We start from the raw sequence: 54858 nt of genomic DNA, 5'->3' as shown, positions 1-54858 counted from the left end.
GCCATCCCTTTCAAGGTCTGCGTTTAAAAGTCCGTTTAAGGCCATGTTTAAGTACGTTTATCCGACTTGGCCGCCTTAAGCACCCTAGCTGTTGAGACATGCGCCCGTGCTGCCTTACCTTCCAGCCACTCCTTGGGCTTGGCTACTTTGGGGCCACGAGGGCTTTTTGCTACGGACTTAGGTTTGATCATCCTTGCCAGGGCCAGCAATCGCTCTGCCAGCCCTTGCGGAGTCTTTTCAAGAGGGAAATTTTCCGCAGGCAATGCGATCTGCAAGCCTTGATAATCACTGCGAACATGCACCGCCAAATGGAAAATCGAAACCTGCCAACCCTCTGGCTGCGTTTCGCGGTGCGCCTGCTCAACGCTACGCTTGAGAACCGACAAAACGTTGTAAGCCAGGACCGCCGAGGCAAAGCCCAATAGCGCGGCTTTCGGGCTGCCAAGGCCTGTAATTTCACTGTCCAGTACCGACTCAAGGCGCTGAAACATTCCCTCGATACTCCAGCGATGACGGTATAAATCGGCTATCTGCCGGGCACCGATGGTGTCGGGCAAATTGCTCCAGAACCACATCACCAAATCACCTGAGTCATTCGCCGTTTGCAGGCTCAACTCAACACGTCGCCAGCGGCGGCCACCCTTCATTTCGATGATTTGTTCGCGAACGGTTCCGCTATCGACCGTCCCTGAGTCTTGCCACTCACTTTCCTGGACCAGGCGTGGATGCTTGCTGGGTTGGCGAACGATGAACGAAGCCCCCGTATCCTCGCAGGCTTGCAGGATGGGCAGCGTGCAATAGAGCCGGTCAGCCATCCACAACTGGCCCGCGCATGCGCGGGCCAGCAGCGGTAAAACACTGACTCGCTCACTGGCGTAGGCATCTTCCCACGGCTGAAGATCAACGACTAAATCCAGATCCGGATCGTAGGCAACTACTGAAAATCCTGGGCGCGCTGCGCCGCGCTCATTGCGCAGAGCGCCTAGACGTTTTTCAGTGGCCGGCAAGTGGTTGCCATCCACAATACGCAACTGCCAGCCGGGCAGGATCGATGAATGGCCGAGCGTTTCGACGGTTGGTATCAAACGCTCGGCACTGCCCGAAATGAGGGCGCGAAGCAGCTCGGGTTCGGTTCGCTTGATCTTGTCATAGAGTGCCGAAACACTGACCGAAAGGCCCTCCATCTTGCGCGCCGCCGCGTGCAACGACGGCCTCAAGCCCAATGAAACAAGGGACATCAGCTCAACAACGGTTGAAAACAAAAGCTCACGTGAGTACTGCCGTTGGCGGTGATCATCGAACACCTTGTCAACCCAAGCGGCATCTACTGCCTGCTCTAATATCAACTTGGTCATGACGCTGGCCGGAGCCTGTTTTTCAAACCGTTCTAAAACCTTTTCCCACATAGTTTCGCCGTCCTGACTGGATTGGTTAGGGGATTTTAAACCAAGACCTTGAAAGGGATGGCTCTTACAGCGGGTCACTTTTGGCAAACGCCCCAAAAGTAACCAAAAGGTCTTTGCCCCACCACTCGGTGCCTCGCCTAGGCTCGGCATGCCCGCACTCCGGCCCGGTTCCGCGGGCCGCCGCGACGGGCCATCCATGGCCCGGCGCGGCTAAACCGGCGTCCTGCCGGTTTACCCGCTCCACCGTGCCTGCTTGCGGCCATCGTGGTTGACGGGGCCCGCAGATCAAGATCAAAAGCAGATCAAAAGCAAGAGCACAGCGGCCTACCGGCCGGCTTGAGTGTTAAAAGCAAAGGCAAAGACCAAAGCGAAAGCCAAATCTGAAGCTGATGCAGCTCTGCTTTTCTGTGGGAGCTGGCTTGCCTGCGATGCAGACACCTCCGTGCATCAGGTACACCCAGTTGATGCCATCGCAGGCAAGCCAGCTCCCACATTTGAACCGTGCCCGCTTTAGATTTTGATTTGGCTTTTGCTCTTCAACACTCAAGCCGGCCGGGAGGCCGCTGTGCTCTTGCTTTTGATCTTGATCTTAGGCGCCCCGTTAAACCACGCTGGCCGAACGCAGGCTTTGGAGCGTGGGTAACCCGGCAGGACGCCGGGTTAGCCGCGCTGGGCCAAGGATGGCCCATCGTGGCGGCCCACGGTCCAAAGCCGGAGTGAGGGCACACCGAGCCTAAGCGAGGTGCCGAGTGGTGGGGCAAGAGCGTTTTGCTTACTTTTGCGCTCTTCAAAAGTGAGCCGCTGTAAGAGCGGAACCATAAGCGGCCGTTACCTAAACAACGGATATACACACACAACCCAAAAAAAGCCCCCCATTGGCCAAACCAGTCAACCAAGTTGAAAGCTTTGACCATTGCCCACCCACCGCTCTAGAGCGACTATTTCACCGGTCTACGTACCCATCCTGAAAATAAAAAACACACAGGGATTTGAAGCGATGCGTGATTACTCGGCCACCACCACCCAGTTCAACTACCAACACACCGTTGACGCCGCCCTGTCGGGCACTCTGCAGGCCCTCAACGCCTGCGTCGAATGCTGCGACCGCCACGCCTTACCCGGCCGCATCGCGCTGTTCTGGGAGGGCAAGGACGGCCGCAGCGCCACGTCCACCTTCACCCAATTACAAGACCAGGCCGCCCGCTTCGCCAACTTCCTCCTGGCCCAGGGCGTAAAGCGCGGAGACAAGGTAGCAGGCCTCCTGCCACGCACCGCCGAGTTACTGATAGTGGTACTCGCCACCTGGCGCATCGGTGCGGTCTATCAGCCGCTGTTCACCGCCTTCGGCCCCAAGGCCATCGAACACCGCCTGAACAGCTCCGGCGCAGCATTGGTGGTCACTGACGCCGTGAACCGTCCCAAACTCAATGAAGTGGCCGACTGCCCAACCATCGTCACCGTCGCCGGCCCCAACGGCGAAGGTATCGTGCGCGGCGATTTCAGCTTCTGGGCCGAACTGCCCAACTATTCCAACACCTGCGAGCCCGTATTGCTGGGCGCCGACGACCCGTTCCTGCTGATGTTCACCTCCGGCACCACTGGCCCGTCGAAATCCCTGGCAGTACCGCTCAAGGCAATCGTGGCGTTCCAGAGCTACACCCGCGACGCCGTCGACCTGCGCCCCGAAGACGCATTCTGGAACGTCGCCGATCCGGGCTGGGCCTACGGCATCTATTTCGGCGTGACCGGCCCCTTGTCCATGGGCCATCCGATCACCTTCTACGACGGCCCGTTCACCCTCGAAAGCACCTGCCGCGTCATCAACAAATACGGGATCACCAACCTCACCGGTTCCCCCACGGCCTATCGCCTGCTGATTGCCGGCGGCGAGCAGTTCGCCAAGTCGATCAAGGGCAAGCTACGCATTGTCAGCAGCGCCGGCGAGCCCTTGAACCCGGAAGTGATCCGCTGGTTCGCCGACAACCTCGGCGTGACCATCCACGACCATTATGGCCAGACTGAATTGGGCATGGTGCTGTGCAACCACCACGGCCTGGAACATCCGGTGCACGTGGGTTCCGCCGGCTTTGCCTCGCCAGGCCACCGCATCGTGGTACTGGACGACAACCACCAGGAACTGCCCGCCGGCCAGCCGGGCATCCTCGCCATTGACCGCGAACAATCGCCGATGTGCTGGTTCGCCGGCTACGACGGGGTCAAGACCAAAGCCTTCGTCGGCAAGTACTACCTCAGCGGCGATACGGTGGAGCTGAACCCCGACGGCAGCATCAGCTTTGTCGGGCGCAGCGACGATGTGATCACCACCTCCGGCTACCGAGTAGGGCCGTTCGATGTGGAAAGTGCATTGATCGAGCATCCGGCAGTGGTGGAGGCCGCGGTGGTGGGCAAGCCATGCCCGGAACGCACCGAGATCGTCAAAGCCTTTGTGGTGCTCAGCGAGCAATACCGCGCCGAGCCGGCCCTGGCCGAAGAGCTGCGCCAGCACGTGCGCAAGCGCCTGGCGGCGCACTCGTACCCACGGGAAATCGAATTTGTCAGCGAGCTGCCCAAGACCCCGAGCGGCAAGCTGCAACGCTTCATTTTGCGTAATCAGGAAATTGCCAAGGCCCAGGCGGCCACGGCGTGACCCATTCTTCAAGGAAACAGTGATGCAGATTGAGAACAAGGTTTTTCTGGTCAGCGGCGGCGCTTCAGGCCTCGGCGCGGCGACGGCCGAGATGCTCGTAGCGGCCGGTGCCAAGGTGATGCTGGTGGATTTGAACGCTGACGCAGTGGCGGCCCAGGCGCAAAAGCTCGGCGAGCAGGCCCGCAGCATAGTCGCGGATATCAGTCAGGAAGCCGCTGCTGAAGCTGCGGTGCAGGCCACGGTGGCAGCCTTCGGTGGTCTGCACGGGTTGGTCAACTGCGCCGGTGTGGTTCGCGGCGAGAAGATCCTTGGCAAAAATGGCCCTCACGTTCTGGCCAACTTTGCCCAAGTGATCAACGTCAACCTGATCGGCAGTTTTAACCTGTTGCGCCTGGCTGCGGCGGCTATCGCCGAAACCGAAGCGAATGCCGATGGCGAGCGCGGTGTGATTATCAACACGGCGTCGGTGGCGGCGTTTGACGGCCAGATCGGCCAGGCGGCCTATGCCGCCTCCAAGGGTGCGATCGCCAGCCTGACCCTGCCTGCCGCCCGTGAGCTGGCGCGCTACGGGATTCGGGTGATGACCATCGCCCCCGGCATTTTCGAAACCCCGATGATGGCTGGCATGACCCCGGAAGTGCGTGAGTCCCTCGCCGCCGGTGTGCCATTCCCGCCGCGCTTGGGCAAGCCAGGCGAGTACGCCGCACTGGTGCGGCATATCATTGAAAACAGCATGCTCAACGGCGAGGTGATCCGTCTCGACGGTGCCTTGCGCATGGCGGCCAAATAAGGAGATTTTCATGACTGATCCCATCGTTATTGTCAGCGCAGTACGCACCCCAATGGGCGGGTTCCAGGGCGACCTCAAGGGCCTGACCGCCCCGCAACTGGGGGCTGCGGCGATTCGTGCAGCGGTCGAGCGTGCCGGTATTGCCACCGATGCCGTGGATGAAGTGCTGTTCGGTTGCGTGCTGCCCGCCGGCCTCGGCCAGGCACCTGCACGTCAGGCTGCTCTAGGCGCAGGCCTGGATAAATCGACCCGCTGCACTACCCTCAACAAGATGTGTGGTTCGGGCATGGAAGCCACGATCCTGGCCCATGACTCGTTACTGGCGGGCAGCGTGGAAGTGGTCATCGCCGGTGGCATGGAGAGCATGTCCAACGCGCCGTACCTGCTGGACCGCGCCCGCAGCGGCTACCGCATGGGCCACGGCCGGGTGCTCGACCATATGTTCCTCGACGGGCTTGAAGACGCCTACGACAAGGGCCGCCTGATGGGCACCTTTGCCGAGGACTGCGCCGAGCACAACGGCTTTTCCCGTGAAGCCCAGGACGCGTTTGCCATTGCTTCCCTGACCCGTGCGCAACAGGCGATCACCGATGGCAACTTCATCGCCGAAATCGTCCCGGTGCAGGTCACCGTGGGCAAGGAGCAGAAAACCATCACCCACGACGAACAGCCGCCAAAAGCCAAGCTGGACAAGATCGCCACCTTGAAGCCGGCCTTCCGCGAAGGCGGCACGGTGACGGCGGCCAACTCCAGTTCGATTTCCGATGGCGCGGCGGCATTGCTGCTGATGCGCGAGTCTGAAGCGCAGAAGCGCGGGCTCAAGCCGCTGGCGGTGATCCATGGCCACGCGGCGTTTGCCGATGAGCCTGGCCTGTTCCCGGTCGCGCCGGTGGGGGCGATCCGTAAGCTGATGAGCAAGACTGGCTGGAACCTCGACGAAGTCGACCTGTTTGAAATCAACGAAGCCTTTGCCGTGGTCAGCCTGGTGACCATGAGCAAGCTGGAGATTCCCCACAGCAAGGTCAATATCCACGGCGGCGCCTGTGCCCTGGGCCATCCGATTGGCGCGTCCGGCGCGCGGATCCTGGTGACCCTGCTCTCGGCCCTGCGCCAGAAAGGCCTCAAGCGCGGTGTTGCGGCGATCTGCATCGGCGGCGGTGAGGCCACAGCCATGGCTGTTGAATGCCTGTACTAAGGAATTTCTATGCTCCCGAATGACGAACAACTGCAAATCAGCGAAGCCGCCCGGCAGTTCGCCCAGGAGCGGCTTAAACCGTTCGCCGCCGAATGGGACCGCGAGCATCGCTTCCCCAAGGAAGCCATCGGTGAAATGGCCGAGTTGGGTTTCTTCGGGATGCTGGTCCCGGAGCAATGGGGTGGTTGCGACACCGGCTACCTGGCCTACGCCATGGCCCTGGAAGAGATCGCCGCCGGTGACGGCGCCTGCTCCACCATCATGAGCGTGCACAACTCGGTGGGCTGTGTGCCGATCCTCAAGTTCGGCAACGACCCACAGCGAGAACAGTTCCTCAAGCCCCTGGCCAGCGGCGCGATGCTCGGCGCTTTTGCCTTGACCGAGCCCCAGGCGGGTTCCGACGCCAGCGGCCTGAAAACCCGCGCCCGGCTGGAGGGCGATCACTACGTGCTCAATGGCTGCAAGCAGTTCATCACCTCTGGGCAAAACGCCGGGATCGTGATTGTGTTTGCGGTCACTGATCCGGCTGCCGGCAAGCGCGGTATCAGCGCCTTTATCGTGCCTACCGACTCGCCGGGCTACAGCGTGGCGCGGGTCGAGGACAAACTCGGCCAGCATGCCTCCGACACCTGCCAGATCTTGTTTGAGGACTTGAAAGTGCCGGTGGCCAACCGTTTGGGCGAGGAGGGTGAAGGCTATCGGATCGCCCTGGCCAACCTCGAAGGCGGGCGCGTCGGCATTGCGTCGCAAGCAGTGGGCATGGCCCGGGCGGCGTTTGAGGCGGCCCGGGACTACGCCCGCGAGCGGGAAAGCTTTGGCAAGCCGATCATCGAGCACCAGGCCGTGGCCTTCCGCCTGGCGGACATGGCGACGCAAATCGCCGTGGCGCGGCAGATGGTGCATTACGCCGCCGCCCTGCGTGACAGCGGCAATCCGGCGCTGGTGGAGGCGTCCATGGCCAAGTTGTTTGCTTCGGAAATGGCCGAAAAGGTCTGTTCGGCAGCCTTGCAAACCCTCGGCGGTTACGGTTACCTGAGCGACTTTCCCCTGGAGCGGATCTACCGCGATGTGCGGGTCTGCCAGATTTACGAAGGCACCAGCGATATTCAACGCATGGTCATTTCACGCAATCTCTGAGGAGTATCTATGAGTTACGAAACCATTTTGCTGGACGTCCAGGGCCGTGTCGGGCTGATCACTCTCAATCGCCCGCAAGCGCTGAACGCTTTGAACGCACAACTGGTCAGTGAGCTGAACCAAGCGTTGGACAGCCTGGAGGCCAATCCGGAAATCGGCTGTATCGTGCTCACCGGCTCGAAAAAAGCCTTTGCCGCCGGCGCCGACATCAAGGAAATGGCCGAGCTGACCTACCCGCAGATCTACCTCGACGACCTGTTCAGCGACAGCGACCGCGTGGCCAACCGCCGCAAGCCGATCATCGCCGCAGTCAACGGTTTCGCCCTGGGCGGCGGTTGTGAACTGGCCTTGATGTGCGACTTCATCCTGGCCGGTGACAACGCCAAGTTTGGCCAGCCGGAAATCAACCTCGGCGTACTGCCGGGCATGGGTGGCACCCAGCGCCTGACCCGCGCCGTAGGCAAGGCCAAGGCCATGGAAATGTGCCTGACCGGGCGCTTTATCGATGCGGTGGAAGCGGAGCGCTGCGGGATTGTCGCGCGGATCGTGCCGGCGGATGAGCTGTTGGACGAAGCATTGAAAGTCGCGACCCTGATTGCCAGCAAATCGGTGCCCATCAGCATGATGGTCAAGGAAAGCGTCAACCGCGCGTTTGAAGTGAGCCTGTCCGAGGGCGTGCGCTTTGAGCGTCGGGTGTTCCATGCGGCGTTTGCCACACTGGATCAGAAGGAAGGCATGGCGGCGTTTGTGGCCAAGCGTGCGCCGGAGTTCAAGGACAAATAAACACCGTCCTGAAACGCTGAAGATCAAAAATGTGGGAGCGGGCTTGCTCGCGAAGGCGGTATTGCAGTCACCCGATGTATCGACTGATCCACCGCCTTCGCGAGCAAGCCCGCTCCCACATTGGTTCTGGGAATACCTGTTACAGCTGGTAGTTTTTCAACTCTCTGGCAATCACCATTCGCTGAATCTCGCTGGTGCCCTCGTAAATCTGGGTAATCCGCGCATCCCGGTAGTAACGCTCCACCGGGTAATCCTCCAGATACCCATAACCCCCATGGATCTGCATCGCCGACGAGCAGACCTTCTCGGCCATTTCCGATGCGAACAGTTTGGCCTGGGACGCTTCCGACAGGCACGGCTTGCCCGCACTGCGCAATCGGGCCGCGTGCAGGATCAGCAAGCGCGCCGCATTCAGGCGGGTTTGCATGTCGGCCAGCATATTCGCCACGCTCTGGTGTTCAATGATTGCTTTGTCGAACTGCACCCGGTCACGGGCGTAGGCCAGCGCTGCTTCAAAGGCGGCGCGGGCGATGCCCAGCGCCTGGGCGGCAATCCCGATGCGCCCACCTTCGAGGTTGGACAGGGCGATAGCCAGGCCTTTGCCGCGTTCGCCCAGCAGGTTGGCTTCCGGCACCGTGCATTGGTTGAGGGTGACGGCACAGGTGTCCGAGGCACGGATGCCCATTTTGTGTTCGGTACGGTCCACTACGAAGCCTGGGGTGCTGGTCGGTACGAGGAATGCCGATATGCCTTTCTTGCCCAGGTCGGGGTCGGTCACCGCAAACACAATCGCCAGTTTGGCGCGCTTGCCGTTGCTGACAAACTGCTTGGCGCCGTTGATCACCCACTGGCCTTCCCGCAGTTCGGCGCGGGTACGCAGGTTGTGAGCTTCGGAACCGGCCTGGGGTTCGGTCAGGCAGAAGCACCCGATGGCCTGGCCGCTGGCCAGTTCCGCCAGCCAGGTTTCCTTTTGTTCCTGTGAGCCGTAGTTGAGGATTGGCCCGCAACCGACTGAATTATGGATACTCATCAGCGCGCCGGTGGCGCCGTCGCCGGCTGAAATCTCTTCCACCGCCAGGGCATAGGCCACGTAATCGACGTAGGTGCCGCCCCATTCTTCGGGCACGACCATGCCCAGCAAGCCCAACTCGCCCATCTTGGCGACGAGGGCGTCGTCGATCCAGCCGGCCTTTTCCCAGGCTTGGGCGTGGGGCGCGATTTCGCCACGGGCAAAGTCCCTGGCCATGTCGCGGATCATTACCTGTTCTTCGGTAAATTCAATATCTTGCATGGCTTAGTTCCCGTTCTTGTCGAAGTCGCGGAAGAAGCTCTCGACATGATCAGCCTCCAACGCCTGGAGGGTGGGAGGGTTCCAGCGAGGGGTTTTGTCCTTGTCGATCAACAGCGCGCGCACGCCTTCGATCAAGTCGCCACGGGCGAACCATTGGCGATCCAGGTGCAACTCCAGGGCAAAGCACTGCTCCAGGGGCAGGTGGCGTCCGCGGCGCAGCATCTGCAGGGTCACAGCCATGGCCAGGGGCGAGCGGGTTTGCATCAGGCTGGCGGTGGTCAGAGCCCAGTCATGGCTGTCGGCGACGGTGACTTGCTGCAATTGCTCGACGATGCTCGGCACATCCGGCAAGGCAAAGAAGTGGTCGATGGCCGGGCGCAGCGCCGCCAGTGGCGCGTCGGGCAATTGTTGCACCGCCAGGCCGGCCAGCAGGCCTTGCAGGTCCTTGAGCGGTGAGTCGTGCCATTTCAGGCGGTCCAGGCGCTGGTCGAGGTCGGCAAGCCTGGCGCTGTCGAGGTACCAGTCTGCCAGCCCGCAATACAGGGCATCGGCGGCGCGAATCTGCACGCCGGTCACCCCGAGGTAGACCCCCAGTTCCCCGGGAATACGCGGCAGGAAATAGCTGCCGCCCACATCCGGGAAATAACCGATGGCGACTTCAGGCATTGCCAGGCGGCTGCGTTCGGTGACCACCCGCAGGTCGGCGCCTTGTACCAGGCCCATACCGCCGCCGAGGACGAAGCCGTCCATCAGCGCCAGGACCGGCTTGCGGTAGCGGTGAATAGCGAGGTCGAGGGCGTATTCCTCGACGAAGAAGTCTTGGTGGAGGGTGTCGCCGTTCTTGAAGCTGTCGTACAGCGAGCGAATGTCGCCCCCGGCGCAGAAGGCTTTTTCACCGGCACCGCGCAACACCACGGCGTACACCTCGGGGTCGTTGGCCCAGGCCTGCAGATGCCGGCTGAGGCTGCGGACCATGTCCAGGGTAATGGCGTTAAGGCCGGCGGGGCGATTGAGGGTCAGGTGGCCTATGTGGTTGCGTACGTGCGCCAGGACCTCGTCGTGCACGAGCCCGGCGCTGCTTGCTTCGGATGAAACCTGAGCAGTCATCTCTAACTCCCTGCTTTTATTGTTCTTTATCAAGATGTTCGTAGGCGAACCATCTCGCGATCGTACCAGTGCAAATTTGCCCAGTACAAGTCGGAATCATGCAGGTCGTTTTTGCATTTTTGCCCTAGGGAGGATGCCGGCCCTAGCGTTGGAAAACCGCGCCGATCGTCCGTCGCCGGGCATAGCGTTCGCTGGCCTGGATCAGTTCTTCCAGTTCCTGCGGTGTCACGTCCAGGAACTGCTCGCGCTCGGCCAGGGCCTGCTTGAGGTCTTCGGCGCTGATGCCTGGGTTTTCGATGGCCGTTGGCATGAAGTTCGGCGCAGCGGGCTCGCTGGCTCCCTTGGGATAACGCGTGCGGGTTGCGTTGTTATAGGCCAGTGCACAGGCCAGCAAGGCAGCGGCGCCCAGCATCACTGCGCCCAGTTCGTGCCAGCCGATGGCAATGGACGCGGGATCAGCCAGCACCAGGCTCATCGCCAGCCCGCCCGCCGGTGGGTGCAGGCAGCGCAGCCAGCAGATCAGGATTACGGTCATCCCGGCGGCCAGGCATGCGCTGCCCAATGTGCGTCCCAACACCCGCGCCACCAGCAGTGCAACGACCCCGGCACACAGGTAGCTGCCAATGATCGACCAGGGCTGGGCCAACGCGCCGGAAGACACGGCAAACAGCAGCACCGCCGAGGCCCCCAGCGGACCTATAAGGTGCAAGGCGACCTCCATACCAAACACCTGGGCGCACACCCAGACACTGAACAGGGTGCCTAACGTCATGCCGATGGCGGCACGACTCCATTCGGCGGGGCGGGTATTGATGGCAGCGGGTAACCAGCGAGCGAGCATTGACGGGCGATCCATAAAAAACGGGCAAAAAAAAGGCTTGTCTGGTTTCCCGGAAAAGCCTTTCAAAACAGTTCCTGCATTTGGGGGAGGAACCTGCGCAGTGTGCCAATCGGACAAGGTTGCCGCCAATGCATATTAATGCAGGTCAAGTGCAGTATTTTTGCAGTAAAGCGTCTCAGCCAGCCGGTATCAGGCGGATTGGGGGCGGCAGGGGGCTGCCGATCTTGCCCAGTACCCGATCATTGGTTTCCTCATTGATCAGCAGGTTCTGTACGTTTTCCCGCAGTGAGGGATCGTTGGCCAGAGGCCCCTTGAGTACTACCAGTGCATCGCGCAGTTCCATGAGCCTATCCAGTTTTGGTTGGAGGATGTAACTCACATTTACCGTGTCGCGAGATAACGGCATAGCAGTGTCAGAGAGGGAGGGGGCGGGCAATCGATGGTCGGACACAGAACATTCCTCTAAATGAAATAAACGGCAGCGCTAAGTGCTGTTTAAAACGTATTTATTGTTATCGCGGCTGTTTCTTTAATCGGGTACTTCACGATAGATGGCTTGCTATTACGGTCGCCGAATTTCGTACGACAGTAACAGGGCGGCCCTGCACCGCACCTTTGGCACTTCTGAGAATAGTTAGAAGGTATTAAATAAATAACTCACTTTGCAGGCGAGTCTACAGTTGGTGACTTGGAGCGGGAAGGGGGCGTGCATCGGCGCATGCGGATAGATGCGTAGGATTTTTCCCGATAGTTACAAACCGAAAAGTTTCGAAGTTTTATGGGTAAAGAAGTTTCTTACATGCACTTGGACTTATAACTACGGATTGTACTGGCACGGGATAAGCAGCCTGTGCCGCTTATCCCGTTAGCAAGTATCAAGGTTGCGCGGGTTTGGTCAAATGCAGCAGCACATAGGGGTTCTTGTCGAACTGGCCGGTCAGCACCGGTTCCAGTGAGCGGATACGCGGATCGCTCAAGGCCTCGTAGTCCGCCTGGCTCATGATCAGCCAGGCAGGCGCCTGGATTGGCGCCAGTTCGGCGGGCAACTGGGTAAACAACGGCACCTGGTCGCAATCGAGGTTGACCATGAACTTGATGGCTTTCGCGTCCTTGCCCAGTGCGTGCAGCACCAGCGGTGCTCGTTCTTGCTGGATGAGCGTGTGGGCCTGGAGGGTAAAGGTGCGCGTGTCATACAGACGACGCTCCAGGGGTTCGACCATCACGATATAGGCGAGCCATACCGCGAGTACGGCAGAGAAAGCCGGCCCCAGGTAGCGAAGGCGTCGGTTGAACAGCAGTCCCAGCGCCAGAGTCTGGAGCGCGATCAGCAGCCCGAACACCGGATTGAGACTACCCATCTGCTCAGGGAAGCGATGACGCGCCACGAACAACCCTGCGATCAGCAGACCCGGAATGACCGTCCACAGCGCCAGCATCAGCCAGCGCAACCCGGCGAACAGTTTTCCGCGGGATACCTGGAATGGATACGCGGCAATGATCGCCGCCATGGGCAGCATCGGCAGTACATAGCGGGCCTTTTTCGCCTGGGGCACCGAAAGGCCGATCATCACGATCAAGCCGGCGGCCAGGCAATACAGCACCAGTTTCAGTGCCGGACCCTTGTCGTCGCGACCGCCGGCAACAATCGCAATCAGCGCCAGTATGGCCAATGGATAGGCAGGCGCGTAATTGCCCATTGAGCTGGCGAAGTAATACAGCTTGCTGCTGGAGCCTTCGGTACCGTCCATGCGGCCGAGGAACTGCATGCGGATCACGTCCTGCATGAATGCCTCACCGCCACTGAGCTTGGCCAGCAGCAACAACAGGCCGACACACGCCGCCAGCAACGCCAGCGCCAACAGGCCAAAACTGAACAACTGCCGCCATTGACGATTGATCAGGTAATAGCTGCACAGCATGCCGGTGGGAATCACCAGGCCGATCGGCCCACGGATCGCGAACCCCAGGATCAGCAGCAGGAACAGCCAGTGCAGGCGTTTGCCGGCGCCGAAGTGGTCATGGGCATAACCCAGGTAAAACACCGCCAGGGCCACGGCGGCCAGCATCTGGTCGAGGGACACCGCGCGGGTTTCGCTGATGAAGGTACTGCTGAGCAGCAGCACCGCAATGCTCAGCAACGCCCAGCGCCGGGAGTAGGGCGCGGTCAGCCGGTAGATCAGCACCACGATCAGCGCCGAAGCAATGGCCGTTGGCAGCCAGGCCGTCAGGCTGGTGACCTGCCCAAGGGGCAGGGACAGCAGCCAGGTCATCAGCGTCGAGGTGGCCAGGTAATCGGCATAAGGTTGCCCGTACGTTGTCGGGAAGAACCCCGGCCCATGGCGCAGCATCTCCTGGGCGAACAGCACGAAGCGCGAATCAAAACCGATGATGGCCTGGTTCCAGTTGCCTGCGATAAACAGGACCAGTGCCAGGAGCCCCAGCACCCAAGAGTGTCGGCGGATCGTCGGGCTGAGCAGGGGCGGATGGGCTTTGTCCACGTCTTAGGCTTCCTCGGCCTGAGGCACCCAGTTTTGCTGGGGGATAGGCAAGTTGCAGGAGTCGCCGCGGCCCATCGGGAAGTACTGGATGCCTTTACGCGCCAGGCGTTCACCGTCGTACAGGTTGCGACCGTCGAAGATCACCGGGGTTTTCAGGCGCTGCTGGATCAAGTCGAAGTCCGGTGCCTTGAACTGCTGCCATTCGGTGCAAATGATCAGGGCGTCGGAGCCGCTCAAGGTGGATTCCGGGGTGCCCATCAGCATCAGGCGCGGGTCATCGCCGTAGATGCGTTGGGTTTCCTGCATGGCTTCCGGGTCAAACGCGCGCACATTGGCGCCGGCGGCCCACAAGGCTTCCATCAGTACCCGGCTGGGGGCATCGCGCATGTCGTCGGTGTTGGGCTTGAACGCCAGGCCCCACAAGGCGAACGTTTTGCCCCGCAGGTCGCCCTTGAAGAACGCGTTGGCACGCTCGAACAGCTTGCTCTTCTGGCGCTGGTTGATGGCTTCCACGGCTTCCAGCAGGTCGCTGGAGCAGTTGGCAGCCTTGGCGCTGTGGATCAGGGCGCGCATGTCCTTGGGGAAGCACGAGCCGCCATAACCGCAGCCCGGGTAGATAAAGTGGTAGCCGATCCGCGAGTCGGCACCAATGCCCAGACGCACAGCTTCGATGTCGGCGCCCAAGTGTTCGGCCAGTTCGGCGATCTGGTTGATAAAGCTGATCTTGGTGGCCAGCATGCAGTTGGCGGCGTACTTGGTCAGTTCGGCGCTGCGCAGGTCCATGAAGATGATGCGGTCGTGGTTGCGGTTGAACGGTGCATACAGTTCGCGCATCACGTCGCGCACTTCTTCACGCTCGCAGCCGATGACGATGCGGTCCGGACGGCGGCAGTCGGCAACGGCCGAGCCTTCCTTGAGGAATTCCGGGTTGGAGACGATATCGAATTCCAGATGACGGCCGGCAAGGTGCAGGGCTTTTTCCATGTGCGCGCGCAAGGTGTCGCCGGTGCCGACGGGCACGGTGGATTTTTCCACCAGGATCACCGGGTCGATGCGGTGGCGCGCCACGGCATCGCCTACGGACAGCACGTATTTCAAGTCGGCCGAGCCGTCTTCGTCCGAAGGGGTGCCCACGGCGATAAACAGCACTTCACCGTGTTCAACGGCGAGTTTTTCGTCATAGGTAAACGTCAGGCGACCGCCTTCGAGGTTTTCCTTGACCATGGCCGCCAGGCCCGGCTCGAAGATGCTTACGTGGCCTTGTTGCAGCAACTTGACCTTTTTCTCGTCAACGTCCATGCAGATGACATCGTGGCCGACTTCGGCCAACACGGTGGCCTGTACCAGACCGACGTAACCGCTACCAAATACACTGATTTTCATGGGGCATTCCTGGGACTTGTGGTGCTAGCACGACGAGAGTTGATAGTCAGAACTCCGAGAATGACCAAGGCCACACCCGCAGTTTTTGAAACGGAAAAATGTTCGTTGAAGACCGGCAGGCTGGCAGCCAGCAGGTACACCAGCGCGTAGCTGATGCTGAGCAGCGAGTAGGCCCGCCCCAGCGGCAAATCTTTCAGTGCGCCGAGCCAGCAGAGCATCGACAGGGCATAGGCGATGATCGCCAGGATCACCACGCCCAGTGCGCCGAGGTCGATGGCGCCGGTGTTGAGTGCTGTCAGCCATTCAGTGGGCAGCGGCAGGCGCGTCATGCTCCAGCGCATGCCCAACTGGGCACCGCTGACCAGTGCAACGCTGCCCAGGGCCAGGGCAAAACCGCGAGCGCGACTCATACCTGGCGTCCCAGCAGCACTACACCGGCAATCACCAGCAGCACACCGAACCAGTGGCGGCCATCGATGTGTTCGTGGAACACAAAGCGCGCTACCAGGGTGACCAATACAAAGTTGAGGCTGAGCATCGGGTAGGCGATGCCGACTTCCAGGCGTTGCAGCACCAGCAGCCACACCAGCAAACCCAAACCCAGGCACACCAGCGCCGACCACAGCCACGGCGAACGCAGCTTCAAGGCCCAGCCATCCGGCTGGTCACGCCAGCCTTCAACTGCAAACTTCTGGGACACTTGGCCCATGCAGGTCAACAGGCAAGCGCCCAACAACAGCAGCAACGTGGTCATGGCGTACTCTGCGGGAAGATCAGGATCACGATATTGCCCTGCTCGTAGCGCTTGCCGTCTTTGGGCAGCAGGTCCACTTCCTGACGCTCGTCGTCACCCTTGACCCGCATCACCACGCCCACCGAACCTTGTTTGCGCGCATCGATCATCCATTGCTGGACGCTGGCGGCATCGATCTTGCGGTAAGCGGTGTCCGGGAAGGCAATGCCGTATTTCACTTCGCCAACGGTGTTGTAAAGCATCACTTCAGGCCGCTGCAGACGCCACGACAAGGCCGATGCGGCACCGAGGTCGTTGCTCAGCAGTGCGGTGGTCGGCTGCAACTCCTGGAGGTGATCAATGATGAACTGGTCCGGGGTCTTGTTATAAACCACCGAGTGCGGCAACGCGGCCGGCACCAGCGCCACCAGCAACCAACTGCCAATCACCGGTGCGGCCCACATCTGCAATGGGCGGGCGGCCTGCAGCAGGTTGGCGATGATCCAGCCGAACAGGAAGACGAACACCAGCACCAGGCTTAAGGTTTCCTGGCCGTGCTCATACACCGGCTTCTTCAATTGGAACCAGGTCAGGGCCAGCAGCCCCAGCACGCCAATGACCAGGTTCAGCCAGCCATTGATGCGCAGTACGCGGCCACGGGCCTGGGCCAGTTTGTCGGCCAGGGTGTGCCCCATCAGCAAAGCGAGAGGCAGCAGGCACGGCATGATGTAGGACGGCAGCTTGCCCTTGGCCAGGCTGAAGAACGCCAAAGGCATCAGCAACCACAGCAGCAGGAAGGCGATTTTGCCGCTGCGCTTTTCCAGCCAGGCCTGTTTGGCGGTGGAGGGCAGTAACGCCATCCATGGCAGGCTGAACGCCACCATCAGCGGCAGGTAGTACCAGAAGGGCTCGGAGTGCTGGGCGTCTTCGCCGGCAAAGCGCTGGATGTGCTCGTGCCAGAAGAAGAAGTTCCAGTAGTCCGGCTCCTGGGCATGCACCATCAGCGCCCAAGGCAGGCTTACGACGATCGCCACTGCCACGGCCACCAGGCCATAGGTGAGCAGTTCACGAAAGCATTTTTGCCAGATCACGTAGGGCAGGGCGATCAGTACTGGCAGCAGCCAGGCGAGGAAGCCCTTGGTCATGAAGCCCATGCCGCAGGCGAACCCGAGCAGGGCCCACGACCCCAAGCGGCCACGGGGGGTGCTGCTGTCGAAGCAGAACCACAGGGCAGCGCCGGTCAGGTTGACCCAGAAGGTGAACTGCGGGTCGAGGTTGGCGTAGCCCGCCAGGAAGGCGACGCTGACAAAACTCATGTACAGCACGGCGCTGACCAGGCTCTTGCGCGGGTCGTTCCACAACCGCCGGGCCACGCCGTACACCAGCAGGATGCTCAAGCCGGTGCTCAAGGCCGAGGCGAAACGCACGCCGAACAGGTTCTGGCCGAAAATCGCCTGGCCCAGCGCGATCATCCAGTAGCCGGCCGCCGGTTTTTCGAAATAGCGAATCCCCATGAAGTGCGGCGAGGCCCATTTGCCGGTCAGCAGCATTTCCTGGCTGATCTGCGCGTAACGGGTTTCGTCGGGGATCCACAGTCCATGGGTGGTCAACGGGATCAGGTAGAACACCCCGAAAGCCAGCAGGAGCAGGGGCAGGGCCCAGCGCCGGATCATGCCTTTTGCACTCCGAGCCAGCCTTCACGGCCGCTCAGCACGCCGCGCACCAGCTGTTGCCGGGGCAGGGTGGTCAGGTCGGCGGGCAACAGGTCGCCCAACGGTTTGAACTCGATGCCGCGCTGCCCTGCCTGGGCGAGCAACTGGCGAAAATCATTGGCCATCAGAATCCCTTCTACTTCTGCGTGGATCGTATAGACGTTGAGCTTCGACGGCTTGAAGCGGTCGAGGATGTAACTATTGAAATCCTTGGCGGCCACCACCGGGCCCACGACTTCGTCGAAGGTCGGCATGTCCACCGGAATTTGGGGCGTGCCGGCACTGCCATCCGCCAAAGTTGGCCGGAACAGGCTGGTACCACGGCAATCGCTGTTGTAGCGGAAGTTGAACTGTTGCTTGGCTTGCACCACGCGCTCATCGGCACGCCAACCGGCGGCGGCTGAACAGTCGATGGGCTCACCGAGGATATCGTTCAAGGTGTCGACGCCACGGCGAATCTGCTCGATCAGCTGTGCATCGCTCCAGCGCCCGGTGTTGGCTTGCCAGCCATGGTGGTCCCAGGCGTGCAGCCCGACTTCATGCCCGGCAGCCTTGGCCAGGCGCATCAAGTGCCCCAGGTCGCGACCGATGGGTTTGCCCGGCCAGGCGGTGCCGGCCAGCAAAATGTCCCAGCCGTACAAGCCGGCAGCGTTGGAGCGCAGCATCTTCCACAGGAATTGCGGGCGGATCAGGCGCCACAAGTGGCGCCCCATGTTGTCCGGCCCGACGCTGAAGAAAAAGGTCGCCTTGACCCCGGCTTCATCCAGCGACTCCAATAACCGTGGCACCCCTTCACGGGTGCCTCGGTAGGTGTCGACGTCGATGCGTAGACCTGCCTGCATCAGCGCTTGTCCGCGATTTCGAGCATGGCTTCACGCAGGAAGAAATCCAGAGTGTTGCCGATGGTTTCGCTCATCTCGACGGTAGGCTCCCAGTTCAGCAGGCGCTTGGCGTTTTCGATGCTTGGCTTGCGGTGAGCCACGTCCTGGTAACCGGTGCCGTAGAACGCCTTGCTCTCTACGTCGCGGAAACCGGCAAACGGAGGGAAGTTGCTGCGCAGCGGGTGAGCTTCGAACTGACGCAGCAGTTCTTCGCCCAACTGACGGATGCTGGCTTCGTTTTCCGGGTTGCCGATGTTGATGATCTGACCGTTGCAGTTATCGTTGTCGTTATCGATGATGCGGGCCAGGGCTTCGATACCGTCAGCGATGTCAGTGAAGCAACGCTTCTGCTCGCCACCGTCGAACAGACGGATCGGCGTGCCTTCCACCAGGTTCAGGATCAGCTGGGTGATGGCGCGGGAGCTGCCGATACGGGCCGAGTCCAGGCGGTCGAGGCGCGGGCCCATCCAGTTGAATGGACGGAACAGGGTGAACTTCAGGCCTTTGTCGCCGTAGGCCCAGATCACGCGGTCCAGCAGTTGCTTGGAGACCGAGTAAATCCAGCGTTGCTTGTTGACCGGGCCCACCACCAGGTTGGAGGTGTCTTCGTCGAAGTACTGGTCCTGGCACATGCCATACACTTCGGACGTCGACGGGAAGATCACGCGCTTGTTGTACTTCACGCAGTAGCGAACCAGTTTCAGGTTCTCTTCGAAGTCCAGTTCAAAGACGCGCAGCGGGTTGCGGGTGTATTCGATCGGAGTGGCAATGGCCACCAGCGGCAGGACCACGTCGCACTTCTTGATGTGGTACTCGATCCACTCGGAGTGAATGCTGATGTCGCCTTCCACGTAGTGGAAGTTCGGGTGGCTGCGCAGGCGCTCGATGGCGTCGGAGCCGATGTCCAGGCCGTAGATTTCGTAGCGGTCGTCACGCAGCAGGCGCTCGGACAGGTGGTTACCGATGAAACCGTTCACACCCAGGATCAGCACGCGGGTACGGCGTGGCTTGCGGCCGGACTCGGCGCCGCGCAGGACGGAACCGTCCACCAGGCCCAGTTCATCAGCCAGGGACGGGCCGGCCAGGTACAGGCCGTTTTCGTTGCGCTGGCCGAACTTGACCACCAGGGAGTCTTCACCGCAGGCGATGCGCAGCGGGTTGACGCTGATCACGCGGCCTGGTGCCAGGCCTTCGTTGCCTTTGACGACTTCAGCACTCCAGACGATCAGCTTGTGCTCGCCCACGGCGCAGAAGGCGCCCGGGTACGGTTGGGTAACGGCGCGAACCAGGTTGAACAGCTCTTCAGCCGGTTTTTTCCAGTCCAGCTTGCCGTCAGCTGCGGTGCGACGACCGAAGTAGGTGGCTTTGCTTTCGTCTTGGGCGGTTTCGGTCAGCTTGCCTTGAGCCAGCTGCGGCAGGGCGTCACGCAGCAGGCTGGTGGCCGCGTCACGCAGTTTGGCGTGCAGGGTCAGGCCGGTGTCGGTGCGGTCGATCACGACTTTCTGCTGGGCCAGGATCGCGCCGGCATCGGCACGCTTGACCATGCGGTGCAGGGTCACGCCGGTTTCGGTTTCGCCGTTGACCAGTACCCAGTTGGCCGGTGCGCGGCCACGGTATTGTGGCAGCAGGGAGCCGTGCAGGTTGAACGCGCCTTTCTTGGCGGTGGCCAGCAGGGCTTCGCTCAGCAGGTTGCGGTAGTAGAACGAGAAGATGTAGTCCGGGTTCAGCTTGGCGATGCGCTCGATCCACAGCGGGTGGTTGGCGTCCTCCGGGGCGTGCACCGGGATACCGTTGCGGGCGCACAGTTGGGCGACGGAACCGTAGAAATTGTTTTCCTTGGGATCATCGGCATGGGTGAACACGGCAGCAATTTCGTAACCCGCATTGAGCAGGGCTTCGATACCAGCACAGCCAATATCGTGGTAAGCGAAGACAACAGCTTTTGAATTCATGACGAAACCTGATCGGAAGGAGAAGTAGAAGTGTGGGAGGAGGTCAGGCCATCGACCGTAAAGGTCTCGGCCGGTGCTGCCGGTTGGTTGCGCAGCACTTTTTCAATAAAGAACCGTGGGCGGGCCCGGACGTCACTGTACATGCGGCCCAGGTATTCACCCAATAGGCCCATGCCGATGAACTGGCCGCCGGTAAATACAAACAGTACGGCGAACAGGACGAAGGTACCGTCGCCGGCCCAGCCTGCGCCAAAGGCCAGGCGCAGAATGATCAGCGCAAAGGCGAAGAGCATGCCCAGCGCCGCCATGCTGAAGCCGACGATGCTCAACAGGCGCAATGGCGTGGTGGTCATGCAGGTCAGCAGGTCGAACATCAGGCTGATCAGGCGCATCGGGCTGTATTTGGATTCGCCATGTTCACGCTCGGCGTGATGCACCAGGATTTCCGTGGTGTGCCGCGCGAAGCTGTTGGCCAGGATCGGGATAAAGGTGCTGCGTTCGCGGCAGGCCAGCATCGCGTCGACGATGGTGCGACGGTAAGCGCGCAGCATGCAGCCGTAGTCGCTCATGGCCACGCCGGTGGAGCGCTGCACGGCGAGGTTGATCAGGCGCGACGGCCAGCGGCGGAAAGCCGAGTCCTGGCGATTGTTGCGCACGGTGGCAACTACGTCGTAGCCCAGGGCGGCTTGTTCGACTAAACGCGGGATTTCTTCCGGCGGGTTCTGCAGGTCGGCGTCCAGGGTGATCACGACGTCGCCCCGGCAATGCTCGAAGCCGGCCATGATCGCGGCGTGCTGGCCGTAGTTGCGGTTGAGGATCACCGCCACCACGTTGCTGCCTTCGAGGGCGGCGGCGTCTTCCAGCAATTGCGCAGAATTGTCGCGGCTGCCGTCATCCACCAGGATGATTTCGTATTCGTAAGCCAGCTGCTTGCAGGCGGCCATGGTGCGGCGCAGCAGCTCAGGCAGGCTTTCTTGTTCGTTGTAGACCGGGATAACGATCGACACGCAATGAATTGGATAGGGTTTCAAAGATTCATTACCTCGGGGGTTTAGAGCAACTTGGAGCGTAAAGACAGCAGTTATCGTCAGCCTTGGATGCCAGGCATCCGGTCAAAGATAGCGTTGATTTGTGGCATTCATTCGACAGTCCTGACAGGTCACAGTGGGTCTTCCATGGGTTATGTGAGTAAAGACCAAAACGCTCAAAGGTAAAGCGGAATCAACGAGTTAACCTGCAAAGTACGGTTCGTTCTCAAGTCGTGCCGCCAAGATTAAGCGCAAAAATGTTCAACGAATATGAAACGCAGATGAAAAAGTCGTTTTTTTGGCAGGTAGACAGCTAGGGTTCAGGTAAACAACAGAACCATGGACAACGCCGTCGTTGGCCCCTGCAGACTGGATAGTGGCCTTTTCCTGCGCGCGGGTTCATTCCTGAAGAATCTTCTCTGCAATGCCGTGCAAGTGCCGGTAAAGTAAGCCATCTCTTGCCAGGGCAGTCGGATGAATAGCGTGCAGCGTTTACGGCCAATGTTGATGGTGTTGTTGATGACGGTGGCCTGGGCCACGAGTGTGCGGGCCGATGACGGCGTGGCACTGACGGCCATCGACCAGGTGCCCGATGGCGTAGAAGTGCGGGGTAAACAGGTCGGCGCCTTCACCTGGAGCGATAAACAGGGCAAGAATCTGTTGGTGCTCGCTGAGCAAGTCAGCGAACGCGACGACGACGGCGCGCAGTCCGCCTTTGTCTATGCGGCCCAGTACCTGCTCGACGGTGACCGGCCCAAGCGCCTGTGGATGCTCTACGACGACGTGCAGCATTGCGAGTTCGACGCCGGGGCGCACTACAACACCGACGCCACCAAGGTCACCGACCTGCTGGGTGACGGCATCAGTCAGGTCACGGTGGGGTATAGCCGCACCTGCACCAGCGATGTCAGCCCCAATGATTTCAAGCTGATCATGCACATCGGCAAGTCGCAGAAGTACCGCCTGCGTGGCATCGACCGCTATGGTGCCAGCTGGTGGGATGAAGATGCCGGCGCCCTGCAAGGCATGCCGTTGCCCAAGGATTGCAGCATCGCCGCCCAGCAAGCGCTGGTCAGCCAGTACAAGGAGCAAGGCACCGAGCTGCCACTTCCGGGCTGTTATGGCGACGAGGAAGACTTTGCCAAGGCGCCCAAACCGTACCTGGAGTTCATGCGCCAGCACTGGTTTGCCTTGATGCAGAAGCAGGACACCGACTGGAGCCAGCAGCAGACACCCGCCCCGGCGGAAGACGATCAGGAATAGCCCCTGGGGATTGACCTGCGCTAGACTCGGTGCTCGCCAATTCACTAAATATGTCGATTAAACAAATGGTTAGTCGACATATTTAATCCAAAGGCTGATCTTCCTTGACTGAGTCTACCCGCAACCCGCTGACCCTTTACCTCACCCGCCTGGCACCCTCCAGCCAGCTGACCATGCGCTACGTGCTGCAAGACGCCGCCGACCGCCTGGGCTTTGAAGACATCAACCTCGAAGACATCGACTGGCACCTGCTGCAGCCTGAACACGTCATGGCCCTGGTGGCGGCGTTGCGGGAAGACGGTTATGCGCCGAACACCTCATCGCTGTACGTCAACGCCGTGCGTGGGGTGATGAACGAGGCCTGGCGCATGAGCCTGATCAGCCAGGATCACCTGTTGAAGATGCGTTCGGTCAAGGCCATGGCCGGCACGCGGCTGAGCCAGGGCCGCAACCTGCGGCGTACGCTGATTCGTGAGTTGATGGAGGTCTGCGCCGCCGACCCGCGTCCCCAGGGCCTGCGGGACGCAGCGGTGATCGGGATCCTGTATGGCTCGGGCATGCGCAAGTCGGAGTCGGTGAATATCGAGTTGGGCCAGGTCAATTTTGACGAGCGCAGCCTGCAGGTCACCGGCAAGGGCAACAAACAACTGATCAAGTACGCGCCGGCCTGGGCCTTCGCCAAGCTGGAGGCGTGGCTGGAGTTCCGTCGCAGCCAGTTGAAACCCGGTGAGCAGGACGACAGGTTCCTGTTCAACCGCATTCGCCGGGGCAGCCACATCACCCGCGAGCGCATCACCAAGCACGCGATTTACTACATCGCCCGTCAGCGCGGGGAACAAGTCGGCGTGAAAATCATGCCCCATGATTTCCGCCGTTCGTTCATCACCCGGGTGATCGAAGAGTACGACCTGTCCATCGCCCAGAAGCTGGCGCACCACACCAATATCCAGACCACCGCCAACTATGACGTGCGTGACGACAACGAACGCCGGCGGGCAGTGGATCGATTTGATTTGTAGCGTCCTCGCAAAAAAAGATTGAATATTCACACCTAATGTTATTTAAATAACAAAACAAGAGCGCCACGACCTGCCTGGCCGTGCCGTAACAAGGTGGAATAGCAATGGGCAAGATCGCAGTCATCGGCAGCAATATGGTGGATTTGATTACCTATATCGACCGCATGCCGGTCCAGGGCGAAACCCTGGAAGCGCCGGGCTTTGCCCTGGGTTGCGGCGGCAAAGGGGCCAACCAGGCGGTGGCGGCAGCCAAGCTTGGGGCGGATGTGTTGATGCTCAGCAAAGTCGGTGACGACATGTTTGCCGATAACACACTGGCCAACTTCCGGCGTTTTGGTATCGACACCCGTTACGTACAGCGGGTGCCCGGCGTGTCCAGCGGCGTGGCGCCGATTTTCGTGCGGGCCGACTCCCACAACAGCATTTTGATCGTCAAGGGCGCCAATGCGCATTTGCTACCGGCGGATATCGACGCGGCGGCCGCCGACCTGCGCGAGTGCACGCTGATCGTGCTGCAACTGGAGATCAATCTGCCGACGGTCTACTACGCCATCGAATTCGCTCACCGCCACGGCATCGCCGTGCTGCTCAACCCGGCGCCGGCGTTGGCCGGGTTGAGCGCTGAGCACTTGGCGCAGCTGGATTTCCTGGTCCCCAACGAATCCGAACTGGCGTTGATTACCGGCAAAACCGTGGACTCGCCGGACTCGGCCCGCGCTGCCGCACGAACCCTGGTGGCCAGCGGCATTCGCCACGTGATCGTCACCCTCGGCGAACACGGTGCGTTGTACGTGGGCGAGGAGGGTGAATTCGAGGTGCCGGGCCAGCGGGTCGACGCCCGTGACACCACCGGCGCTGGTGACGCTTTTATCGGTTGCTTCGTTCAGCACTGGAGCCGCGACGGCCAGATCCGTTATGCCATGGAGCAGGCGGTCGCGTATTCGGCGTGTTCGGTGATGGCGCTGGGTACCCAGACCTCTTATCCCGACAGCGAAGCATTCGCCCGCTTCCAGCAACAGCGCTAACACCCTCTACCCAGCCCGGAGAACAATAATGAACAAACCTGCGCTGCAACAGACGCCCGATGGTTTCTATCTGAACCGCACGCCCTGGTTCGCCTTTATCCTGCTGTGCAGCATCTTTGCCTTGTGGGCGGCTGCAGCGAGCATGAATGACGTGCTGATCGCCCACTTCAAAAAGGCGTTTTTGCTCAGTGATTTCCAGACCGCCTTTGTGCAGTCGGCGTTTTACCTCGGTTACTTCTTTGTTGCGATTCCGGCGGCGATGGTGGTTCGTCGGTTCAGCTACAAGACCACGATCCTGATCGGCCTGCTGCTGTACATGTTCGGCTGCCTGTTGTTTTTCCCGGCCGCGTCTACGGCCAAGTACGGGATGTTTTTGCTGGCGCTGTTCGTGATTGCCGCCGGCCTGTCGTTCCTGGAGACGGCGTGCAACACCTACTCGACGCTGATGGGCCCACGGGAAACCGGGACCCGGCGCTTGAACATCTCCCAGACCTTTCACCCGTTCGGCGCGATGGCCGGGGTGTACGTGGGCAGTTTCGTGATGTTCAAGGACACCGACGCCACCACTCAACAACTGAAACAGATGAGCGTCTCCGAGGCGGCGGTGCAGCAGCTGCAGATGATTCAGTCCACCTTGTTGCCCTACAAGTGGATGATCGCTGTGTTGGTGCTGATGTTTATCCTGATCGCCATTACCAGGTTCCCGGCCTGCAAGGGCAATAAGTCGGCCGACAGCAAGCCCGGGAGCCTGCGTCAAAGCCTGGGACGGTTGTGGCGCAACCCGCGCTTTACCTTTGGCGTACTCGCGCAGTTTCTCTATGTGGGCGCGCAGGTAGGTGTGTGGAGCTTCACCATCCGCCTGGCCATGCAAATGGGTGGCATGAATGAACGCAGTGCTTCATGGTTTCTGCTGACCACTTTTGCCGCGTACTTTGTCGGCAAGATGATCGCCAACTTGCTGATGCGCCGACTACACCCGGCCAGGGTCCTGGCGATTTACGGCGTGCTGTGCATCGTGCTGCTGGCCTACACCATTCTGGTGCCGAATATTTCGGCAGTGTACGCAGCGGTGGGCGTGAGCATTTTCCTCGGCCCTTGCTGGCCGACCATTTATGGCTTGACCATCGATGGCCTGGGTGAAGACACCGGCGTCGGCGGTTCCTTGCTGGTGATGAGTATTGTCGGCGGCGGGGTGATTCCGATCTTCCAGGGCCTGTTGTCCGACGCCAGCGGGGGCAACATGCAGTTGGCCTACAGCGTGCCGTTGCTGTGCTTTATCGTGATCGTAATCTATGCGGTCAAATGCCTGCGCCAGTCAGACACAGCCCCGTTGGGCGCGGCAGCGGTGGTGGCCTCATGAACACGCATATCCCGCTGTATCGCGCGGTATTTACCGAGCAGGAAAAGATCCTGTTGCAGTCCGGGGATTTCAAGGTCAGCGCCTGGACCTATCCGTCCGGCGTGCTGGCCGTGAGCCTGGAGAACAGCCGTGGGCGACTGGTGGTATTGCCTTATCAGGGGCAGATGATCTGGTCGGCACTCTTCGACGGCCGCGACCTGACCATGAGCAACCTGTTCGAACAGCCTCGGCCCAGCCCGACGATTATCGATACCTACGGCTGCTTCATGTTTCACAGTGGCCTGCTGCGTAATGGTTGCCCGGCGCCGGATGATACCCATGCCTTGCACGGCGAAATGCCTTGTGCGCCCATGGACACGGCCTGGCTGGAAATAGGCGAGGGTTTTGTGCGCCTGGGCGGCTCGCACCAATACGCCAAGGGGTTCGGTGATCGTTACCGGGCGTGCCCCAGCGTGACACTGCACGCCGATTCGGCCGTGTTCGATATCGACATGGACGTGACCAACCTGGCCGGCAAGCCCATGGACCTGATGTACATGGCTCACATGAACTACGCCTATGTGGCCGGAGGCCGGTTCGTCGAGCCGCTGGGGATGCAGCGCCTGCGCCTGCGCACCAGTGTGCCGGACCACGTCAAGCCGACGCCTGACTGGACTGCCTACATGGCGCAGCTGGCCGAACATCCAGCCCAGTTGGCCTGCCTCGATCAGCCAGCCCTGTACGACCCTGAGATTGTATTTTTCTTCGACGACGTGGGTACTGACGCCACGGGCCACGCGCACTTTCTGCTGGAGCATAGCGATGGTGCGGCGTTCTATACCCGTTACCGTCCCGAACAGTTCGAGCACGCGGCACGCTGGATTCTGCACACGCCGGATCAGCAAGTGGCGGCGTTCGTGCTCCCGTCAACCTGCGAGCCCGAAGGCTATAACGCCGAGAAAGCCAAAGGGCACGTGCGTCAGCTGGCAGCCGGGGCCAGCGCTTCGTTCAGCGTGACCACCGGCTACTTGAATGCGCAGGAGCGGCAGAGGTTGCTGGGTTAAACCAGCAATTGCGCGCCGCTGGCCTGAATGGCGTCCTTGTAGGCGCGGGGGATTTTCTTGTCGCTGACCACGTACTGAAAGTCCCCCAGGGTCGCGAAGTGCGCGGTGCGCACCGTGTCGAATTTACTGAAGTCGGCGAGCAGCACTCGCTGTTGGGCCTGGCGCAGGACTTTTTGCTTGACCTCGACTTCATTGAAGTTGAAGCAGGTCACACCGAACTCCTGACTGACGCCCGCGGCGGTGACGAAGGCCCACGTCAGGCGCACGCTGTCGAGAATGCTGCTTTCGGCACTGCTTTCAAACACCTGGTTCTTGCGGTGAAAGGTGCCGCCGCATAACACGATGTGGCAGTTGGGTTTGTTCTGCAGTTTGAGCAGCACGTTCAACGAGCTGCACACCGCGGTGAACTCCAGCTCATCCGGGATGAAATCAATGACAAAGGGTGAGGTGGTGCCGCAGTCGAAAAACACCGTGTCACCGGGTTGTATCAACCGGGCGGCGAGTTTGCCGATGCGGCGCTTTTCCTCGACGTGGCGGGTGTCCTGATCGGCTACCCGGTACTCGCTGGCCTCACTGCTGACCCGAGTGATATGGCCACCGAGCAGGCGCAAGTGGTCGGTGAAATGGCTGAGGTCGCGGCGCAGCGTCATCTCGGACACGTCCAGCAGCGCAGCCATTTCCCTCAGGTGAATGGCGTTCTGGTCCTGCAAGGCTTGTTGGATAAGCTTGAGTCGCTCGGCTTTTCTACTGTCCACGAGTATTCCAGGGCTTGATTGTTTGTGTTAAATAAGTAACATTAAGTGTGAGTATTGTAACGTATTTTATGTGAGCGCTGTGACAAGCGGTACACGAACATTGGCAACATACAGGCAAGGACTCGTTAAATGAACACTCTTCAACCTGCAGCATTGGCGAAGTACATCGATCACACCTTGCTGGCTCCCGATGCCTCCCGTGAGCAGATCCGTACCTTGTGCGAGGAAGCCCGGGAGCATGGCTTTTATTCGGTGTGCGTCAATTCAGGCCAGGTCCCTTACGCCGCGTCGTGCCTGACCGACGATAGCGTGGTGATTTGTGCGGTGGTGGGCTTCCCGCTGGGTGCCGGCCTGAGCGACACCAAGGCATTTGAAGCCCAACGAGCAATTGCCGCCGGGGCAGGGGAGATCGACATGGTGCTCAATATCGGTTGGTTGAAGGAAGGGTTGCTGGACGCGGTGCGCGATGACATTGCCCTGGTCCACAAGGCCTGCGGCGCCGTGCCGTTGAAAGTGATCCTGGAAACCTGCCTGCTCAACGACGAGCAGAAAGTCCAGGCGTGCGAAATCTGCCGGGACTTGGGCGTGGCATTCGTCAAGACGTCAACGGGGTTCAGTCGAAGCGGCGCAACGGTGGAGGACGTGGCACTGATGCGCAAGACCGTAGGTGCCGGGGTTGGGGTCAAGGCGTCAGGTGGCGTGCGCGATTACGAGACGGCGATCAAGATGATCAATGCCGGCGCAACACGTTTGGGCAGCAGTTCGGGGATTGCGATTGTGGGCGGCGTGATGACGGCCGCGAGCGGTTATTGAACCGGATCGGTTTGATCGGTAGGGCCGCCCGTAACCTGATCCGCCAACTGCCTTGAACTCTGCCCGGCACCCGCGCTCGCAATAAGTAGGGCGCGGGTTTTACCGCGTGCCGTGTTCATTCAGTCAAGGGAGCAGACCATGGATACCTACAACATCAACAAGACCGGCACCGGTTGGGCACTGACCAAGCAGGGTTCTGCGCGGCCGTCGAAAACGGCGGAGACCAAAGAGGCGATCGTTGAGTTGGCGAAGGAGTTTCTCAGCGACAAAACGGCGTCGCTGAGGATTCACAGCATGGACGGGCGGATTCAGGAGGAGCGCACGTACCCGCGCAAAGCTGATCCGACGCGATCTCCAGGTTAACCGAGAACCAAATGTGTGCGGGCTTGCTCGCGAAAGTGGTGGATCAGTCACACATGCATTGCCTGACACTCCGCTTTCGCGAGCAAGCCCGCTCCCACACTGGATTGACGTCCTGCCTTAGAGAATCGGCTTGCCGCCGGTCACCGCATACCGCGAGCCCGAGATGTAGCTCGCCTCATCCGACGCCAGCAGCACATAGATCGGCGCCACTTCCACCGGCTGCCCCGGGCGGCCCAGTGGCGTCTCGCTGCCAAAGCTGTTCACGTCCTCATCGGGCATGGTCGAGACAATCAACGGCGTCCAGATCGGCCCCGGTGCCACACTGTTCACTCGAATGCCCTTGCTCCCCAGCAGTTGCGCCAGGCCACCGGTAAAGTTGGCAATCGCGCCCTTGGTGGCGGCATACGCCAGCAACGTGGGCTTGGGCATATCGGAGTTCACCGAACTGGTATTGATGATCGACCCGCCAGCCTTCATGTGTGGCAGCGCTGCCTTGCAGATGCGAAACATCGCGGTGATGTTGATATCGAAGGTCTTGACCCATTCCTCGTCGGGAATCTCTTCCAGGGTCTCGTGGGTCATTTGAAACGCTGCGTTATTCACCAGCACATCGATACGCCCGAACTGCTCGACGGTCTGATCGACAATGGCCTGGCAGTTGGCCTTTTGCGCGAGATCCCCAGGCAACAGCAGACACTGGCGACCGGCTTCTTCCACCCAGCGTGCGGTTTCCTTCGCGTCCTCGTGTTCATCCAGGTAAGCGATGGCCACGTCGGCACCTTCCCGGGCAAAGGCAATCGCCACGGCGCGGCCGATGCCGCTGTCGGCGCCGGTGATCAGGGCAATCTTGTTGGCCAGGCGGCCGGAGCCGGTGTAGCTCTTCTCGCCGCAGTCGGGGTATGGGTCCATCTTCTTCTGCGAACCGGGAACGGATTGGGCCTGGCTGGCGAAAGGTGGGCGTGGGTAGTCAGTCATCTCAATCTCCATAGATCACAACGGGTTCTATGGATTAGTGATTTTCAGCGGCGCGATAGTTGTAATCGATGCTGGCCGAGCCCGACGAATGGTTTGTGATCAACCGTGCTGGCAGGCATCGCCCAGGCGCATGTAGTCCAGCTCATGGCGCACGCCGTGGCTGTCGATGTAGACCATGTGGCCTTTCACCGGACCGCACTCGGTGGATGATTGGGTGCTGACGCGCACCACCTTGGCGATATCCAGGTCCTGGGAATAATCGTACGCCTCGCTGGCGGGTGCGCTGGCACTCACAGTGGGCGCCGGGGTTTCGCCTTGAGCGACGGCCAGTGTGCTGAACAGGCCCAGCACGGCGATAAGCAGATAACGCATGAGAACCTCCGACACCACGAAGATGGTGGCTTGACTGTGGGGCCCATTTTACAAAGCGCTCGCCGCAGGGATGAACGCCTGCGGGCCAATAGCAGACATCAGCCAAATCGATGTGCGCAGGGGCTTATATTCATTTGAGAGCTACAGCTGATTTTTTATTACTTCCAAAGCCCGATACCTCTGCGGCACAGTCGCTCCCTTTATTCCAGGGCCCGACTCAGGGGGCGTTGGCGGATGATTGTTGAGACGGGCGATAGGTCTCGTAAGGGAGCAAGGCATGGGTGTCAGTCAGCCCCTCGGTTACCCATTGATTGGGCAGATGTTCCAAAAGGATTACCAGTGGTTGTGCAGTTCAGTCAGGCGAACCTTGGGATGTCATCACAGCGCGCAGGACATTGCCTCGGAAACCTTCCTGCGGGTGTTGTCGCTACCGGACCCCGCCGCTATTCGCGAACCTCGCGCGCTGTTGACCACCATCGCCCGGCGCCTGGTCTACGAAGGCTGGCGTCGGCAGGACCTGGAACGTGCCTACCTTGAAAGCCTGGCCCATGCGCCCGTGCCGGTGCACCCGTCACCCGAAGAGCGGGCGTTGGTAATCGAGGCTTTGCTGGCCGTGGATCGCCTGCTGGACGGGCTGTCTGCCAAAGCCAAGGCCGCGTTTCTTTACCATCAACTGGACGGTCTGACCTACAGCCAGATCGGCGAGCGCTTGCAGGTCTCCACCAGCCGTGTACAGCAATACATGGCCGATGCCTTCAAGCGCTGCTACTTGGTGATGGCCCAGCCATGAGCCTTTTGCGCCCGGAAGAGGCCGTGGTGGAGGAGGCCGCGCGGTGGATGGCCCTGCTGCAATCGGAGCACGCCAGCACTCAGGAACGGCAGGCATTCGAGACGTGGTGCGCGGCTGACATTCGTCACCGCCAGGTAATTGATCAAATGAGCGGTGGCATGGGGCTGTTGCGCAATCATGCATTGCGCGGAGTGCCCAGCGAGCACCTTTTGCATAGCCTGAAAGCACCGTCCAGCCGTCGACGCTTTGTCGCTGGCAGCCTGGGTGTCGTCGCGTTGGCAGCGCTGTTTCTCGGTCGTCGCCAGGGCTGGTTGGTGGATACCGGCGAGCTGTCCACTGGCACTGGGGAGCGTAAACACTTCACGCTGGACGACGGCAGCTTGCTGACGCTGAACGCACAGAGCCGGGCGATTGCGCGTTTCGACGCACACCAGCGTGTGCTGGAGTTACGGGAGGGGGAGTTGCTGGTGGACGTGGCCAAGGACCCGGCGCGGCCCTTCGTGGTGCAAACCCGGCATGGCCAGATTCGCGCGTTGGGTACCCGATTCCTGGTGCAGCGTGACGAAGCGTCCACCCGTCTGGTGATGCTGCATTCGCGAGTGGAAGTGGTCACTCAGGACGGCGCGCGCCAAATCGTGGAGGCGGGGCAGAGCATGCGGTTTGATGAGCAACACACCTTCGGCCTTGGCCCGCTCAAGGGCGATGAAGCCGGTTGGAGCCAAGGACGCCTTGAAATCCACGACCGGTCGTTAAGGGAGGTGATCGACAGCCTGCGCAGCTATCGCCACGGGATTCTGCGCCTGAATCCCAATGTGGCGCAGCTGCGCCTGAGCGGCATCTATCCCCTGGACGATACGGACCGCACCCTGCAGCTGCTGGAGAATTCATTACCGATTCGCGTGACGTATCACAGCGCCTATTGGGTAAGTATTGAGGCCCGTTAAACCGGTTATAAACTCATAGCATCTTCGCCTAAACACCGCCCTATAAAAACGCGTCTGCCGCTGCTCAACCCCTGTAGACACATTCAACAGGGAGATCCTCGATGTTCTTATTCAAACAACAATTACATCGACTGACGCTGGCGGCGGCGTTGGCGATGGGCGTCTGCAGCAACTGCGTAATGGCCCAGGAAGCGGCCAGCCAGGTGTTCAGCTTTGATATCGCCGGCGGCCCGCTCGATTCGGTGCTGCTGGATATCTCCCGGCAGACCGGCGTGATGATTTCCTTCAATCAGCAGTTGGTTCAGGGCAAGCGCAGTGCCCCCATTCGCGGAGATTTGGGCAGCCTGCAAGCGGTGGACAAAGCGTTACAGGGCAGCGGCCTGCAAGTCAGCGATAGCGAGCAGGGGCTGACGGTGCACGCAGCGGCCGCGACCTCCACCAACGCTGTCCCGGCTGCGGGAAAAAGTACTGACTACCGTCTGGAAAAAGTCACCGTGACCGGCACGGCGATTCGTCGAGTGGACGCGGAAACGGCCGTGCCGGTGACCATCCTGCGGGTCGAGCAATTGCGCGAGCAGGGTGTGAGCACTACCGAGGAGTTGATCAACCGTATCTCGGCCAATCAGTCTTCCGTTGGCTCCGGGCGTTCGGTGGGTTCCAGCAGCGGTGGTGCAGCGTTTGCCGACTTGCGCGGGATTGGCGCGAACAAAACCCTGGTGCTGCTCAACGGCCGGCGGCTGAGCAACAACGCCGTCAACACCACTAACGGCTCCGGGGTGGACTTGAACACCATCCCGTTCGCCGCCATCGACCGTGTGGAAGTGCTGCGCGATGGCGCGTCGGCGCTGTACGGCACCGACGCGATCGGCGGGGTGATCAACTTCATCACCAAGACCAGCCTGACCGGCGGCCAGCTCTCCACCAATTACGATTCGCCGACGCGCTCAGGCGGTGGTGACAGCCATAACTTCAGCGGCAGTTATGGGTTTGGCGACCTGGCAGACGACCGCTTCAACGTATTTGGCGTGGTCAGCTACGACAAGCAGACGCGCCTGGCGGCCAAAGACCGCGACTACACCTACAACTACCAGCCCGGTCGCGGCCTGGATTTCACCTCGGGCACCGCCGCCCCGGCAAACTGGAGCCAGGGTAGCAACGCGACCAACCCGCTGGCTGGCTCCGGCTGCAATTCCCCCGGGTTGCTGTCGCGCAATGGCATCTGCCGCCAAAGCCTGTGGAGTTACCTGGACCTGGTGCCGGAAACCGAAAAAACCTCGGCCTTTGCCAAAGCCACCGGCAAGCTCGCCGATGACCACACCGTGAGCCTTGAGTACTTCTGGGCGCGCAACGAAAACCGCACGCAGATTGGCCCGGGCACCTTGATGGGCGCCCAGGTCAATCCGGGTACGGCGTTCTATCCGGGCAACGGCATCACGCCGGGTCCGACGGGTTTTGCCCTGGACCCGACACAACCGGTGGATGTGAACTGGCGCGAAACCGACGCCGGGGCGCGCAAGCACGAAGATGACAACACCAGTCAGCGCCTGCTGCTGAGCTTCGAAGGCACCGTGGCGAACTGGGACTACAACGTCGGTGCGTCCTACAACCAGAACAAAGTGGTGCAAACCATTCTGGACGGTTATGTGAACGACCAGACCATCAGCCAGGGTATCGCCAACGGCGTGATCAACCCGTTCGGGCCGCAGAGTGAAGCGGGCAGGGCGTTGCTCGCCTCCAGCCGCGTCGACGGCGATTACGCCACCGCCGTTGGCCGGGTCAAATCCATCGACGGTCGCGTCAGCCGTGAAATCGGCGACTGGTTTGGCGCAGGTCCCACTGGCCTGGCGCTGGGTGGCGAATACCGCAAGGAAGATTTCCACCAGGACTTCGCCCAATTCGCCGAGACCGTGCAGAGTCTCGGCGTAGACCCCAATGGTGCGGTACGCGGCAATCGCAGCGTCTCGGCCGAGTACGCCGAGGTCAATGTGCCGGTGCTCGACAGCCTGGAGCTGTCCGCAGCGGTGCGTCATGACAAATACAGCGACTTCGGCAGCACCACCAACCCGAAATACTCGTTCCGTTTTCAGCCATTCAAAGAACTGGTGGTTCGCGGCGCCTACAGCGAAGGGTTCCGTGCGCCGTCGCTGTATGAGTTGTACAACCCGACCTACACCAGCTACACCGTGGCCAACTACAACGACCCGCGCCTGTGCCCGGGTGGTACGCCGGCCAATGGCGGGATCGGTAACCGCGACTGCGCCCAGCAGTTTCGCCGGCAAACCGGGGGCAACGGCAGCCTGAGCCCTGAAACTGCACGTAACGTCACTTTTGGCTTCGTGTTCCAACCCATTGAGCGCCTCAGTGCTGGCCTGGATTTCTGGTGGATCACCATCGCCAACCAGATCGCCGAATTCCCTGAGTCGTCAGTGTTCGACGACCCGGATGCCTACGGCGACCGCCTGATTCGCAAGGCTGACGGCTCCATCGATCACATCGTTACCGGCCTTGCCAACCTCGGGAAAACCAAGACCAACGGCGTGGATGTGAGTTTCGATTACCGCTTCCCGAGCACCGCCATCGGTGACTTCGGGATCGGCCTGCAAGGCACCTACGTCAACGAATACAAATACCAACAGGAGCTCAAGGGCGACTACATCGACAAACTCGGTGATTTTCGTGGCGGCGAATTCTCCACCGCTGGCGCCGTTGCACGCTGGCGCCACAGCCTGACCGGCACCTGGGCCCGCGGACCGCTGGGCGTCAGCCTGACCAACCGCTACACCAGTGGCTATCACGACTCGGACCCGGAAACCCATGATTCCGTAGGCTCCTACAATGTCTGGGACCTGGCGGGTACCTACAACTGGAGCAAGTCCCTGACCGTCACATTGGGCGCGAAGAACCTGTTCGACCGCGCGCCGCCGTTCAGCAACCAGACCTACGCGTTCCAGAGCGGGTACGACCCCAAGTACGCCGACCCGTTTGGGCGGATCCTCTATACCCGAGTCAGTTACAACTTCTGATTTTTCATCAGGTCTGGACGCTGCTCTATAAATTAGGCTGGTCCGCTGCACCTACTTCCTAGGTGCAGCGTCATTCTCCTGTCCATAACCTTATTCCAAAACGGTATTTCCGCGCTTTTCATAAGACTCCTTATGATCACGTCATAACTCGTTATGACAAGTGGTCCTGATGAACGAATCAACCGTCGCCTTATCTCCTCTGTCCAGCGTTCCGCTGCATGCCCAACTGCGGGATTTGCTGCGCAGCCGCATCCTCGATGGTGAATACGCGCCGAATACCCAGATGCCTTCCGAAAGCGAGCTGGGAGCGCGCTTCAAAGTCAGCCGCATCACCGTGCGTCAGGCCCTGGGTGATCTGCAAAAGGAAGGCCTGATCTACAAGATCCACGGCAAAGGCACCTTCGTTTCCAAGCCCAAGGCTTATCAGAACGTCAGCACCCTGCAAGGGTTGGGCGAGTCCATGACCGAGCGCGGCTATGAAGTGATCAACCGTCTGCGCAGCTACCGCTTTGTGCCCGCTGACAAGTTGGTGGCCGAGCGCCTGGGCGTGGAGGAGGGCACCACTGTCACGCAGATCAAGCGCGTACGGCTGATCAACCGCGAGCCGGTGTCGCTGGAAATCACCTACCTCAGCCAGGCCCTGGGCGAACGCCTGGAAAACGCCGACCTGGTGACCCGCGACATCTTTCTGATCCTGGAGAACGACTGCGGCCTGCAACTGGGTCACGCCGACGTGGCGATTGACGCGGTGCTCGCCGACAGCGAACTGACCCAGGCGCTGAACGTGGAGGCGGGTTCGCCGATCATGCGCATCGAGCGCCTGACCCACACCGCCGACGGCCAGCCGGTAGACTTTGAACACCTGTATTACCGCGGCGATGCGTTTCAGTACCGCCTGCGCATCGACCGTCAGCGAGGTAGCCGCCCGTGAGCCGCAAAACCCTGGAACTGGAATACGACATCGTGGTGATCGGCGGCGGCACCGCTGGCCCCATGGCAGCGATCAAGGCCAAGGAGGCCAACCGCGATTTACGCGTTCTGTTGATCGACAAGGCCAACGTCAAGCGCAGCGGCGCCATCAGCATGGGCATGGATGGGCTGAACAACGCGATTATTCCAGGCCACTCCACGCCGGAGCAGTACACCAAGGAAATCACAATCGCCAACGACGGCATCGTCAACCAGGCGGCGGTGTATGCCTACGCGACCCACAGCTTTGAAACCATCGAGCAGTTGGACCGCTGGGGCGTGAAGTTCGAGAAAGACGAAACCGGCGATTATGCGGTGAAAAAAGTCCATCACATGGGCGCTTACGTGCTGCCGATGCCTGAAGGGCACGACATCAAGAAGGTGCTGTATCGCCAGCTCAAGCGGGCGCGGGTCAACATCACCAACCGGCTGGTCTGCACCCGTTTGCTGATCGACAGCGAAGGCGCAGTAAACGGCGTGATGGGGTTTGACTGCCGTACGGCCGACTTCCAGGTGATCAAGGCCAAGGCGGTCATCCTGTGCTGCGGCGCGGCCGGCCGCCTGGGCTTGCCGTCGTCGGGTTACCTGATGGGCACCTATGAAAACCCGACCAACGCCGGCGACGGCTACGCCATGGCCTACCATGCTGGCGCCGAGCTGGCGAACCTGGAGTGCTTCCAGATCAACCCGCTGATCAAGGACTACAACGGTCCGGCCTGCGCTTATGTCACCGGGCCCTTGGGTGGCTACACCGCCAACAACAAGGGTGAACGCTTCATCGAATGCGACTACTGGAGCGGGCAGATGATGTGGGAGTTCCACCAGGAGCTCGAAAGCGGCAACGGCCCGGTGTTTCTCAAGCTCGATCACCTGGCCGAGGAAACCATTCAGAACATCGAACAGATCCTGCACAGCAACGAGCGTCCCAGCCGGGGTCAGTTTCACGCCAACCGGGGCACTGACTACCGCAGCCAGATGGTCGAGATGCATATCTCCGAGATCGGCTTTTGCAGCGGGCACTCGGCGTCGGGAGTGTGGGTCAACGAGCGCGCCGAGACGTCGGTCAAGGGCCTGTATTCGGCGGGCGACATGGCGGCCGTGCCCCACAACTACATGCTCGGTGCGTTCACCTATGGCTGGTTCGCCGGCACCAACGCTGCAAGCTTTGTGGCCGGGCGCGAATTCAGCGCAGTGGATGCCCAGCAAGTAGCCACCGAGCAGGCACGGATCTACGCGCCGCTGGACCGCGAAGCCGGCCTGCCGCCAGCCCAGGTCGAGTACAAGCTGCGGCGTTTCGTCAACGATTACCTGCAACCGCCCAAGGTCACCCGCAAGATGGAAATCGGCTTGCAACGCTTTGCCGATATCGAGCGCGACCTGGACCAGATGAAGGCACACAATCCCCATGAATTGATGCGCGCGATGGAAACCAGCGTGATTCGCGACTGCGCCGAAATGGCTGCCCGCGCCTCGCTGTACCGCGCCGAAAGCCGCTGGGGTCTGTACCACTACCGGGTCGACCACCCGCAACGCAACGACGCCGACTGGTTCTGCCATTGCCACCTGAAAAAAGGCGACGACGGGCAGATGGTCAGCTTCAAGAAACCCGTCGAGCCGTATGTAATTCCGTTGGATGCCGAAGAGCTGCAGGCCTACGACCGCCTGCGGGTCGGCGCCCACGCGGCTGCCTGAACCTGCGTTGCACCGCTACAGCCAGAGAGCGCAAAAGCGCCAAGGACACCGTGAAATGGCCTATCAGCCCCAGGAAATATTCTTCCGCTCCAACGCCCCGGTGACGGTGGATGAAGACAAGTGCATTGCCGAAAAAGGCTGCACGGTCTGCGTCGACGTGTGCCCGATGGATCTGTTGGCGATCAATCCGGCAACGCAGAAGGCGTATATGGCGTTCGATGAATGCTGGTACTGCATGCCCTGTGAAAAAGATTGCCCCACCGGCGCAGTCAAGGTCGAGATCCCGTACCTGCTGCGCTGAGATCTGCCGCAAACGCCATCCGCCAACCCCGGACGCCATCCGAGTGACACCCCCTCGTTTCCCACCACGCCTGACCGTGGCGGAGACGACTCTTTCAACCATGATTCGAGGGGAACTACCCAATGTTATTGCGCGCAACCTTGGCCGGCCTGGTGCTGGCTTCCTTGAGCCTGTCGGCTCAGGCCCAAACGATCCGGGTAGCCATCGGCACCCAGGACACCACCATCAACTGTGCGGCGGGCGGCTTGCTGATCCGCGAGCTGGGGCTGTTGGACAAGTACCTGCCACACGACGGCAAGTACAAGGACGCTACCTACGACGTGCAGTGGAAAAACTTCACCAGTGGCGCGCCGCTGACCAATGAAATGGTCGCCGGCAAACTGGACTTTGGCGCGATGGCCGACTTCCCCGGCGCCTTCAATGGCGTAGCGTTCGAAGCGGCGGGCAAGCACAGCCTGTTTATCAGCGTGTTGTCGGGCAACATCAAGGGCAGCGGCAACGGCATCGTGGTGCCGATCGCTTCCAGCGCCCAGTCCCTGGCCGACCTGAAAGGCAAGACCATCTCCGTGCCATTCGCCTCGACGGCCCATGGCATGTTGTTGCGCGCTGTTGCGGCCCAGGGGTGGGACCCGCTCAAGGACGTCAACATCATTGCCCAGGCGCCCGAAGTGGCGGGCTCGGCGTTGCAGGCCAACAAGATCGACGCCCATGCCGACTTTGTGCCGTTTGGCGAACTGTTCCCCAACCGGGGTTTCGCCCGCAAAATCTACGACGGCTCGCAATCCGACACCCCGACGTTCCACGGCGCGCTGGTGGACCAGAGTTATGCCAAACAGTACCCGGAAGTGGTCATCGCCTACCTGCGCGCAAGTATCGAGGCCAATCAGTTGCTGGCCGCAGAACCGGAGAAGTACAGCGAGCTGATCGAAAAAGTCACCGGCGTCGAAGCCGAGGTCAACTATCTGTTCCATGGCCCGCTGGGCGTGCAGACCCGCGACCTGAGCTGGAAACCCGAATACCGCCAGGCGGTGGGTACCGCGATCGACACCCTCAAGCTGCTGAAAAAGGCCGACCGTGGCCTGGACCTCAATACCTTTATCGATGACCAGTACATCCGTGCCGCGTTCAAGGCATCTGGACTGGACTATGAGGCGCAATTGGGCAATTACACCCAATCCCCGCTGAAGGCCAACGATGCCCTGACCGGCAAACCGATCACCGACTGGAAGCATGTGGCGCAAATCTGGGTCAAGGGCGAGCCCAAGGTGCGCGATTACGCATCGGCCGAGGCGGCGTTCACCGCCCTGGACAGTCTGAACAAACAAGGCAAAGCGGTGCGCGCGGTCTATGCCCAGGCCCAGGACAGCGGCATCAAGCTGTTGGCCAGCCAGGCGTGGTTTGCGAGCAATCAGCAAGGCCAACTCAGCGCGTTCCTGCTCAAGGGGCAGGCGCAGCAGTTCGCCCAGGCTCAGGGCGGCAAGGTGTTCAACTTTACCGACGCCGGCGCGCAGGCCGTTGCCGGTCGCTGAGGGAGCGTGTTCATGACAAGCACCCCATGGCGCTGGCTGCCCAAGGCCGCTTCATTGCTGTTGTGCCTGCTGTTCTGGCAGTTGGCGGCCAGCCAGCACTGGAACCTGTGGCTGGTGACCTTTGCCAATGTGCCCACGCCGGGCTCCGTGGTGCAGGCCGCCCTTGGGCTGGCGGACTCGGGCAAGCTCGCCAGGCACCTGAGTGCGAGTTTGACCCGGGTGTTTGAAGGCTACCTGGCGGCAGCAGTGGTGGGCATCGGGCTGGGCATTGCGATTGGCCGCTCGAAGTGGGCGGAAGACCTGCTGTTGCCGCCATTGGAGGTGATCCGGCCGATCCCGGCGGTGGCCTGGATTCCGCTGGCGATCCTGATGTTCCCGTCGTCGGAGCTGTCGATGATCTTCATTACCTTCACCGGCGCGCTGTTTCCGGTGTTGCTCAACACCGTGCATGGCGTGGAGGGCGTCGACCCACGGCTGATCGCTTCGGCGCGCAGCCTGGGGGCAGGGCGCCGGGCGATCCTGCTGGAAGTGATCCTGCCAGGCGCCGCGCCGAGCATCATCACCGGCCTGGCCATCGGCATGGGCACTTCCTGGTTCTGCCTGGTGACGGCGGAAATGATCTCCGGCCAATACGGCATCGGCTATTACACCTGGGAGTCCTACACCATCCAGAACTATGCCGACATTGTCGTCGGCATGCTGTTGATCGGGGTGCTGGGCATGGGCAGCAGCCTGTTGGTCAAGCGCCTCGGTGCACTGTTCACCCCCTGGCATCGACCACGAGGTAAAGCCTGATGAGTCAACTTGAAGGGCGTGTCGAGATTCGCGGCTTGTCTATTGTGTTGGGCGAAAAGCAGCAGGCATTCGAGGCGGTGAAAGCGTTGGATTGCAGGATCGAGCCGGGCCAGTTTGTGTGCATCCTCGGGCCGTCCGGGTGTGGCAAGTCGACCTTGCTCGGCGCGCTGGCCGGGCACCTCACGCCGAGCCAGGGCACCCTGGAAATGGACGGCGAGCCGGTTGCCGGGCCGTCCCAGCAGCGGGGCATGGTGTTTCAGCAACACACACTGTTCCCATGGCGCTCGGTGCGCGAAAACGTCGCCTTCGGCCTGAAGATGCGCGGCGTGGGCAAGGCCGAGCGTCTTGCTGCCGCCGATGACATTCTTCAACTGGTGGGCCTGGAAGATTTTTCCGAGCGCTGGCCCAACCAGCTGTCTGGCGGTATGCAGCAGCGGGTGGAAATCGCCCGGGTGTTGATCAATCGCCCCGGCCTGCTGCTGATGGACGAACCCTTCGGCGCGCTGGATGCATTGACCCGCATGAAGATGCAGGCGTTGCTGCTGGACATCTGGACGCGTATCCGCACCACCGTGGTGTTTGTCACCCATGACATCGACGAAGCGTTGTTCCTGGCCGACCGCATCCTGGTCATGAGCCCACGGCCCGGGCGCATCATCGAAGATTTCCTGCTGACCTTCCCGAGGCCACGCAGCACCGAGTTGATGACCTCGCCGGAATTTACCCACCTCAAGCGCCATTGCCTTGAGCTGTTGCACCACGAAGAAGGGCGCCAGTTGCCACGGCTGAACCCACTCGGGCTCCCCAACGATCACCCAAGACCGCGATTTGCCATATGACCTATGAAACCGAAAACCCCGACATCGAAGCCCTGCGCCCCCGGCTGCAAGCGCCGGATGCCGGCATGCGCCGGATCGCCCTGATTGATTTGGCAGACCTGGAAGACCCCGACGGACTGGTATGGCTGGTGGACAGCCTGCGCCACGACCCGGCCACCGATGTGCGCGCTCAGGCCGCCAGCCTGCTGGAAGCCTGGGAGGAAGACGAAGTGGTCGAGGCGCTGTGCCAGGCGCTGACCGACACCGAGGTATCGGTGCGTGACGCAGCCGCCCAGAGCTTGAGCGTGCTCAAGACAACACGGGCGGGTGGATTGTTATTGCCCTGGACCACCCACGCCGACGTCAGTGTGCGCACGGCTATATTTCGTGCCTTGCGCGAGTTGCGCCTTGACGCTGCGGCGCCGTCGGCACTGTTGGCGCTGAAGGATGCCGATGCTGGCGTACGCCGCGAAGCGGTCGGCGTGCTCGGCTGGCTAAAGCACCTGCCGGCACTGGAGGCCTTGGCGATATTAGCCAGCAGCGACCCGGACACCGAAGTCCGGCGCGCCGCCACCGGCGCCCTGGGTCTTGCCAGTGATGAGCGGGTGCTACCCGCGCTGTTTGAAGCGTTGCAGGACGCCACTTGGCAAGTGCGGGAGGAGGCGGCGACTACCCTGGGCAAAGTCGGTAGTGCCAGTGCAGGCGACGCCTTGATCAAGGCGCTGGCCGATGACTACTGGCAAGTCCGCCTGCGCGCCACCCGCAGCCTGGGTCGCTTGCGCTATGCCCCGGCGTTGCACGGGCTGGTCCTGACCTTGGGCCATAGCATCAGCAATCTGCGCAAGGAGGCCGCTCTGGCTCTGGGCGAATTGGGCGATCGCCAAGCCCTGGCTCCGTTGCGTGATGCCGCCGACGATGGCGACCCGGAAGTGCGCAAGGCGGTCCGCATTGCCCTGGCGCAACTGCAATGAACAGCGCACCGAAAAGCATTGGACGCGATGATGAAGGACGCTTGAGGCTGGAATGGCATGAAGGCGTGCAATGGATCGACCATGCCCGTCTGCGCCGTGAATGCCCATGTTCACAGTGCAGGGCCTTTCGGTTGAGAGGCATGCTGCCACTGGTATCGGACCGTATTCGGGTACTGAAAGTGCATCCCCAGGGGTATGGCGTGCAGTTGATCTTCAGCGATGGGCATCAGCGGGGGATTTACCCGTGGGCCTATTTGGCGGGCATGGGGCTTCAGGCTGAGGCCCCCATTTCCACTGGTCAGGTACGCGGCTGAGGTTGCAGGTGCGCCGGCAGGCGGCGCAGCGTCCACCACACGGTGAGCATCGCCGCCACAGCGCTGAGTGCGATGCCGATCAACATCGGTGCCGGTGTGTGGTCGGCGAACAGGCCGGCCAGGGACATGGCCACGGCCGCGGTGATCATCTGGATTGCGCCCAACAATGCCGATGCAGAACCCGCTACGGCGCCGTGATCTTCCAGGGACAACACCCCGGCCGCCGGCAATAGCAGGCCGAGGAAACCAAAGCCGATAAACAGCAGCGCCATCATCAACGGCAGGCTGTTACCCCACAGTGTGGTAAGGGCGAGCAAGGTCATGACAGTCGCCACGCCAGCCACCGACCAACGAATCAGAGGGGCCAAACCGAAACGTGCACTCAAGCGCGCCGTCAGTTGGCTAAGGGCAAAAAACGACGCTGCGTTGAGGGCAAAGCACAGGCTGAATTGCGTTGGCGTGAGCCCGTAATACTCGATGTAAACGAACGGCGCGCTGCCGATGAACACGAAAAATGTCGCCAGGCCAAAGCCGCCCACCACCGACAACCCGGTAAACACTGGATCGCGCAGCAACGCGCCGTAGCTGCCGAACGCATTGCCCAGGGTCTTGCCCAGGCGGCGTTCGGCGGGGTGGGTTTCCGGCAACTGCACGGCGGTCATGATCAGGCACAACACTGCGGCCACACCCAGCACCAGAAACACTTCGCGCCAGCTCCACACCGCGATGATCAGGCTGCCCGCCAGTGGTGCGAGGATCGGTGAAATACTCACCACCAGCATCAACAACGCCATCAAGCGTGCAGCTTCATGGCCGGTGTACAAGTCACGGACAATTGCCCGGGGAATCACCATCCCGGCGCAGGCGCCAAAAGCCTGCAACGCCCGGAAGGCGATCAGCGCTTCGATGGAGGGGGCGAGGGCGCAGCCAATGCTGCCCACGATAAAAATCACCAGGCCGGCATAGATCGGCGGTTTGCGCCCGAACACATCGCTGATCGGGCCGTAGAACAGCTGGCACACGCCGATGATCATGAAGAACACCGTCAGGCTCATCTGCACCGCAGCGGGAGAGGCTTGCAGGCTGGCGCCCAGCGTTGGCAAAGCCGGCAGGTAGATGTCGATGGCAAACGGGCCGACGGCGGTGATCAAGCCCAGCAGCAGGGCGAGGTGGGCGATACTTCGAGACATGGTGATTCCGGACGGCGGTAAAAAAGAGCGGCCAGCTTAGTGATCACCCTCGGTGCATACAAGCCGGTGTTTACAGACTCACTACATAGTTATGAGGGGCTGGGTGTCGCGGATGACCCTCGATCAGCACGGAATCGCGTAACCTATTGATTTAACTCAACTAAATATCCATTTAGTCGAGTTAAACATTTTGTGAGTTCAAGGCTGGGCGAGGGCGCCTGTTCGGCGTTCGCTGATGCGTTCAACCGCCAGCATATGCTCGGTGCCCCATTGGCAAAGAGGTCCCAAGGCCTTGGCCAGCGAACGCCCGAATGGGGTCAGGGAGTATTCGACCTTCGGCGGGATTTCCTTGAAGTCGATGCGATCGATGATTTCATCGCGTTCCAGCTCTTTCAACTGCTGGATCAGCACCTTATCCGTCACGCCGCCAACTGCACGCCGCAGTTCGCCATAACGGTGAACTTCATGGGCCAGGTGGTACAGGACCAACGGTTTCCATTTCCCGCCAATCACCGCCAGGGCGGCGTCGAGCCCACAATTAAAGGTGCTATTCGACATGCGTGTGCCCTCAGGCCTGGGTACTTACCAAAAGGTGCATACTATTCAAAATAATAGCGCGGATCTACGCTTGAGCCTCAACATTTATGGGAAACACTCATGAACAGACTCAACGGAAAAATCGCAGTCGTCACCGGTGGCAACAGCGGGATTGGCTTGGCCAGTGCCATACGTTTTGCGGCCGAAGGTGCACAGGTCGTTATCGTCGGACGTCGCCAGGAGGAATTGGACAAAGCGTTGGTCCTGATCGGGCATGACGCCGTTGCAATCCAGGGCGACATTTCAAATCTGCAGGATCTGGATCGGGTATTCGCGCAGATCAAAACAGACAAAGGCCACATTGATGTGTTGTTTGCCAATGCAGGCTTAGGGGATCTGGAACCCATCGGATCGATCACCGAGGAATCATTTGATCGCACATTTGGCGTGAACGTGAAAGGCACGCTGTTTACCGTTCAAAACGCGTTGCCATTGATGAGCGCCGGCGGCTCGATTGTGCTGACAGGTTCGACGACCGCTTCGATGGGCACCGCAGCGTTCAGCGTGTACAGCGCCTCGAAAGGTGCACTGCGAAACTTTGCCAGAAGCTGGGCGTTGGATCTGCAAGGCACGGGTATTCGGGTCAACGTGCTTTCACCTGGGCCAACGACGACGCCTGGTTTGGACCGAGCGCTTTCGGGAACCGGCCAGAAGGATGCGATTGTCGACTCGATGGTGACGCGCGTGCCGTTGGGTCGTATGGGTTTGCCAGATGAAGTGGCGAATGCGGCATTGTTCCTGGCGTCGGATGAAAGCAGCTTCATGACAGGTAGCGAGATGTTTGTGGATGGTGGTTTCGCTCAGGTGTGATTCAGGGTCATCGGCCAAATCGAGATGGGTTGGGTTTGGCCGATGAGGAGCGTGGTAGTCCCCAGAACTAAAGTATTGACATTTTTACCGCCTAAAAATAGCAAAAAAAACAGACCGTTAGCAAAATCTAGCATCGGCGTGGTGCCAAGATGTGAAAAGAAATTAGTCCCGGCTTTGGAAGTGATTATTTTCCTAAGAATGCGTAGGAACTAAATTACTGTCGGTGCTGCAGCGACACTATAGGAGCCCGAAGGCCGGCTTCAAGGGGAGGTCATTACCCACTGCGTATAGGTCGCAGAGGCTATTGTTGGATGGATGGCTACAAGTGTGGTCACCCAATCTGAGTTTGCCTCCTTCGACCTCAGTAAATACAGATTATGACAAGGGGGGACGTATTTGACCAAGGGCCGTTTTGTCCCGGTCAGTGTGTTATTGGGTTTGGTGATAACGCGTTAATCACGAGCAAAAATTACGCGCACCAATTGGCTTATTTTTTTAATTGGGTCTCGCTGAAAAGGTAAGGGGCTTTACCTATTTCTTATAGGTCAGCATACGAGGGGGATCTCAGGTTGACAATCTCTAAAGCGCGGAAGCTCTGAATATTGATACACTACACGTATACATATGACAGGGCTGCAAGCCGTTACATTAATTCGATACTAAACACGTAGCTGTATTTAAGTTGAAGAAGACCTATTTGACCGCAGGCTGACTTTTTTGCAGGGCCACTATATGGCAATTAAGCGATAAAAATTTATGATTAATTGATATAACAAAAAAAATATTCTGGGGGTAGATTAAAGCCTAATGAAAACGGAGAGCTGGTATGGCTTCGGGCAAGCAATCTCTCAAGCAAGCGCATAGGAAGCGAATTATTCGAGAGGTAAGAGCGCGCGGTCACAGTAATAGAAATCTCTGGTATGTGTACAGTGTCAAGCTCAAACAGGACTTGGTGTTGTCTTCCGATCTAGCTTTAGTCTACTGGCTAGTATTTCTTGAGATTGATCTAGATGTGGTGTCATTTCGGCAGTCTGAGGGAAGCGAAACTTTTGATTTTCTAGTTCAAAAAAGGTCAGGGGAACTAGTTGAAGTTGAGCTCTCGAGCTTGGACGAGTCTGCGGATAACAGTAGTGAGAAAAGTATTCGACTTTCACCAATGCAAGTTATGAAGGAGGCACCTTTCGCGATAAAAATTATGAAGGCTTTGGCATTCGCCGCGGCTATCAGATCGCTCGATTGTGTAGCAGCTTCGAATGCCGTACGTGCAATTGAGGTGTCGCTTGGGGAGGGGGACATAAAGAGTGTACTTTCAAAGGCTCCGCTTGTCGCCCCTCCGATAATTTGCGGTGTTTTAGTACGTCACTTTATCGCAGGGCATATCGAAATTGATTTTGCGGGTAAACCCTCGTTCGGTTACCACACTCAATGGAGATGTCGGTCATGACTACGATAAATAATGAGTCTAACAATTGGGTAGAAAGCTTAAGCAAGCGGGCGATAGCACTAGGCACTTTTCATGACTGGCCAAAACCTGAATTGGTGGGGTTGACAGATCAAGAGCGAGAGGAATTTCAGCTAAAGTTTTTGGCAATGAAACTCTACTGTGAAGGCCTTCCAATAAAGAACATCGTTGCTGCAACACGTATAAGTAGGCAGTGTATAAATTATTATGCATCACGGTGCATGCAGTTAGCTCCTGATGGCTTGTGTTGGGGATGCCGCGCACTGCTTCCATACTTGCATACAAAGAAATATAGCAGATCTAGGCCGGCGGCCTCAAAACTTCCTGAAACTCAAGGCGGATACTCGGGACTCCTGGGTGCAACCTTAAAAAAGTATTCAGAATTAGAATATAGATTTATTAGAAAGGTTCTTTCTTATTCAGATTCTGATTCTGAAAGCGAGTATGCCATCCGGTCAAAAACGTTACATAAGATATTTCTTACCTTGCTTAAGGAGTTCGGTGCTCAAGAAAATGAATGGCCCTTTAACACTTTGTATCAAGGGCAGCGCACGATATATGACTACATCAAAAGTATAAGAGAAAGCAATTTTAGTCGTGTTATACGCCTTGAAGGAACGCGCGAGGCGAAAGCACATATGGCAGTCGGAAAGGGACCAAGACCTGGATTGGTATACGCTGAACCATTCGAAGCTGTTGAGATTGATGGTTATAAAATTGATTGTCACTCTTCAGTTTTAATGAAGGCGCCGAATGGAACTTATATCCCCAAGAGGATTAGCCGGATATGGGTCGTACTCATGATTGATTGTGCATCGGGGGCGGTGCTGTCCTATAAGTGTGTTTTTCGATCAGAGGTTTCAGCTACCGACGTGGTTGATGTCATGCGTTATTCTGTTGTAGGGCAGAAAAAACCAGAGCCCGGTATTGAAGGACTGATATATCCCAAAGGCAGCGGATTGCCTAATGACGTTATTCCGCAGTGTAAAGGAGCCTTATTTACGGTTGTAAAATTCGATGGGGCACTGGCTCACCTATCGGTAAAGGTTACAAATGCTGCAAGAAAAGAGTTGGGCTATTTCTGGACGGTTGGTGCACCTGCGCACTTTGAAAGGCGACCATGTGTAGAGCATGTATTTGGCTTGCTCTCCAATAATGTATTTTGCCGACTTTTAAGTACGACGGGCCACGGCCCTAACAATGGGCGTGCGGAAAACTGTGAGGAAGTTGCGACGCAAGCCCCGATTCTTGTTGAGCATTTGCTTCATCTACTTGATGTTGAAATAGCTCAGCATAATACAAGGATGAGTGAAGGCCTGTTTTTCTTGTCACCGTTAGACTTTATCAGGCAAAAACTGGATAAAGATCACCAGCACTTCATGGTGAGAACGTTACCGGATGCCAGTGCTATGGGGGATACTATATTGCAGATGAAAAAAACAGTTAATGTTCGAGGTAGCAAAAAAAATGGCCGCCACCCTTATATTCAATTTATGAAAGTTCGTTACACGTCAAGCTATTTGCACGATGCGTGGGCAATGATTGGATCGAAGGTCGTACTGCACATTGATGAAAACGACTTAAGATTTGTAACAGCATTCACGATGGAAGGTTTTTTGCTTGGAAATCTTGTTGCAGTTGGAAAATGGGCAGATACCAAGCATGATTTGCGAACCCGTAAAGCCATCAACTCAAAGGTGGCGGATAGAACGTTGCAAGTCAGCTTTGAACAAGATCCAGTTCTAGCTTATCTGGCTTTTTTAAGTAAATCGAAGAGCAAAAAATCCATAGCTATTTCGGCCGACTCGGCAACCGAGGCAAAGCGTGTAGCGAGTGAGGCGGGAGCGCCATTAGTAGTTTTCGAATCCGCTAATAATTCAATTCCGGCGCAGGAAGGGAAACCGTTGGAGTTTTCGGACTCATTAATTATTGGTAGAAAGATTCCTGACCTGAATGAACTGCTCAGAAAAAAAGGCTAAAATAATGGAATCCAAACAAGAATTTGATAGGGAGGCTTATTTAGAGAGTCACCCGATTGTAAGTACTTTTTACACGCTGATTACGCCGATGATCGAAAAGGTCTATTCCATTTTTCGAGAAAGAGTATTCTCAAGACATACTGGGACCTTCTTGTATGCTCAGCCGAGAATGGGTAAGACAAGGTGCGCTAATGCCGTTAGAGACCTACTGGCCACCGAATTTCCAAAAAAATATGTCCTGTATCATACAGCAGATGGAAACAAGTCAGCTCACTTGACTCGCGATTTAGTTTTTGGAGCAGGGTTGTACAAAAATCCAAAAGAGTCATACAGTGCTTTGATTGAAAAATTTATCCTTCATGTACGTGTTGAAGTGGAATCAAGAGGTGGTAGGCACTTTGTAATAATTATTGATGAAAATCAACTTTTGTCGATAGACAGTTGGAATGAGTTACTTGTTATTCATAACCGTTTGGAGGAACATGGCATTAGCATGACGACGCTAGGATTCGGACAGGAGGAGATACTTCAAAGAAGAAATTTATTATTCGGTGTTGGAGCAACCAACTTAGTGGCTCGGTTTTTAAGTGAGCCAATTCATTTTGACGGATGTTTATCAGAAGCTGATTTCGAAAGCATACTCAATGAGTACGATTTGAATAAAGAATATCCGCTTGACTCGGGGTGCACATATACCGATTTCTTTTTGCCTAAGGCCTTTGCAGCAAATTTCCGATTGACTAGTTACAAAAACTTATTTGGGCCGAGTTAATGAATGTAGCAGGGGAAAATGGCCCCCGCGTATTACCTCTTGAACATATTTTCCGCGTTATCGAAAGGATTTTAATGCGTTCCCGCCATATGGATAGCTCGGAGTTTCAAGTCACGGAAGGGATTGTTAAGGAAGCAGTGGGCGCAAGTTTAATCGCTGAATTTGTATCGTTGATGCGACAGGCAGAAAGGAAGTAGCCCATGAAACTCACATATGGACACTTTAACTATATTCCATTTGAGTCATCGTGGGGGATCCTGTTAAAAGCAAGCGCATTAAACTTCACTCGCCCGTTACAACTACTCAACGAGATTTCACGATTTCAGCAGTCCAGTCGCCCTGTTCAGTACTGGAGAGGGCGTGCCATTGATGACTCCAAGCTGGCCGAAGCGCTTTCCCTGCCATATCCTGCAGTCAGACGGGCTTTTATCGATAACCTGGTGGAATGTACGCCATTCAATTCGGTGGTTTATATACGACACTGCGCAAAATGTATCGCTCTAGGTTACCACTCGGTGTTCTTTCTTCTCCAAATGATAAAGCGGTGCCCTTGGCATAACCTACCACTTGAGCTATGCGTGCCCTGCAGCAATGCCATGAGGCTAGGACTATTTTTTTCTCCATCACCTGGAGGATTCGGCGCCAAGACGCGCTGCGATCATTTTGTTTTTGATTCTTCCGGGTCCGTCTACCTGAATAGCACTACTCCAGAGCAGCGAAACAAGTATGCGGAAGTTGGCTTAAGGATCGAAGCATGGATTCATGCTGCGAGTGCAATGAAGGATCCTGTAGTCGACTACGCAATGTCTCTGCTTCACGCCGCCAAAGTAGAAAGCACCGACTTTAATGAGCAAGCGCAGTTCGTCAATATCGGTCTCAATTTCGCGATCACCGGATTAGGAGAATTCCCCTTTCCTAACGCAATCACTATTCGACCCATCCCTCCTTATAGAAAGATCGGCGCTACATACAGCCCTCAAGAGGCTACAGATTTTGATCTCAGCGCGCGAGAAGTATACGTTCGATACCGGTGCGTTCGTCGGTACTTGTACGAGACGTATGTGAAACCGCATTTGGCGTGCTATAGGTATCTGAGTTCCCTAGATGCTCAGAGTCGACATGGTCTCGACTGCCGGTGCGCCTGTACGGTGTCTGCGGCGTTTTTGGCTTGGCGTTTAGCGTTGCACTATCGATTTCCTACTGATGGGGGCGCGATCAATCTAACTACACCGAGTTGGCGTTTCCGTCCTACCTCTCCACGTCAGATTATGACTCTCTGGATAACTCAGTTTTATGCTATCTGGACCGGCATTGAATCCAGATGCGCAAATTGCAATCGAGACCGGGACCGTTTTTCGGTTGAGCTGTCGGGTGGAGATTCCCTTATATTGGGGGCGGATGTCATCAGCATAACCAGTGTTGACTTAGATAAAAGTTCTGATGTGACCTGCTTGCACGTTTGCTCCGACTGGCTATCTCGGCAAAGCGATAAGCGATGCAGTATGAGGTTACGCGTTAGCGACCAGAGTAATTTTCACGCAACTGAAGCCGTCAACAGCTGGTCCTACACACCCGAACCGAGGACTTTTCTACGCTTTTGGTATGGCAAACACAACAAAATAGGGCGCCCATCGCCATTTGTAGCCGCAGGTTGACGTAAATTCATCTGCTTTAAAAAGATGTTTGTCGTTCATCCGATAAGGGTGGCTGCAGGCAGGTGTGACGGTTGTTATGAAATGCCTCCAAAACAGCATTCCATTTCTCACCTATGGCTCTAGGATAGTCATTTGCACAACGATGCCGGCCTCGCTAGTCTAGGAGACTTTTTTCACTTTTAACCACAGAGCGGGATTAGTGCTTAGCGCTGTGTTTTTTGGTGCGACGACTCATCGATAACTGCCTGGTTAGCCAAATCAACGGTGCCCAATATAGCTTCCAGCAATCCAATATGTACCGTACTAGCGATTGTATAGTGCTCGGTTCCTTCAGACTTCCCATTAGGCTTTACCCCCTACACTGGTCTTTTTGAGGATTACGTATGTCACGCCGAGTGTTTCTTTGCTGTGTCTTTTAGCCCTTCGCTAAGTAGATGGTACACACAACCTGATCTGTCACGTCGTCTGTTTGCCCTTGGGTATAGAGGCGGTCACCTAGCACTCTATAGATGTAGGATTTCGCTTTGCCTGGGCCGTTCCCCACCTCCGTCAATTCCAAGAGAGGCTCCATCAGCCATCGATCAGATTTGTTGACATAACTTGGGCTGACCAACTGAACGTCTTCCACCCATGCTGTAGATGTTTTCTCAGTCAAAACGTTCTGCAAGGTCTCTACCTTGGACAGCATCAACATTTGGCTCATCTGCAGTCCATCCTCATGATGAACCAATCGTACGTAGAACCAAGGCACATGCAAGCCATGCTCGATGTACGACCATAGCTGTACGTCCTCGCCGAGAAATGCCGGCCTGGGTATTGCCGCATCCCGTGTCGTTCTAAACATACCACCGAAACCCTAGCGAAAATGAACACTATAGATTGTAGCTCTAAAGTGGTCGTTGCTGCCTTATAGTTCCTTTTGCGAGTTGTGCAAAATGGAGCTAAACCAAGCATTCGGACTGGCGCTGCAGCGCCTCAGGAAAAGCAGCGGGCTTACTCAAGAGGAGTTTTCGACCGTCAGCAGTCGTACGTATCTCAGCACCTTGGAGCGCGGTCTCAAGAGCCCTACGCTGGAGAAAGTAGGGGAGTTGGCCTCCGTGATGGAAATCCAACCGCTGACGCTGCTCGCTTATGCCTATTTGCTACGCGATGAAACGCTCAGTCTTGAAGGAATGCTTGCTCAGGTCTACGGTGAGCTAACGGCGCTCGCATCTGATGGTTGAGCGAGGCGACGGATCAGGACTAAGTCAATGGCGACGCTCCTGCATGCGGAGTAGGTCGATGCCTAGCATGGGGTTGTGTGGAGCGAGCCGATATGGATGCACTTGCCCCGTGGAGCGCGCATGCCGGTGAAGCCTTCGGGCAGCGCCCATGCCGCCAAGCATTAAGGCTTGGTTCCGCCAAAGCGAATTTTATTTATGTGGAGGAATACGATCTTATGATTTAAGAGTTCCTGTGCCTATTTTCTCTTGCTAAAGCAACCATCCAGCGCACATTTCTAATGGCAAAGCATCATTGCTGTAATTCGTGAAATTTGACATCGCAGTGGGTTTTTAAGTCGTCCCATCCAAGTCTAGAGAGCTCTGAAGTCAGGTATCAACGTCAAAATTTGACTAGGCATATCCAAATCAATAAGCTTGAAGGGCTCGCTCTGAGGTTCGTGGGTGAAAACCTCCTCTCGGAGACACTTGAAATGAAAAAAGCCCATCACCCGATGGGCTTTTTTTTGCTAGCAAACTTCTGAAAACTGAATCGCCCCGGCTTTCCTAGACGCCTTTGAGCGGCTGCTTTTGGCCCAGAGTGTGTCAAAACCCTTGTTAGCGGCTTCCACTCTAGTGTTTTTTCCTACTCAGCCCAGGTCAGACATCAGTTGCTCAGATTCAGTATAAGATTCCGGAAATCAGCAGGTACGCCGACAACGTGGGCTAGAGGCTAGAAATCTGGGGGTTGGATGATTGCAAGCAACGTTTCGTATCTTTGTCCGGTTTGTGGATAGCCCGGGCTTGAAGAGCCTCCATACGATGAGGTTGGCTGCTCTTCGTTTGGCATGTGCCCGTCCTGCGGTACGCAGTTCGGCTATGATGACGCAACATCTACTCATGCTGACTTGCGGAGATTATGGATCTCTAAAGGAATGCTTTGGTGTAGCAAAGCTCAAGCGTCGCCGAGAGGTTGGGACCCGGAAAGGCAACTACAGGCGGTTGAAAAACGCATCAATATCTCAACGGAACACCGCTCTTAGCCCTGCTATGATTTCTGAGGATTTCATCGCAGGGATCGCCCATGAAGCGCTTTATCCAAGGTGAACATCGAGGCCAAGAAACCTTCCTTCCCACGAGCCTCGACGATTACGTCACAGATGCCAATCCGGTGCGCGTAGTCGACATTTTTGTCGACGAACTGGACCTGGTCAAACTAGGTTTCGAGGGCGCCTTACCTGCTGATACAGGCCGGCCGGCTTACCATCCCTCGGTCCTGCTGAAGATCTACATCTACGGCTATCTGAACCGCATTCCATCGAGCCGGCGTCTTGAACGAGAAGCCCAACGCAACGTCGAGCTGATGTGGTTGACCGGGCGTTTGATGCCCGATTTCAAGACCATCGCCAACTTCCGAAAAGACAACAGCAAGGCCATCCGAGGTGTCTGCCGCCAGTTCGTGGTGCTGTGCCAGCAGCTAGGACTGTTCGAAGAAAATCTGGTCGCCATCGACGGCAGCAAATTCAAGGCCGTCAATAACCGCGACCGCAATTTCACCAGCGCCAAGCTGAAACGGCGGATGGAAGAAATTGAATCAAGTATCAATCGGTACCTGACTACGCTCGACGAAACTGATCGGCAAGAACCCTCGGTCGCTCAGCCCAAGGCTGCTCGTCTGCAAGAGAAAATCGACAAGCTCAAAGCTCAGATGAAAGAGTTGCAGGTCATTGAAACTCAGCTCAACGAATCAACGGATAAACAGGTCTCACTGACCGATCCAGACGCCCGTTCCATGATGACGCGCGGCACCGGAATCGTCGGTTACAACGTGCAGACAGCAGTCGATACCCAGCACCATTTGATCGTTGCGCATGAGGTGACCAACGTCGGTTCCGACCGCGATCTACTCAGCTCGATGGCCAAGCAGGCCCGCGAGGCGATGGCGTCAGATACATTGTCGGTAGTGGCTGACCGAGGTTACTTCAAAAGCGAACAAATCCTAGCTTGTCACGATGCAGGCATCACCGCCTATGTGCCCAAGCCGATGACCTCTGGAGCCAAGGCTGACGGGCGTTTCAATAACGATGCCTTCATCTATGACGCGGTAAAAAACGAATACATTTGTCCCGCTGGAGAGGCGTTGATCTGGCGCTTTTCCAGCGTTGAAAAAGGCCTGAAGTTGCACCGTTATTGGAGTTCTAATTGCCAGGGATGCGTGCTGAAATCGGAGTGCACACCGAGCAAGCAACGGCGAGTTCGGCGATGGGAGCATGAAGCCGTATTGGAGGAAATGCAGAACAGGCTGAGCAACGCGCCGGACATGATGCGAGTCCGCAAGCGTACGGTCGAGCATCCCTTCGGGACACTCAAACAATGGATGGGCGCCACACATTTCCTGACACGAAAGCTGAACGGAGTAAGTGCGGAGATGAGCTTGAACGTCCTCGCCTACAACTTGAAACGAGTCATGAAAATTATCGGTACCAGCGGTTTAATGAAGGCGCTGTCGGCCTGAAAAGATCTTTATTTTGGCCACCCAGCAAGGTAGAAGCGGCGCTAGGGGCTCCCAGCCCCTCGTGATGATCCGCAGGACTTGTTGTGAGCAATTACTCAGCTAACAACCGTCAGCGCTGCGCGCCGACAGTGCATCAGCGCGTTTTTACACACTCTGGGCCG

General features: G+C 58.5%; 49 protein-coding genes. 30 read left to right on the top strand and 19 right to left on the bottom strand.

Features of this window, described 5'->3' with window-relative positions; genetic code table 11:
- Window positions 1-47: 47 nt before the first annotated feature.
- Window positions 48-1355: an IS4 family transposase gene (locus JFU58_RS22930; RefSeq protein WP_201139778.1), complete on the bottom strand. Its 1308-nt coding sequence runs from the start codon at window positions 1353-1355 to the stop codon at window positions 48-50.
- Between the two features lie 1048 nt (window positions 1356-2403).
- Here JFU58_RS22930 and JFU58_RS22925 point away from each other — a divergent pair.
- The 5 genes from JFU58_RS22925 to JFU58_RS22905 are packed head-to-tail and all read left to right on the top strand — an operon-like array spanning window position 2404 to window position 7958.
- Window positions 2404-4053, top strand: coding sequence for an AMP-binding protein (locus JFU58_RS22925; RefSeq protein WP_201142442.1), 1650 nt, complete (start codon window positions 2404-2406; stop codon window positions 4051-4053).
- Between the two features lie 22 nt (window positions 4054-4075).
- Window positions 4076-4843, top strand: a complete 768-nt coding sequence (locus tag JFU58_RS22920; RefSeq protein ID WP_201142440.1) for an SDR family NAD(P)-dependent oxidoreductase — start codon at window positions 4076-4078, stop codon at window positions 4841-4843.
- Between the two features lie 10 nt (window positions 4844-4853).
- The gene (locus tag JFU58_RS22915) at window positions 4854-6038 is read left to right on the top strand and encodes an acetyl-CoA C-acyltransferase (protein ID WP_063030094.1); all 1185 of its coding nucleotides are present in this window, start codon (window positions 4854-4856) and stop codon (window positions 6036-6038) included.
- A gap of 9 nt (window positions 6039-6047) precedes the next feature.
- Window positions 6048-7175 (top strand): acyl-CoA dehydrogenase, encoded by a 1128-nt coding sequence (locus tag JFU58_RS22910; protein ID WP_201142438.1) that lies wholly within the window; start codon window positions 6048-6050, stop codon window positions 7173-7175.
- A gap of 9 nt (window positions 7176-7184) precedes the next feature.
- On the top strand, window positions 7185-7958 hold the full coding sequence (locus JFU58_RS22905; protein ID WP_010171088.1) for an enoyl-CoA hydratase: 774 nt from the start codon (window positions 7185-7187) through the stop codon (window positions 7956-7958).
- A gap of 139 nt (window positions 7959-8097) precedes the next feature.
- Here the strand turns inward: JFU58_RS22905 and JFU58_RS22900 are convergent, their stop codons facing one another.
- The 12 genes from JFU58_RS22900 to arnC all read right to left on the bottom strand — a co-directional run bounded on the left by JFU58_RS22900 (window position 8098) and on the right by arnC (window position 21387).
- Entirely contained in the window at window positions 8098-9249 is a 1152-nt protein-coding gene (locus tag JFU58_RS22900; RefSeq protein WP_201142436.1) for an acyl-CoA dehydrogenase family protein, read from the bottom strand.
- Between the two features lie 3 nt (window positions 9250-9252).
- The gene (locus JFU58_RS22895) at window positions 9253-10356 is read right to left on the bottom strand and encodes an enoyl-CoA hydratase/isomerase family protein (RefSeq protein ID WP_201142434.1); all 1104 of its coding nucleotides are present in this window, start codon (window positions 10354-10356) and stop codon (window positions 9253-9255) included.
- A gap of 142 nt (window positions 10357-10498) precedes the next feature.
- Complete coding sequence (locus JFU58_RS22890) at window positions 10499-11197, bottom strand: HPP family protein (protein ID WP_201142432.1); 699 nt, start codon at window positions 11195-11197, stop codon at window positions 10499-10501.
- A gap of 175 nt (window positions 11198-11372) precedes the next feature.
- Window positions 11373-11603 (bottom strand): type VI secretion system contractile sheath small subunit, encoded by a 231-nt coding sequence (locus JFU58_RS22885; protein WP_093197022.1) that lies wholly within the window; start codon window positions 11601-11603, stop codon window positions 11373-11375.
- Between the two features lie 469 nt (window positions 11604-12072).
- Window positions 12073-13695, bottom strand: a complete 1623-nt coding sequence (locus JFU58_RS22880; protein WP_093197019.1) for an ArnT family glycosyltransferase — start codon at window positions 13693-13695, stop codon at window positions 12073-12075.
- Between the two features lie 3 nt (window positions 13696-13698).
- Window positions 13699-15078 carry a UDP-glucose dehydrogenase family protein gene (locus tag JFU58_RS22875; RefSeq protein ID WP_177069783.1) on the bottom strand — a complete coding sequence of 460 codons (1380 nt, stop codon included), beginning with the start codon at window positions 15076-15078 and terminating at the stop codon, window positions 13699-13701.
- Window positions 15075-15488: a 4-amino-4-deoxy-L-arabinose-phosphoundecaprenol flippase subunit ArnF gene (gene arnF, locus JFU58_RS22870; protein WP_063030106.1), complete on the bottom strand. Its 414-nt coding sequence runs from the start codon at window positions 15486-15488 to the stop codon at window positions 15075-15077. The genes JFU58_RS22875 and arnF overlap by 4 nt, the downstream gene beginning before the upstream one ends.
- Window positions 15485-15832 carry a 4-amino-4-deoxy-L-arabinose-phosphoundecaprenol flippase subunit ArnE gene (gene arnE / locus JFU58_RS22865; protein WP_003217625.1) on the bottom strand — a complete coding sequence of 116 codons (348 nt, stop codon included), beginning with the start codon at window positions 15830-15832 and terminating at the stop codon, window positions 15485-15487. Before arnE ends, arnF begins: the two co-directional genes overlap by 4 nt.
- Entirely contained in the window at window positions 15829-17484 is a 1656-nt protein-coding gene (gene arnT, locus JFU58_RS22860) for a lipid IV(A) 4-amino-4-deoxy-L-arabinosyltransferase (RefSeq protein WP_201142430.1), read from the bottom strand. Before arnT ends, arnE begins: the two co-directional genes overlap by 4 nt.
- Window positions 17481-18365, bottom strand: coding sequence for a 4-deoxy-4-formamido-L-arabinose-phosphoundecaprenol deformylase (gene arnD / locus JFU58_RS22855; protein ID WP_201142428.1), 885 nt, complete (start codon window positions 18363-18365; stop codon window positions 17481-17483). Before arnD ends, arnT begins: the two co-directional genes overlap by 4 nt.
- Window positions 18365-20356, bottom strand: coding sequence for a bifunctional UDP-4-amino-4-deoxy-L-arabinose formyltransferase/UDP-glucuronic acid oxidase ArnA (gene arnA, locus JFU58_RS22850; protein ID WP_063030112.1), 1992 nt, complete (start codon window positions 20354-20356; stop codon window positions 18365-18367). The genes arnD and arnA overlap by 1 nt, the downstream gene beginning before the upstream one ends.
- A complete protein-coding gene (arnC, locus tag JFU58_RS22845; RefSeq protein WP_032869197.1) occupies window positions 20353-21387 on the bottom strand; it encodes an undecaprenyl-phosphate 4-deoxy-4-formamido-L-arabinose transferase in 1035 nt (344 codons plus the stop codon). The genes arnA and arnC overlap by 4 nt, the downstream gene beginning before the upstream one ends.
- Before the next feature lie 471 nt (window positions 21388-21858).
- On the opposite strand from arnC, the gene JFU58_RS22840 reads away from it, so the two are divergent.
- The 5 genes from JFU58_RS22840 (at window position 21859) to JFU58_RS22820 (ending at window position 27094) form a co-directional block, all read left to right on the top strand.
- Window positions 21859-22647, top strand: a complete 789-nt coding sequence (locus tag JFU58_RS22840) for a M949_RS01915 family surface polysaccharide biosynthesis protein (protein ID WP_063030115.1) — start codon at window positions 21859-21861, stop codon at window positions 22645-22647.
- 104 nt (window positions 22648-22751) lie between these two features.
- Window positions 22752-23666, top strand: a complete 915-nt coding sequence (locus JFU58_RS22835) for a site-specific integrase (protein ID WP_017480337.1) — start codon at window positions 22752-22754, stop codon at window positions 23664-23666.
- Window positions 23667-23770: 104 nt separating this feature from the next.
- A complete protein-coding gene (rbsK, locus tag JFU58_RS22830; RefSeq protein WP_177025397.1) occupies window positions 23771-24691 on the top strand; it encodes a ribokinase in 921 nt (306 codons plus the stop codon).
- A gap of 28 nt (window positions 24692-24719) precedes the next feature.
- Window positions 24720-26051 carry an L-fucose:H+ symporter permease gene (gene fucP, locus JFU58_RS22825; protein WP_201142426.1) on the top strand — a complete coding sequence of 444 codons (1332 nt, stop codon included), beginning with the start codon at window positions 24720-24722 and terminating at the stop codon, window positions 26049-26051.
- Window positions 26048-27094, top strand: coding sequence for an aldose 1-epimerase family protein (locus JFU58_RS22820; RefSeq protein WP_201142424.1), 1047 nt, complete (start codon window positions 26048-26050; stop codon window positions 27092-27094). Before fucP ends, JFU58_RS22820 begins: the two co-directional genes overlap by 4 nt.
- On the opposite strand, the gene deoR is transcribed toward JFU58_RS22820, so the two are convergent.
- A complete protein-coding gene (gene deoR, locus JFU58_RS22815; protein ID WP_201142422.1) occupies window positions 27091-27849 on the bottom strand; it encodes a DNA-binding transcriptional repressor DeoR in 759 nt (252 codons plus the stop codon). The two genes, JFU58_RS22820 and deoR, sit on opposite strands and share 4 nt — an antisense overlap.
- Before the next feature lie 129 nt (window positions 27850-27978).
- Between deoR and deoC the strand changes: the two genes are divergently transcribed.
- Both deoC and JFU58_RS22805 read left to right on the top strand, forming a co-directional pair.
- Window positions 27979-28662: a deoxyribose-phosphate aldolase gene (gene deoC, locus JFU58_RS22810; RefSeq protein WP_093196978.1), complete on the top strand. Its 684-nt coding sequence runs from the start codon at window positions 27979-27981 to the stop codon at window positions 28660-28662.
- Between the two features lie 138 nt (window positions 28663-28800).
- Window positions 28801-29025 (top strand): DUF2188 domain-containing protein, encoded by a 225-nt coding sequence (locus JFU58_RS22805; protein WP_003217639.1) that lies wholly within the window; start codon window positions 28801-28803, stop codon window positions 29023-29025.
- A 117-nt stretch (window positions 29026-29142) separates the two neighbouring features.
- Here JFU58_RS22805 and JFU58_RS22800 read toward each other — a convergent pair whose 3' ends face one another.
- Window positions 29143-30000, bottom strand: coding sequence for an SDR family oxidoreductase (locus tag JFU58_RS22800; protein ID WP_003217640.1), 858 nt, complete (start codon window positions 29998-30000; stop codon window positions 29143-29145).
- A 99-nt stretch (window positions 30001-30099) separates the two neighbouring features.
- The gene (locus tag JFU58_RS22795) at window positions 30100-30372 is read right to left on the bottom strand and encodes a DUF2790 domain-containing protein (protein ID WP_063030126.1); all 273 of its coding nucleotides are present in this window, start codon (window positions 30370-30372) and stop codon (window positions 30100-30102) included.
- 277 nt (window positions 30373-30649) lie between these two features.
- On the opposite strand from JFU58_RS22795, the gene JFU58_RS22790 reads away from it, so the two are divergent.
- From JFU58_RS22790 to JFU58_RS22740, 11 genes are all read left to right on the top strand, one after another.
- A complete protein-coding gene (locus JFU58_RS22790; protein ID WP_063030127.1) occupies window positions 30650-31162 on the top strand; it encodes a sigma-70 family RNA polymerase sigma factor in 513 nt (170 codons plus the stop codon).
- A complete protein-coding gene (locus JFU58_RS22785; RefSeq protein ID WP_063030128.1) occupies window positions 31159-32106 on the top strand; it encodes a FecR domain-containing protein in 948 nt (315 codons plus the stop codon). The genes JFU58_RS22790 and JFU58_RS22785 overlap by 4 nt, the downstream gene beginning before the upstream one ends.
- 101 nt (window positions 32107-32207) lie before the next feature.
- A complete protein-coding gene (locus JFU58_RS22780; protein ID WP_201142420.1) occupies window positions 32208-35129 on the top strand; it encodes a TonB-dependent receptor in 2922 nt (973 codons plus the stop codon).
- A gap of 169 nt (window positions 35130-35298) precedes the next feature.
- Window positions 35299-36060: a GntR family transcriptional regulator gene (locus JFU58_RS22775; protein WP_076013439.1), complete on the top strand. Its 762-nt coding sequence runs from the start codon at window positions 35299-35301 to the stop codon at window positions 36058-36060.
- Entirely contained in the window at window positions 36057-37790 is a 1734-nt protein-coding gene (locus JFU58_RS22770) for a fumarate reductase/succinate dehydrogenase flavoprotein subunit (RefSeq protein ID WP_201142418.1), read from the top strand. The genes JFU58_RS22775 and JFU58_RS22770 overlap by 4 nt, the downstream gene beginning before the upstream one ends.
- Window positions 37791-37845: 55 nt before the next feature.
- On the top strand, window positions 37846-38091 hold the full coding sequence (locus JFU58_RS22765) for a 4Fe-4S dicluster domain-containing protein (RefSeq protein ID WP_003217650.1): 246 nt from the start codon (window positions 37846-37848) through the stop codon (window positions 38089-38091).
- Between the two features lie 122 nt (window positions 38092-38213).
- Window positions 38214-39620, top strand: coding sequence for an ABC transporter substrate-binding protein (locus tag JFU58_RS22760; RefSeq protein WP_177069770.1), 1407 nt, complete (start codon window positions 38214-38216; stop codon window positions 39618-39620).
- A 12-nt stretch (window positions 39621-39632) separates the two neighbouring features.
- On the top strand, window positions 39633-40415 hold the full coding sequence (locus JFU58_RS22755; RefSeq protein ID WP_063030135.1) for an ABC transporter permease: 783 nt from the start codon (window positions 39633-39635) through the stop codon (window positions 40413-40415).
- The gene (locus JFU58_RS22750; protein WP_177069768.1) at window positions 40415-41254 is read left to right on the top strand and encodes an ABC transporter ATP-binding protein; all 840 of its coding nucleotides are present in this window, start codon (window positions 40415-40417) and stop codon (window positions 41252-41254) included. Before JFU58_RS22755 ends, JFU58_RS22750 begins: the two co-directional genes overlap by 1 nt.
- Window positions 41251-42204 carry a HEAT repeat domain-containing protein gene (locus tag JFU58_RS22745; protein ID WP_063030139.1) on the top strand — a complete coding sequence of 318 codons (954 nt, stop codon included), beginning with the start codon at window positions 41251-41253 and terminating at the stop codon, window positions 42202-42204. The genes JFU58_RS22750 and JFU58_RS22745 overlap by 4 nt, the downstream gene beginning before the upstream one ends.
- Complete coding sequence (locus tag JFU58_RS22740; protein WP_063030141.1) at window positions 42201-42518, top strand: DUF971 domain-containing protein; 318 nt, start codon at window positions 42201-42203, stop codon at window positions 42516-42518. Before JFU58_RS22745 ends, JFU58_RS22740 begins: the two co-directional genes overlap by 4 nt.
- Here the strand turns inward: JFU58_RS22740 and JFU58_RS22735 are convergent.
- Together JFU58_RS22735 and JFU58_RS22730 are read right to left on the bottom strand one after the other, a co-directional pair.
- Complete coding sequence (locus tag JFU58_RS22735) at window positions 42503-43708, bottom strand: multidrug effflux MFS transporter (protein WP_063030143.1); 1206 nt, start codon at window positions 43706-43708, stop codon at window positions 42503-42505. The two genes, JFU58_RS22740 and JFU58_RS22735, sit on opposite strands and share 16 nt — an antisense overlap.
- A 198-nt stretch (window positions 43709-43906) precedes the next feature.
- Window positions 43907-44266: a winged helix-turn-helix transcriptional regulator gene (locus JFU58_RS22730; protein ID WP_063030145.1), complete on the bottom strand. Its 360-nt coding sequence runs from the start codon at window positions 44264-44266 to the stop codon at window positions 43907-43909.
- Between the two features lie 99 nt (window positions 44267-44365).
- On the opposite strand from JFU58_RS22730, the gene JFU58_RS22725 reads away from it, so the two are divergent.
- From JFU58_RS22725 to JFU58_RS22710, 4 genes are all read left to right on the top strand, one after another.
- Complete coding sequence (locus JFU58_RS22725) at window positions 44366-45115, top strand: SDR family NAD(P)-dependent oxidoreductase (RefSeq protein ID WP_201142416.1); 750 nt, start codon at window positions 44366-44368, stop codon at window positions 45113-45115.
- 826 nt (window positions 45116-45941) lie between these two features.
- On the top strand, window positions 45942-46559 hold the full coding sequence (locus tag JFU58_RS22720) for a hypothetical protein (RefSeq protein ID WP_201142414.1): 618 nt from the start codon (window positions 45942-45944) through the stop codon (window positions 46557-46559).
- Complete coding sequence (locus tag JFU58_RS22715; protein ID WP_201142412.1) at window positions 46556-48556, top strand: hypothetical protein; 2001 nt, start codon at window positions 46556-46558, stop codon at window positions 48554-48556. Before JFU58_RS22720 ends, JFU58_RS22715 begins: the two co-directional genes overlap by 4 nt.
- 4 nt (window positions 48557-48560) lie before the next feature.
- Window positions 48561-49328: an ATP-binding protein gene (locus JFU58_RS22710; protein ID WP_242488315.1), complete on the top strand. Its 768-nt coding sequence runs from the start codon at window positions 48561-48563 to the stop codon at window positions 49326-49328.
- Window positions 49329-51398: 2070 nt separating this feature from the next.
- On the opposite strand, the gene JFU58_RS22705 is transcribed toward JFU58_RS22710, so the two are convergent.
- Window positions 51399-51686 (bottom strand): hypothetical protein, encoded by a 288-nt coding sequence (locus JFU58_RS22705; RefSeq protein WP_171905453.1) that lies wholly within the window; start codon window positions 51684-51686, stop codon window positions 51399-51401.
- Between the two features lie 232 nt (window positions 51687-51918).
- On the opposite strand from JFU58_RS22705, the gene JFU58_RS22700 reads away from it, so the two are divergent.
- The 3 genes from JFU58_RS22700 (at window position 51919) to JFU58_RS22695 (ending at window position 54697) form a co-directional block, all read left to right on the top strand.
- Window positions 51919-52206, top strand: a complete 288-nt coding sequence (locus JFU58_RS22700; RefSeq protein ID WP_201142410.1) for a helix-turn-helix domain-containing protein — start codon at window positions 51919-51921, stop codon at window positions 52204-52206.
- Between the two features lie 92 nt (window positions 52207-52298).
- Window positions 52299-52430 (top strand): hypothetical protein, encoded by a 132-nt coding sequence (locus JFU58_RS32430; protein ID WP_274610131.1) that lies wholly within the window; start codon window positions 52299-52301, stop codon window positions 52428-52430.
- Between the two features lie 836 nt (window positions 52431-53266).
- Window positions 53267-54697: an IS1182 family transposase gene (locus JFU58_RS22695; RefSeq protein WP_201142407.1), complete on the top strand. Its 1431-nt coding sequence runs from the start codon at window positions 53267-53269 to the stop codon at window positions 54695-54697.
- The last annotated feature ends 161 nt before the right edge of the window (window positions 54698-54858 follow it).

This window comes from Pseudomonas sp. TH34 (assembly GCF_016650865.1).
In the GTDB taxonomy this organism is placed as follows: domain Bacteria; phylum Pseudomonadota; class Gammaproteobacteria; order Pseudomonadales; family Pseudomonadaceae; genus Aquipseudomonas; species Aquipseudomonas yamanorum.
Note: the sequence above shows the minus strand (reverse complement) of the source record. Positions and strands in the feature narration are given on the sequence as shown.

Bases quoted from the DNA above. Each gene is read 5' to 3' on its own strand.
- JFU58_RS22930 (WP_201139778.1), bottom strand. From the start codon at position 1,355: ATGACCAAGTTGATATTAGAGCAGGCAGTAGATGCCGCTTGGGTTGAC.
- JFU58_RS22925 (WP_201142442.1), top strand. From the start codon at position 2,404: ATGCGTGATTACTCGGCCACCACCACCCAGTTCAACTACCAACACACC.
- JFU58_RS22920 (WP_201142440.1), top strand. From the start codon at position 4,076: ATGCAGATTGAGAACAAGGTTTTTCTGGTCAGCGGCGGCGCTTCAGGC.
- JFU58_RS22915 (WP_063030094.1), top strand. From the start codon at position 4,854: ATGACTGATCCCATCGTTATTGTCAGCGCAGTACGCACCCCAATGGGC.
- JFU58_RS22910 (WP_201142438.1), top strand. From the start codon at position 6,048: ATGCTCCCGAATGACGAACAACTGCAAATCAGCGAAGCCGCCCGGCAG.
- JFU58_RS22905 (WP_010171088.1), top strand. From the start codon at position 7,185: ATGAGTTACGAAACCATTTTGCTGGACGTCCAGGGCCGTGTCGGGCTG.
- JFU58_RS22900 (WP_201142436.1), bottom strand. From the start codon at position 9,249: ATGCAAGATATTGAATTTACCGAAGAACAGGTAATGATCCGCGACATG.
- JFU58_RS22895 (WP_201142434.1), bottom strand. From the start codon at position 10,356: ATGACTGCTCAGGTTTCATCCGAAGCAAGCAGCGCCGGGCTCGTGCAC.
- JFU58_RS22890 (WP_201142432.1), bottom strand. From the start codon at position 11,197: ATGCTCGCTCGCTGGTTACCCGCTGCCATCAATACCCGCCCCGCCGAA.
- JFU58_RS22885 (WP_093197022.1), bottom strand. From the start codon at position 11,603: ATGCCGTTATCTCGCGACACGGTAAATGTGAGTTACATCCTCCAACCA.
- JFU58_RS22875 (WP_177069783.1), bottom strand. From the start codon at position 15,078: ATGAAAATCAGTGTATTTGGTAGCGGTTACGTCGGTCTGGTACAGGCC.
- arnF (WP_063030106.1), bottom strand. From the start codon at position 15,488: ATGAGTCGCGCTCGCGGTTTTGCCCTGGCCCTGGGCAGCGTTGCACTG.
- arnE (WP_003217625.1), bottom strand. From the start codon at position 15,832: ATGACCACGTTGCTGCTGTTGTTGGGCGCTTGCCTGTTGACCTGCATG.
- arnT (WP_201142430.1), bottom strand. From the start codon at position 17,484: ATGATCCGGCGCTGGGCCCTGCCCCTGCTCCTGCTGGCTTTCGGGGTG.
- arnD (WP_201142428.1), bottom strand. From the start codon at position 18,365: ATGCAGGCAGGTCTACGCATCGACGTCGACACCTACCGAGGCACCCGT.
- arnA (WP_063030112.1), bottom strand. From the start codon at position 20,356: ATGAATTCAAAAGCTGTTGTCTTCGCTTACCACGATATTGGCTGTGCT.
- JFU58_RS22840 (WP_063030115.1), top strand. From the start codon at position 21,859: ATGAATAGCGTGCAGCGTTTACGGCCAATGTTGATGGTGTTGTTGATG.
- rbsK (WP_177025397.1), top strand. From the start codon at position 23,771: ATGGGCAAGATCGCAGTCATCGGCAGCAATATGGTGGATTTGATTACC.
- fucP (WP_201142426.1), top strand. From the start codon at position 24,720: ATGAACAAACCTGCGCTGCAACAGACGCCCGATGGTTTCTATCTGAAC.
- JFU58_RS22820 (WP_201142424.1), top strand. From the start codon at position 26,048: ATGAACACGCATATCCCGCTGTATCGCGCGGTATTTACCGAGCAGGAA.
- deoC (WP_093196978.1), top strand. From the start codon at position 27,979: ATGAACACTCTTCAACCTGCAGCATTGGCGAAGTACATCGATCACACC.
- JFU58_RS22805 (WP_003217639.1), top strand. From the start codon at position 28,801: ATGGATACCTACAACATCAACAAGACCGGCACCGGTTGGGCACTGACC.
- JFU58_RS22800 (WP_003217640.1), bottom strand. From the start codon at position 30,000: ATGACTGACTACCCACGCCCACCTTTCGCCAGCCAGGCCCAATCCGTT.
- JFU58_RS22795 (WP_063030126.1), bottom strand. From the start codon at position 30,372: ATGCGTTATCTGCTTATCGCCGTGCTGGGCCTGTTCAGCACACTGGCC.
- JFU58_RS22790 (WP_063030127.1), top strand. From the start codon at position 30,650: ATGGGTGTCAGTCAGCCCCTCGGTTACCCATTGATTGGGCAGATGTTC.
- JFU58_RS22785 (WP_063030128.1), top strand. From the start codon at position 31,159: ATGAGCCTTTTGCGCCCGGAAGAGGCCGTGGTGGAGGAGGCCGCGCGG.
- JFU58_RS22780 (WP_201142420.1), top strand. From the start codon at position 32,208: ATGTTCTTATTCAAACAACAATTACATCGACTGACGCTGGCGGCGGCG.
- JFU58_RS22775 (WP_076013439.1), top strand. From the start codon at position 35,299: ATGAACGAATCAACCGTCGCCTTATCTCCTCTGTCCAGCGTTCCGCTG.
- JFU58_RS22765 (WP_003217650.1), top strand. From the start codon at position 37,846: ATGGCCTATCAGCCCCAGGAAATATTCTTCCGCTCCAACGCCCCGGTG.
- JFU58_RS22760 (WP_177069770.1), top strand. From the start codon at position 38,214: ATGTTATTGCGCGCAACCTTGGCCGGCCTGGTGCTGGCTTCCTTGAGC.
- JFU58_RS22755 (WP_063030135.1), top strand. From the start codon at position 39,633: ATGACAAGCACCCCATGGCGCTGGCTGCCCAAGGCCGCTTCATTGCTG.
- JFU58_RS22750 (WP_177069768.1), top strand. From the start codon at position 40,415: ATGAGTCAACTTGAAGGGCGTGTCGAGATTCGCGGCTTGTCTATTGTG.
- JFU58_RS22745 (WP_063030139.1), top strand. From the start codon at position 41,251: ATGACCTATGAAACCGAAAACCCCGACATCGAAGCCCTGCGCCCCCGG.
- JFU58_RS22740 (WP_063030141.1), top strand. From the start codon at position 42,201: ATGAACAGCGCACCGAAAAGCATTGGACGCGATGATGAAGGACGCTTG.
- JFU58_RS22735 (WP_063030143.1), bottom strand. From the start codon at position 43,708: ATGTCTCGAAGTATCGCCCACCTCGCCCTGCTGCTGGGCTTGATCACC.
- JFU58_RS22730 (WP_063030145.1), bottom strand. From the start codon at position 44,266: ATGTCGAATAGCACCTTTAATTGTGGGCTCGACGCCGCCCTGGCGGTG.
- JFU58_RS22725 (WP_201142416.1), top strand. From the start codon at position 44,366: ATGAACAGACTCAACGGAAAAATCGCAGTCGTCACCGGTGGCAACAGC.
- JFU58_RS22720 (WP_201142414.1), top strand. From the start codon at position 45,942: ATGGCTTCGGGCAAGCAATCTCTCAAGCAAGCGCATAGGAAGCGAATT.
- JFU58_RS22715 (WP_201142412.1), top strand. From the start codon at position 46,556: ATGACTACGATAAATAATGAGTCTAACAATTGGGTAGAAAGCTTAAGC.
- JFU58_RS22710 (WP_242488315.1), top strand. From the start codon at position 48,561: ATGGAATCCAAACAAGAATTTGATAGGGAGGCTTATTTAGAGAGTCAC.
- JFU58_RS22705 (WP_171905453.1), bottom strand. From the start codon at position 51,686: ATGAGCCAAATGTTGATGCTGTCCAAGGTAGAGACCTTGCAGAACGTT.
- JFU58_RS22700 (WP_201142410.1), top strand. From the start codon at position 51,919: ATGGAGCTAAACCAAGCATTCGGACTGGCGCTGCAGCGCCTCAGGAAA.
- JFU58_RS32430 (WP_274610131.1), top strand. From the start codon at position 52,299: ATGGATGCACTTGCCCCGTGGAGCGCGCATGCCGGTGAAGCCTTCGGG.
- JFU58_RS22695 (WP_201142407.1), top strand. From the start codon at position 53,267: ATGAAGCGCTTTATCCAAGGTGAACATCGAGGCCAAGAAACCTTCCTT.